Source organism: Blautia sp. MSK18_10, from assembly GCF_020553185.1.
GTDB classification, from domain to species: Bacteria; Bacillota; Clostridia; order Lachnospirales; family Lachnospiraceae; genus Blautia_A; species Blautia_A wexlerae.
Genome location: NZ_JAJCGT010000020.1, coordinates 1 through 56,868, shown reverse-complemented (window position 1 = coordinate 56,868; position 56,868 = coordinate 1). Strand labels below are relative to the sequence as shown.

67 protein-coding genes and 1 other annotated feature (1 of these 68 only partly in view) are annotated in these 56,868 nt (G+C 42.0%); of the genes, 9 read left to right on the top strand and 58 right to left on the bottom strand.

The window, feature by feature from the left end:
* Positions 1–1,053, bottom strand: the start of a protein-coding gene (locus LI074_RS09855; protein WP_161233459.1) for a phosphoribosylformylglycinamidine synthase. Its footprint begins 2,712 nt before the window's first position; only the first 1,053 of its 3,765 coding nucleotides appear in the window; the start codon lies at positions 1,051–1,053; its stop codon lies beyond the left edge, outside the window.
* A 258-nt stretch (positions 1,054–1,311) separates the two neighbouring features.
* On the opposite strand from LI074_RS09855, the gene LI074_RS09850 reads away from it, so the two are divergent.
* Entirely contained in the window at positions 1,312–2,190 is an 879-nt protein-coding gene (locus LI074_RS09850) for a LysR family transcriptional regulator (RefSeq protein WP_008707308.1), read from the top strand.
* 198 nt (positions 2,191–2,388) lie between these two features.
* Here the strand turns inward: LI074_RS09850 and LI074_RS09845 are convergent, their stop codons facing one another.
* The 3 genes from LI074_RS09845 to LI074_RS09835 form a co-directional block, all read right to left on the bottom strand.
* Complete coding sequence (locus LI074_RS09845) at positions 2,389–3,219, bottom strand: Mrp/NBP35 family ATP-binding protein (protein WP_008707307.1); 831 nt, start codon at positions 3,217–3,219, stop codon at positions 2,389–2,391.
* Between the two features lie 300 nt (positions 3,220–3,519).
* A complete protein-coding gene (locus LI074_RS09840; RefSeq protein ID WP_008707305.1) occupies positions 3,520–3,867 on the bottom strand; it encodes a metal-sensing transcriptional repressor in 348 nt (115 codons plus the stop codon).
* 130 nt (positions 3,868–3,997) lie between these two features.
* Positions 3,998–4,225 carry a hypothetical protein gene (locus tag LI074_RS09835; protein ID WP_019162473.1) on the bottom strand — a complete coding sequence of 76 codons (228 nt, stop codon included), beginning with the start codon at positions 4,223–4,225 and terminating at the stop codon, positions 3,998–4,000.
* A 352-nt stretch (positions 4,226–4,577) separates the two neighbouring features.
* On the opposite strand from LI074_RS09835, the gene LI074_RS09830 reads away from it, so the two are divergent.
* On the top strand, positions 4,578–5,150 hold the full coding sequence (locus LI074_RS09830; protein ID WP_055052561.1) for a xanthine phosphoribosyltransferase: 573 nt from the start codon (positions 4,578–4,580) through the stop codon (positions 5,148–5,150).
* Positions 5,151–5,197: 47 nt separating this feature from the next.
* Here LI074_RS09830 and LI074_RS09825 read toward each other — a convergent pair whose 3' ends face one another.
* The 42 genes from LI074_RS09825 to murB form a co-directional block, all read right to left on the bottom strand.
* Positions 5,198–6,712: a substrate-binding domain-containing protein gene (locus LI074_RS09825; RefSeq protein WP_265107669.1), complete on the bottom strand. Its 1,515-nt coding sequence runs from the start codon at positions 6,710–6,712 to the stop codon at positions 5,198–5,200.
* Between the two features lie 25 nt (positions 6,713–6,737).
* Positions 6,738–7,379 carry a hypothetical protein gene (locus LI074_RS09820; protein WP_022380653.1) on the bottom strand — a complete coding sequence of 214 codons (642 nt, stop codon included), beginning with the start codon at positions 7,377–7,379 and terminating at the stop codon, positions 6,738–6,740.
* A 2-nt stretch (positions 7,380–7,381) separates the two neighbouring features.
* Positions 7,382–8,104, bottom strand: a complete 723-nt coding sequence (locus tag LI074_RS09815; protein ID WP_008707293.1) for a type 1 glutamine amidotransferase — start codon at positions 8,102–8,104, stop codon at positions 7,382–7,384.
* On the bottom strand, positions 8,104–9,438 hold the full coding sequence (locus LI074_RS09810; RefSeq protein ID WP_008707292.1) for a MurT ligase domain-containing protein: 1,335 nt from the start codon (positions 9,436–9,438) through the stop codon (positions 8,104–8,106). The genes LI074_RS09815 and LI074_RS09810 overlap by 1 nt, the downstream gene beginning before the upstream one ends.
* An 86-nt stretch (positions 9,439–9,524) precedes the next feature.
* The gene (locus tag LI074_RS18165) at positions 9,525–9,647 is read right to left on the bottom strand and encodes a DUF6783 domain-containing protein (RefSeq protein WP_442860836.1); all 123 of its coding nucleotides are present in this window, start codon (positions 9,645–9,647) and stop codon (positions 9,525–9,527) included.
* A 22-nt stretch (positions 9,648–9,669) separates the two neighbouring features.
* On the bottom strand, positions 9,670–10,557 hold the full coding sequence (locus LI074_RS09805; RefSeq protein WP_265107668.1) for a phosphatidylinositol-specific phospholipase C/glycerophosphodiester phosphodiesterase family protein: 888 nt from the start codon (positions 10,555–10,557) through the stop codon (positions 9,670–9,672).
* A 284-nt stretch (positions 10,558–10,841) separates the two neighbouring features.
* On the bottom strand, positions 10,842–11,378 hold the full coding sequence (locus tag LI074_RS09800; protein WP_008707287.1) for a bL17 family ribosomal protein: 537 nt from the start codon (positions 11,376–11,378) through the stop codon (positions 10,842–10,844).
* A gap of 138 nt (positions 11,379–11,516) precedes the next feature.
* Entirely contained in the window at positions 11,517–12,476 is a 960-nt protein-coding gene (locus LI074_RS09795; RefSeq protein WP_265107667.1) for a DNA-directed RNA polymerase subunit alpha, read from the bottom strand.
* Between the two features lie 146 nt (positions 12,477–12,622).
* The gene (gene rpsD / locus LI074_RS09790) at positions 12,623–13,216 is read right to left on the bottom strand and encodes a 30S ribosomal protein S4 (RefSeq protein WP_008707284.1); all 594 of its coding nucleotides are present in this window, start codon (positions 13,214–13,216) and stop codon (positions 12,623–12,625) included.
* Between the two features lie 31 nt (positions 13,217–13,247).
* On the bottom strand, positions 13,248–13,643 hold the full coding sequence (rpsK, locus tag LI074_RS09785) for a 30S ribosomal protein S11 (protein WP_008707283.1): 396 nt from the start codon (positions 13,641–13,643) through the stop codon (positions 13,248–13,250).
* 162 nt (positions 13,644–13,805) lie between these two features.
* Positions 13,806–14,174: a 30S ribosomal protein S13 gene (gene rpsM, locus LI074_RS09780; RefSeq protein ID WP_008707282.1), complete on the bottom strand. Its 369-nt coding sequence runs from the start codon at positions 14,172–14,174 to the stop codon at positions 13,806–13,808.
* Positions 14,175–14,495: 321 nt separating this feature from the next.
* Complete coding sequence (gene rpmJ, locus LI074_RS09775; protein WP_003497809.1) at positions 14,496–14,609, bottom strand: 50S ribosomal protein L36; 114 nt, start codon at positions 14,607–14,609, stop codon at positions 14,496–14,498.
* A gap of 558 nt (positions 14,610–15,167) precedes the next feature.
* Complete coding sequence (infA, locus tag LI074_RS09770) at positions 15,168–15,386, bottom strand: translation initiation factor IF-1 (RefSeq protein ID WP_005428560.1); 219 nt, start codon at positions 15,384–15,386, stop codon at positions 15,168–15,170.
* Between the two features lie 25 nt (positions 15,387–15,411).
* Positions 15,412–16,167: a type I methionyl aminopeptidase gene (map, locus tag LI074_RS09765; RefSeq protein WP_008707279.1), complete on the bottom strand. Its 756-nt coding sequence runs from the start codon at positions 16,165–16,167 to the stop codon at positions 15,412–15,414.
* Between the two features lie 32 nt (positions 16,168–16,199).
* The gene (locus tag LI074_RS09760; RefSeq protein ID WP_008707277.1) at positions 16,200–16,844 is read right to left on the bottom strand and encodes an adenylate kinase; all 645 of its coding nucleotides are present in this window, start codon (positions 16,842–16,844) and stop codon (positions 16,200–16,202) included.
* Between the two features lie 69 nt (positions 16,845–16,913).
* Positions 16,914–18,230 (bottom strand): preprotein translocase subunit SecY, encoded by a 1,317-nt coding sequence (secY, locus tag LI074_RS09755; RefSeq protein ID WP_008707275.1) that lies wholly within the window; start codon positions 18,228–18,230, stop codon positions 16,914–16,916.
* Entirely contained in the window at positions 18,230–18,670 is a 441-nt protein-coding gene (gene rplO, locus LI074_RS09750) for a 50S ribosomal protein L15 (protein WP_008707274.1), read from the bottom strand. The genes secY and rplO overlap by 1 nt, the downstream gene beginning before the upstream one ends.
* A gap of 143 nt (positions 18,671–18,813) precedes the next feature.
* Positions 18,814–18,996, bottom strand: a complete 183-nt coding sequence (gene rpmD, locus LI074_RS09745) for a 50S ribosomal protein L30 (RefSeq protein WP_008707273.1) — start codon at positions 18,994–18,996, stop codon at positions 18,814–18,816.
* 15 nt (positions 18,997–19,011) lie between these two features.
* Positions 19,012–19,521: a 30S ribosomal protein S5 gene (gene rpsE, locus LI074_RS09740; RefSeq protein WP_008707272.1), complete on the bottom strand. Its 510-nt coding sequence runs from the start codon at positions 19,519–19,521 to the stop codon at positions 19,012–19,014.
* Positions 19,522–19,539: 18 nt separating this feature from the next.
* A complete protein-coding gene (rplR, locus tag LI074_RS09735; RefSeq protein ID WP_008707271.1) occupies positions 19,540–19,908 on the bottom strand; it encodes a 50S ribosomal protein L18 in 369 nt (122 codons plus the stop codon).
* 17 nt (positions 19,909–19,925) lie between these two features.
* Complete coding sequence (rplF, locus tag LI074_RS09730) at positions 19,926–20,465, bottom strand: 50S ribosomal protein L6 (protein ID WP_025579624.1); 540 nt, start codon at positions 20,463–20,465, stop codon at positions 19,926–19,928.
* A gap of 88 nt (positions 20,466–20,553) precedes the next feature.
* Complete coding sequence (gene rpsH, locus LI074_RS09725; protein ID WP_008707269.1) at positions 20,554–20,955, bottom strand: 30S ribosomal protein S8; 402 nt, start codon at positions 20,953–20,955, stop codon at positions 20,554–20,556.
* Between the two features lie 143 nt (positions 20,956–21,098).
* Positions 21,099–21,284, bottom strand: coding sequence for a type Z 30S ribosomal protein S14 (locus LI074_RS09720; protein WP_008707268.1), 186 nt, complete (start codon positions 21,282–21,284; stop codon positions 21,099–21,101).
* A gap of 15 nt (positions 21,285–21,299) precedes the next feature.
* Positions 21,300–21,839, bottom strand: coding sequence for a 50S ribosomal protein L5 (gene rplE / locus LI074_RS09715; protein WP_008707267.1), 540 nt, complete (start codon positions 21,837–21,839; stop codon positions 21,300–21,302).
* A 21-nt stretch (positions 21,840–21,860) separates the two neighbouring features.
* A complete protein-coding gene (rplX, locus tag LI074_RS09710; protein WP_008707266.1) occupies positions 21,861–22,172 on the bottom strand; it encodes a 50S ribosomal protein L24 in 312 nt (103 codons plus the stop codon).
* A gap of 11 nt (positions 22,173–22,183) precedes the next feature.
* On the bottom strand, positions 22,184–22,552 hold the full coding sequence (rplN, locus tag LI074_RS09705) for a 50S ribosomal protein L14 (RefSeq protein ID WP_008707265.1): 369 nt from the start codon (positions 22,550–22,552) through the stop codon (positions 22,184–22,186).
* Between the two features lie 13 nt (positions 22,553–22,565).
* Positions 22,566–22,820, bottom strand: coding sequence for a 30S ribosomal protein S17 (gene rpsQ, locus LI074_RS09700; RefSeq protein ID WP_008707264.1), 255 nt, complete (start codon positions 22,818–22,820; stop codon positions 22,566–22,568).
* A gap of 15 nt (positions 22,821–22,835) precedes the next feature.
* On the bottom strand, positions 22,836–23,045 hold the full coding sequence (gene rpmC, locus LI074_RS09695) for a 50S ribosomal protein L29 (RefSeq protein WP_020994114.1): 210 nt from the start codon (positions 23,043–23,045) through the stop codon (positions 22,836–22,838).
* A complete protein-coding gene (gene rplP, locus LI074_RS09690) occupies positions 23,035–23,472 on the bottom strand; it encodes a 50S ribosomal protein L16 (protein WP_008707261.1) in 438 nt (145 codons plus the stop codon). Before rplP ends, rpmC begins: the two co-directional genes overlap by 11 nt.
* Entirely contained in the window at positions 23,472–24,128 is a 657-nt protein-coding gene (rpsC, locus tag LI074_RS09685; RefSeq protein WP_008707259.1) for a 30S ribosomal protein S3, read from the bottom strand. Before rpsC ends, rplP begins: the two co-directional genes overlap by 1 nt.
* Positions 24,129–24,139: 11 nt before the next feature.
* Positions 24,140–24,529 carry a 50S ribosomal protein L22 gene (rplV, locus tag LI074_RS09680; protein WP_008707257.1) on the bottom strand — a complete coding sequence of 130 codons (390 nt, stop codon included), beginning with the start codon at positions 24,527–24,529 and terminating at the stop codon, positions 24,140–24,142.
* Between the two features lie 88 nt (positions 24,530–24,617).
* Positions 24,618–24,899: a 30S ribosomal protein S19 gene (gene rpsS / locus LI074_RS09675; RefSeq protein ID WP_008707255.1), complete on the bottom strand. Its 282-nt coding sequence runs from the start codon at positions 24,897–24,899 to the stop codon at positions 24,618–24,620.
* A gap of 15 nt (positions 24,900–24,914) precedes the next feature.
* On the bottom strand, positions 24,915–25,760 hold the full coding sequence (gene rplB / locus LI074_RS09670; RefSeq protein ID WP_008707253.1) for a 50S ribosomal protein L2: 846 nt from the start codon (positions 25,758–25,760) through the stop codon (positions 24,915–24,917).
* An 81-nt stretch (positions 25,761–25,841) separates the two neighbouring features.
* Positions 25,842–26,141 (bottom strand): 50S ribosomal protein L23, encoded by a 300-nt coding sequence (gene rplW, locus LI074_RS09665; protein ID WP_008707251.1) that lies wholly within the window; start codon positions 26,139–26,141, stop codon positions 25,842–25,844.
* Positions 26,141–26,761: a 50S ribosomal protein L4 gene (rplD, locus tag LI074_RS09660; RefSeq protein WP_008707249.1), complete on the bottom strand. Its 621-nt coding sequence runs from the start codon at positions 26,759–26,761 to the stop codon at positions 26,141–26,143. Before rplD ends, rplW begins: the two co-directional genes overlap by 1 nt.
* 21 nt (positions 26,762–26,782) lie before the next feature.
* Positions 26,783–27,415 (bottom strand): 50S ribosomal protein L3, encoded by a 633-nt coding sequence (gene rplC, locus LI074_RS09655; RefSeq protein ID WP_008707247.1) that lies wholly within the window; start codon positions 27,413–27,415, stop codon positions 26,783–26,785.
* A 96-nt stretch (positions 27,416–27,511) separates the two neighbouring features.
* Complete coding sequence (rpsJ, locus tag LI074_RS09650) at positions 27,512–27,829, bottom strand: 30S ribosomal protein S10 (protein ID WP_008707245.1); 318 nt, start codon at positions 27,827–27,829, stop codon at positions 27,512–27,514.
* Positions 27,830–28,389: 560 nt separating this feature from the next.
* Positions 28,390–29,535: a hypothetical protein gene (locus LI074_RS09645; RefSeq protein ID WP_008707244.1), complete on the bottom strand. Its 1,146-nt coding sequence runs from the start codon at positions 29,533–29,535 to the stop codon at positions 28,390–28,392.
* A 323-nt stretch (positions 29,536–29,858) separates the two neighbouring features.
* Positions 29,859–30,113 carry an HPr family phosphocarrier protein gene (locus LI074_RS09640; RefSeq protein ID WP_008707243.1) on the bottom strand — a complete coding sequence of 85 codons (255 nt, stop codon included), beginning with the start codon at positions 30,111–30,113 and terminating at the stop codon, positions 29,859–29,861.
* Positions 30,110–31,069 carry a DNA-binding protein WhiA gene (gene whiA / locus LI074_RS09635; protein ID WP_025579631.1) on the bottom strand — a complete coding sequence of 320 codons (960 nt, stop codon included), beginning with the start codon at positions 31,067–31,069 and terminating at the stop codon, positions 30,110–30,112. The genes LI074_RS09640 and whiA overlap by 4 nt, the downstream gene beginning before the upstream one ends.
* Before the next feature lie 10 nt (positions 31,070–31,079).
* The gene (gene rapZ / locus LI074_RS09630) at positions 31,080–31,967 is read right to left on the bottom strand and encodes an RNase adapter RapZ (protein WP_008707241.1); all 888 of its coding nucleotides are present in this window, start codon (positions 31,965–31,967) and stop codon (positions 31,080–31,082) included.
* Positions 31,968–32,059: 92 nt separating this feature from the next.
* Positions 32,060–32,980: a UDP-N-acetylmuramate dehydrogenase gene (gene murB / locus LI074_RS09625; RefSeq protein ID WP_055052568.1), complete on the bottom strand. Its 921-nt coding sequence runs from the start codon at positions 32,978–32,980 to the stop codon at positions 32,060–32,062.
* Positions 32,981–33,639: 659 nt separating this feature from the next.
* Here murB and LI074_RS09620 point away from each other — a divergent pair.
* From LI074_RS09620 to LI074_RS09595, 6 genes are all read left to right on the top strand, one after another.
* Positions 33,640–34,059 (top strand): stage V sporulation protein AB, encoded by a 420-nt coding sequence (locus tag LI074_RS09620; protein WP_008707239.1) that lies wholly within the window; start codon positions 33,640–33,642, stop codon positions 34,057–34,059.
* A gap of 117 nt (positions 34,060–34,176) precedes the next feature.
* Positions 34,177–34,641, top strand: a complete 465-nt coding sequence (locus LI074_RS09615) for a SpoVA/SpoVAEb family sporulation membrane protein (RefSeq protein WP_120062356.1) — start codon at positions 34,177–34,179, stop codon at positions 34,639–34,641.
* 69 nt (positions 34,642–34,710) lie between these two features.
* Positions 34,711–35,793, top strand: a complete 1,083-nt coding sequence (locus LI074_RS09610; RefSeq protein WP_173698062.1) for a stage V sporulation protein AD — start codon at positions 34,711–34,713, stop codon at positions 35,791–35,793.
* A gap of 30 nt (positions 35,794–35,823) precedes the next feature.
* The gene (locus tag LI074_RS09605) at positions 35,824–36,180 is read left to right on the top strand and encodes a SpoVA/SpoVAEb family sporulation membrane protein (protein ID WP_008707235.1); all 357 of its coding nucleotides are present in this window, start codon (positions 35,824–35,826) and stop codon (positions 36,178–36,180) included.
* Positions 36,181–36,186: 6 nt separating this feature from the next.
* Positions 36,187–36,801, top strand: a complete 615-nt coding sequence (locus LI074_RS09600; RefSeq protein ID WP_173684344.1) for a stage V sporulation protein AA — start codon at positions 36,187–36,189, stop codon at positions 36,799–36,801.
* Between the two features lie 68 nt (positions 36,802–36,869).
* Complete coding sequence (locus LI074_RS09595) at positions 36,870–37,367, top strand: QueT transporter family protein (protein WP_008707233.1); 498 nt, start codon at positions 36,870–36,872, stop codon at positions 37,365–37,367.
* A gap of 171 nt (positions 37,368–37,538) precedes the next feature.
* Here the strand turns inward: LI074_RS09595 and LI074_RS09590 are convergent, their stop codons facing one another.
* The 11 genes from LI074_RS09590 to LI074_RS09540 all read right to left on the bottom strand — a co-directional run bounded on the left by LI074_RS09590 (position 37,539) and on the right by LI074_RS09540 (position 53,130).
* Entirely contained in the window at positions 37,539–38,252 is a 714-nt protein-coding gene (locus tag LI074_RS09590) for a SigF/SigG family RNA polymerase sporulation sigma factor (protein WP_008707232.1), read from the bottom strand.
* 2 nt (positions 38,253–38,254) lie between these two features.
* A complete protein-coding gene (spoIIAB, locus tag LI074_RS09585; protein ID WP_020994121.1) occupies positions 38,255–38,680 on the bottom strand; it encodes an anti-sigma F factor in 426 nt (141 codons plus the stop codon).
* Between the two features lie 22 nt (positions 38,681–38,702).
* The gene (locus tag LI074_RS09580) at positions 38,703–39,020 is read right to left on the bottom strand and encodes an STAS domain-containing protein (protein WP_306441450.1); all 318 of its coding nucleotides are present in this window, start codon (positions 39,018–39,020) and stop codon (positions 38,703–38,705) included.
* Between the two features lie 204 nt (positions 39,021–39,224).
* Positions 39,225–40,562, bottom strand: coding sequence for a tetratricopeptide repeat protein (locus tag LI074_RS09575; protein ID WP_173698063.1), 1,338 nt, complete (start codon positions 40,560–40,562; stop codon positions 39,225–39,227).
* 10 nt (positions 40,563–40,572) lie between these two features.
* The gene (locus LI074_RS09570; RefSeq protein ID WP_008707227.1) at positions 40,573–40,725 is read right to left on the bottom strand and encodes a hypothetical protein; all 153 of its coding nucleotides are present in this window, start codon (positions 40,723–40,725) and stop codon (positions 40,573–40,575) included.
* The gene (locus tag LI074_RS09565; protein ID WP_173698064.1) at positions 40,722–42,020 is read right to left on the bottom strand and encodes a bifunctional folylpolyglutamate synthase/dihydrofolate synthase; all 1,299 of its coding nucleotides are present in this window, start codon (positions 42,018–42,020) and stop codon (positions 40,722–40,724) included. Before LI074_RS09565 ends, LI074_RS09570 begins: the two co-directional genes overlap by 4 nt.
* 110 nt (positions 42,021–42,130) lie before the next feature.
* The gene (locus tag LI074_RS09560; protein ID WP_173698065.1) at positions 42,131–44,167 is read right to left on the bottom strand and encodes an LTA synthase family protein; all 2,037 of its coding nucleotides are present in this window, start codon (positions 44,165–44,167) and stop codon (positions 42,131–42,133) included.
* A gap of 12 nt (positions 44,168–44,179) precedes the next feature.
* Positions 44,180–46,834 carry a valine--tRNA ligase gene (locus tag LI074_RS09555; RefSeq protein ID WP_025579947.1) on the bottom strand — a complete coding sequence of 885 codons (2,655 nt, stop codon included), beginning with the start codon at positions 46,832–46,834 and terminating at the stop codon, positions 44,180–44,182.
* Between the two features lie 173 nt (positions 46,835–47,007).
* Positions 47,008–47,242: a binding site (T-box leader), on the bottom strand.
* A gap of 73 nt (positions 47,243–47,315) precedes the next feature.
* Positions 47,316–48,521, bottom strand: a complete 1,206-nt coding sequence (locus LI074_RS09550) for an amidohydrolase family protein (protein ID WP_055060203.1) — start codon at positions 48,519–48,521, stop codon at positions 47,316–47,318.
* Between the two features lie 106 nt (positions 48,522–48,627).
* The gene (locus LI074_RS09545; RefSeq protein WP_173698066.1) at positions 48,628–52,410 is read right to left on the bottom strand and encodes an FtsX-like permease family protein; all 3,783 of its coding nucleotides are present in this window, start codon (positions 52,408–52,410) and stop codon (positions 48,628–48,630) included.
* Positions 52,411–52,413: 3 nt separating this feature from the next.
* Positions 52,414–53,130, bottom strand: a complete 717-nt coding sequence (locus tag LI074_RS09540; protein ID WP_022381281.1) for an ABC transporter ATP-binding protein — start codon at positions 53,128–53,130, stop codon at positions 52,414–52,416.
* 527 nt (positions 53,131–53,657) lie between these two features.
* On the opposite strand from LI074_RS09540, the gene LI074_RS09535 reads away from it, so the two are divergent.
* Positions 53,658–55,370 carry a hypothetical protein gene (locus tag LI074_RS09535; RefSeq protein WP_025579942.1) on the top strand — a complete coding sequence of 571 codons (1,713 nt, stop codon included), beginning with the start codon at positions 53,658–53,660 and terminating at the stop codon, positions 55,368–55,370.
* A gap of 80 nt (positions 55,371–55,450) precedes the next feature.
* Here the strand turns inward: LI074_RS09535 and LI074_RS09530 are convergent, their stop codons facing one another.
* Positions 55,451–56,626, bottom strand: coding sequence for a leucine-rich repeat domain-containing protein (locus LI074_RS09530; protein ID WP_022381279.1), 1,176 nt, complete (start codon positions 56,624–56,626; stop codon positions 55,451–55,453).
* Between the last annotated feature and the right edge of the window lie 242 nt (positions 56,627–56,868).

Genomic DNA, 56,868 nt, shown 5'->3' with positions numbered 1-56,868 from the left:
CGGGTCGCGGATCGCACCGCCAAGGCAGGTAGCTGCACCACCGAATGGCTCGATCTCAGTAGGATGGTTATGTGTCTCATTCTTGAAGTTGATCAGCCATTCCTCTTCTTTACCGTCTACGTCTACAGGAACTACAATACTGCAGGCATTGATCTCATCAGATTCTTCCTGGTCAGCAAGCTTTCCTTCTGCTTTCAGTTTCTTCATAGCCATCAGAGCCAGGTCCATCAGGCAGACAAATTTGTCCTTACGGCCCTTGTAAAGTTCTTCTCTGTCAGCAAGATATTTGTTGTAGGTATCTACGATCGGTGCTTTATAATCACCTTCGTCAAATTTTACATCTGTCAGTTCTGTGGAGAAGGTTGTGTGACGGCAATGATCAGACCAGTATGTATCAAGTACACGGATTTCTGTCATGGACGGGTCACGTTTCTCTTCTTCTTTGAAATAATGCTGGATATGCTGGAAATCCTTGAATGTCATTGCAAGATTTAAAGAATCATAAAGTTCCTTTAATTCTGCTTCCGGCATTTCCTTAAATCCGTCAAAAATCTTAACATCTTCCGGTTCCGGGAAAACAGTTACCAGTGTTTCCGGTTTCTGCAGACCTGTCTCACGGGAATCTACAGGGTTGATGCAGTGATGCTTGATAGCATCAAATTCTTCATCTGAAATAGTTCCTTCAATTACATAAGTAGTTGCGGAACGAATGATAGGCTGTGCATTCTCATCCAGGAACTGTACACACTGAACAGCAGAATCTGCTCTCTGGTCAAACTGTCCCGGTAAAAATTCTACAGAGAAGATGCGGGAGCCTTCTGCTGCCTCAAAATTCTCCAGATATAAATCATCTACAGGTGGCTCTGCAAAAACAGTTTTGCATGCTTTATCAAAAACTTCATCAGAAATATTTTCTACATCATAGCGGATCAGCACACGTACTGCTGTTACGGATTTAATTCCCAGATAGCTGCTGACTTCATGTTTTAATTCCTTTGCCTGTACAGCGAAGGCCGGTTTCTTTTCTACATAGACACGTCTTACGTTACTCATAGAAACTCCTTTCTTATGTATGCATTGTTTTAAAAATGCTTGACTATTGCTTCTTTTATAGTATCATAGGAAATATCATTAGTAAAATTAATATATCTTATATTTTTTATTAATACAATTAATTAATCACCGTTCACACTCCACTGTCGACGAGATATTGGGGAATGAATATGCCAAAATCCCGAGACATACAATCTAAAGTTCCATTGCTGTCGACAATTTGTATCATCACATTATTTTATGAAAGGATTTATTTCTATGGATATTAATCTTGAACTATACAAAGTATTCTACTATGTTGCCACCACCCTCAGCTTCTCAGAGGCCTCCCGCCAGCTTTTTATCTCCCAGTCAGCAGTCAGCCAGTCCATTAAAACTCTGGAAAAGAAGCTAAATCATCCTCTTTTTATCCGCAGTACCAAGAAAGTATTGTTAACTCCTGAAGGAGAACTTCTGCTCCAGCATGTAAAACCGGCTCTCCAGCTTCTGGACGAGGGAGAATCTCTCCTGTCAGGAGACAATCTGCTGAAAGGCCAGTTGCGTATTGCTGCCAGCGATACGATCTGCCGGTATTTTCTCATTGATTATCTTCAGAAATTCCATCAGACCTACCCGGATGTCCGTATCAAAGTCACAAACAGTACCTCCATCGGCTGTGCAGAGCTTCTGGAGAAAGGTCAGGCAGATCTGATTGTATGCAACTGTCCTAATTCCAGACTTGGCAGTCATTTTCAGACACGTGTGCTAAAAGAATTCCACGATGTATTCGTTGCCAATACGGATTACTTTCCTGTACACACTGTTCAGACCGAACTGCAGGAGCTTCTGAACTATCCAATCCTGATGCTTTCCCCCAAAAGTACCACCAGTGAATATCTGCGAGAGGCATTCACAGCACATAATCTCAAGCTTCTTCCTGAAGTAGAGTTAAACAGTAATGACCTGCTTCTGGATCTGGCACGGATTGGACTGGGGATTGCCTGTGTTCCTGATTATATGTTAAAAGAAAATGATCAGCTGACACCGCTCATGTTAAAAGAGCCTCTTCCCGGACGTCAGCTTATACTTGCCCAGCATGACAGTCTTACTGTCTCTCAGGCTGCTGAACGCTTTATTGAAATGTTTACTTCCATATGATCATCATACTCATCAAAAAATTTCCTTCGAAAATACTACAGATAATTTTTTACAGGATTTTCATACTATAAAATTTCCATACTATGAAATTTCTATGCTGCAGTTGCAAAGCCTTTGTACAATAAAAGAAGTTCTCACTCAGTACTGAAACAACAATTTTTGTAATCGCGTTTCTTACTGAATGAGAACTTCTTTTTCTTATTTCGGCATTACAGCCAGTGCATCAGTAATATACTGATTATCGATTGCTGCAAAGAATCCGCCGTCTGCCTTGGTTGCATAATCCATATCAATCGGCATTTTTCCAAGTACAGGAACCTTCAGCTCTGCTGCGATCTCATCAATATGGCTCTCACCAAAGACTTTGATCTCTTTTCCGCAGTCCGGACATTTCACATAGCTGTAGTTTTCTACGATTCCAAGTACCGGTATCTTCATCATCTCAGCCATATTAAAGGCTTTCTTAACGATCATCTTAACCAGATCCTGAGGTGATGTTACGATCACGATTCCTTCGATCGGCAGAGACTGGAATGCTGTAAGCGGAACATCACCTGTTCCAGGAGGCATATCCACAAACAGATAGTCTACGTCGCCCCAGATAACATCTGTCCAGAACTGTTTTACCATATTTGCAAGAACCGGACCTCTCCAGATTACAGGAGTATCCTCTGTGGGAAGCAGAAGGTTGATGGACATTACCTTGATCCCGTTTTTTGTGATCATCGGGTAGATACCTTCATCATTTGCCATTGCTGCACCCTTTAATCCATACATTTTCGGAATGGACGGTCCTGTGATATCCGCATCCAGGATACCGACTTTGTATCCCTGTGCTGCCATCATGTTTGCCAGAGAGCCTGTTACGAAGGATTTACCAACTCCACCCTTTCCGCTGACAACCCCGATCACATGTTTTACATTTGACTGAGCATTCATTTCTGCCTGAAAGCTCTGCTGTTTCTTGCTGCTTGAACAACCTTCGCAGCTTGCTTTGTCGCATGAAGTGTTGTTACATTCTTTTGCCATAATTAATCTTCTCCTTTATATTTACGCACTGCTGTACTGAAAAAATATTGTTACTGTTCACTCCGTTCACAGTAACGTAGCCAAAATTCATTCCAGATTGCCTACGGCAATGGAATTTTGGCTTGTATGTCTCGGGATTTTGGCATATTCATGCCAAAACACCTCGCGGGATAGTGGTGTGTGAACAATAACAAAATATTCTCTATTGCCAGTGTGGAGCGTGTCTGAAAAATCATTCCCACAAATTGTGACGCACATCTTGCGTAAAGCATTTTTCAAACAAGCTCCAGAGTACGCATATTACTTTACAAATCTGTCAATTGCTACCTCAAGTTCTTTAATTGCCTCTTTATCACCATGTTCCACTGCATCTACGATACAGTGTTCGATATGATCCTGCAGAATGATCTTACCTGTATTATTGATAGCAGATTTCACTGCTGAAAGCTGTATCAGAACTTCCGCACAGTCTCTTCCGTCCTCTATCATACGTTTGATAGATTCCATATGTCCGATTGCTCTGGACATACGATTCAGCACTGCCTTTGTATGCGCATGACTGTGATGATGCCCATGCTCCCCATGAGAATGTTCAACTACCGTCCCATCCTCCAGTACATGCGTATGTGTCTTTTGTTCCTCGGCCATAACATTCCCCTTTCTCTTTCAGAATATCCGATTCTTTACCGCTTATCTGTCTTTATATCCTCACACACTGTCTGTGGCTTTCCTGCTTACAGCACTTCCGTACAGCGTAAATGATATTATACCACATTTGTCAAATTTCTGTAAAGGAGCAACGCTGTTTTATTTGTGAAGTCGTAATATCAAAAATAATGGTTCCATCCTCCAGGACAGTTTTTTCATAGGAAACTTCTTTTCCTTTGAATTTATTTCTGATATATTCTTCCGGATCCTCAAGTTCCAACTCTTCCACAAAAACATCACGCATCTGATTCCGCGGACATTTATTAAAAATTTCCCATATCAGTTCATATTCTTTCATATTCCATCTCCAGTCCGTAAGACGGATATTCACAATCCGTTTCACTATTTAGCCCTCTTCGGCTGATTTACGGCAATCTGCACAGATTGTCCTGCGGTTTTTCCCAACCAGTCTGAGACTATTATAATTATTTTTAGATTTTTTGTCAAAAATAATTGCATGAAGACGAATTATAGCGTATCATAGTCTATAATTATCAAAACAGCAATGTTACTGTTCATTTTGCAGCCTGATGTTTTTTTGAATTCTGCATATTCACAGTAACTGTAACTATTCAGTACTTTCGGGAAGCAGTGTACCGGATAGTTACCGACAGCTACAAACTAATTACATATATAAAGGAGAGAAATCTATGAAGCTTTTAAAAGACCGAATTCTTAAGGATGGAGTTGTAAAACCGGGAAATATTTTAAAAGTAGACAGTTTCTTAAATCATCAGATGGATATTACCCTCATCAATGAAATCGGCAAAGAATTCAAACGCCGCTTCTCCGACTGTCCAATCACTAAAATCCTTACAATTGAAGCATCCGGTATCGGTATCGCCTGTATTGCTGCACAGTACTTTGATGTACCTGTAGTTTTTGCCAAGAAAGCACAGAGCGTGAATCTGGATGGAGAAATGTATACAACTAAAGTAGAATCTTTCACTCATAAAAAAGTATATGATGTGATCCTTTCCAAGAAGTTTCTCGGACCTGAAGATCATGTACTTCTGATTGATGATTTCCTTGCTAACGGATGTGCACTTCTCGGCCTGATCGATATTGTTAAGAAATCAGGGGCAACTCTTGAAGGAGCCGGTATTGTTATTGAGAAAGGATTCCAGCATGGCGGTCAGGAGATCCGCGATATGGGAATACGTCTTGAATCTCTTGCCATTGTTGATTCCATGACAGACGATTCCTTAACCTTCAGAGATTAACTATAAAAGGATGGGAAAACCCATCCTTTTTTTGTTCTATGAATTCTTTATTTTTTCTGATCTGATGTTTTCTCCACTTTTGAGTTATCTTCGGAATCATAGATCAGATTTTCTCTCGTTTCACCTTCTGATTTATCTTCTGTTTCGGGAGTTGGTGTCACTTCTTTTGAATCTTCCTCTGAGGCTGTCTTTAATGTCACTTTCGGCACAGGTGTTGCCTCTGGTGTCGGTGTGGAATCAGGAGCGATCTCATCTTCCGTATAAGTTCCGTTATCCACAAGAATCTGATAATTATCCTTGTCGATCATCTGTGCTCCACATGTAAAAGTTCCCACAATCTTTACTCCGTTATCATACTGTGAATAATCTTTTACGTCAACTTTCTCTCCTGTCAGATAGTCAATGGCCATCTGTGCTCCGCCCTTAGCCAGTTCCTTACGGTCCATAAACATGGTAAATGACATTTTACCTGCTGCAATATCCTTTACTGCCTGTGCCTCACTGCCATATCCTGTGATCATCGGCCATTCATCACTTCCCGGTTCCAGACCACTGTCACTTAAAATTTCCTCTGCAGCATAAGCAAATCCGTCATATGCAGTACAGATAATATCCGGAGCCTTCTCCTCTGCATAAAACTCACTTATAATCGAATCAAGTTTTGTCTTTGCAGATGTCTCGCTCCATCTCATGATTCCTGTATCATCAAATGACGTATTTCCGGATTTACATACAAGTGTTCCATCATCCAGATATTCCTGAAGCCCTTCCTGGATTCCATTACACAGAAACAGTGCAGCATTGTCATCCGGAGATCCCATGAGAAATTCTATTGTATAAGACTTCTTATCCTCTCTGGCTTTATCCAGATCCATTTTTTTGATAATTTCTTTGGCAATATCCTTTCCTATTGCTCTGGTATCATAAGTTGCATAATAATTGATATCCGCAGTATCCCGGATCAGACTGTCATAGGAAATAACCGGTATTTCCTGCTCTTTGGCAGTTTTCAGGATATCTGTCAGACCATAGGAATCTACCGGATCAATGATCAGGGCAGAAACCTGCTCATCAATAAATTCCTGAATCTGGGAAATCTGAAGCGCAGGATCGCCACCGGCATTCTTCACATCTGCCTCATATCCTCCATCTTCAATCTGCGAAGTCATCTCTTCGCTGTCAATTTTTGCATCCTCATCGTCATCAGAAAGAAGCACACCTATCTTTCCGGCAGAAGCTTCCGTTACCTCAGCATCTTCCTCTGATTCATCATCTGAATCTTTTCCTGAAGAATCTCCGTCTTCTTCCTCATTCACTGATGTCTCTTTATTGTCTTCGTCTGATTTTGCACTGTCTCCTGCCTTGCTGCTGTCATCGGCATCAGAAGCATTTTTATTTTCTGCCTCTACTTTTTCACCTTCCTCAGTTACTTCGCCTACGCCCTCTTCTTCTACCTGGGCGCTTTCATTTGCTGCTTCTTTTGCCTCATTCTTCCCGCAGGCAGACAGGAACATGGAGGATACCATTATTCCAAGCAGAATAGCTGTTGCTCTTCTTTTCATAATACGATCCTTTCTGATATCATATTTATTTATCAATTCCCTTATAATCTTTTGCAATGTTCTTCAGATAATCCCGATAGGCAACGGCTGCTTTCTTTGGTTTCAGAATATGTACATTTCTTCCCATAGAAGTCAACCATCCAAAAAATGCCTTATCAACCACAACCTCAACAGTTACAATAAAATTATCCTCCCCCTTTATTTTGCAGAAAATCTCCGAGCCAAAGGTACGCTGGATTTTTTTCTTTGTAGAATTCTGACATACAAGCCTGATTTCTTTTATATTCTCTCCTGTTTGGGAGGGTGTCGGAGCACTGATCTTTGCAGGTGCTTCAGATTCTTTTCCAATCTGTTCCTGCACATTTTCAGATTTCTCTCCTGTTTCGCCATCCGGCTGATGTATTATCGTATTATCCGCTTCTGTTTTATCTGAAGCGGATTTTTCCTCATAATATCCGCCTTCCCGTCCTCTTCTGTAATGTATATCCATTCCAAAATCACGCAGGGTTTCCATATCATCATAAATACTCTTTCGCTCAGCTCGAATCCCCTGTTCTTCCAGTTTTGCCAGAATCTCCTGCATGGTGACAGGATTTTGGCTGGTTGTCTCAGACAGCATTTTCTGCAGATACAGTATTTTTCCTTTTTGATTACATGATTTCGCCATAATTATCCTCTTACAAATCTATGGTATATATAGTCATTTGCTTCTTTTTCCTGACTGTCATCTAACGGTGTAAGTTCTGTTTCTTTTCCATACTTTCTTTCCAGCGCATGTTGAATGAGCCAGTCTGCAAGCTGCGGATTCTTCGGAAGTAACGGTCCATGCAGATAAGTCCCTATCACATTCTTATATACTACGCCTTCATAGCCTGACTTACCGTCATTTCCTGCACCGTAAAGTACTTTTCCCAGTGGTTTGTTATTATTAATGCAGGTTCTTCCTCCATGATTCTCAAATCCAACGATCGGCATATCAAACAGCTCACTCTGCAGAACGATATTCTGGATCAGACGGCCTTCGCCCTGCTCTGTATACAAGTCTACCAGGTCCAGTCCTTTCATGTTTCCCTGATCTGTTTTGTAATACTTCCCAAGTAACTGATAGCCACCGCAGATTGCAATGACAACGCCGTTATCTTCCACATAAGCCTTAAAATCCGGTTGGATTTTCTGTAGCTTCTCACATACGATCATCTGTTCTCTGTCCGAACCGCCACCCAGAAGTACGATATCAAGCTTCGAGAAATCTATTTTATCATCCAGCTCAAACGGTATGGTCTCAGCCTCAATCCCACGCCACTGGCATCTCTTCATCAGACACTGGATATTACCTCTGTCACCATAAAGATTCAGAAGATCCGGATATAAATGTCCTATTGTAATTTTCATTATTTCTCGCCCTCCAGTCTCTTCAGAATATTTCTGGTACTGAATAATGCTGTATAGTTTACCAGCACATACAAATTCCCCACTCCGTCCTCTACTCTGTCGCGGATTGCTTTCTCAACATCGCCCTCGAGGACAGACGGGATATCCACATATTTCAGCCGCAGACGCATATCCTGACAGCGGATACCGCTTACAGTAATAGATTTCACTGAATCATTTCCGAGAAGATCAAAGTCAACATCCCAGAGCCAGGAAATATCTGTTCCATCCTGAGCATTATCATTGATCGCAATAATGATGTCCTTCGGTGCCTGATCCTGCATCACTGCGGAAATATTCTGATTAAATCCCGCCGGATTCTTGGCAAGATTTAAGGTTACTCCTGTTCCCTTAATGCGAAACTGCTCCATACGTCCGTTTTCCGGATTAAATCTGCGGAGCATATCCCCGAAATGCTCTCCCGCAAATCCCGCAGTCCTCACTCCCGCATAAGCTGCCAGTATATTATACACATTATAAAATCCCTTATAATTTGCTACAATGTGTTTTCCTTCTACACAAAAGCTAAGCTGGTCGCCTACCTTTACATCCTCCGCATCAAAATCCGGCTTCGGTCTTGCAAATCCGCATTTTGGACAATAATAATCTCCCAGCTGGCTGTAATGATAGAAACGATATTCCAGTTTTTCACCGCATCGCTTACAGAAACGTCCTTCCCTGATTTCATTTGCCGCAGATTTGATCACCGGTTTACTGATACCATAAGTTACATATGGATTCCCGGAATCCATGGCAAGATATGCGGATAATGCATCATCACCGTTTACAATAATCTGCATCTTCGGAACCTTGCGCATCATTTCTTCCAGAATGTTCATAGTGATATCAATCTCTCCGTATCTGTCAAGCTGGTCGCGGAAAAGATTTGTCAGAAGCATATAGTCCGGTTTGATTCTCGGAAAAATATGTCTGGTGGATGCTTCATCGGCCTCAATGCATGCATAGTCCGCATCAATCTTACCATTCCATTTCGAAGCCAGCACAAATGCGGCAACAACTCCATTGAGCATATTGGAACCTGTATGGTTACAGATTACTTTCTGTCCTTCCGCTTCCAGTGCCGCACAGAGCATATTGTTGGTAGTTGTCTTTCCATTTGTACCGCAGGTTGCAAAAATAGCCTTTCGTACCTGTGAGGAAAGCTGTTCCAGAATGTCCGGACAGATCTTAATCGCCACTTTTCCTGCCCAGGTCACACCCTGTCTTCCCATTTTCTTACATACGTATCCTACAAATTTTGCTGCACAGACAGCAATCATTACTCTTATTTTCATTGTGTATGATAATTTCCTTTATAATATAATCTTTGTTATTGCCGCTTATTTAAAATTCTTTTTGCTCCTGATATCTTTGCCCTTATTCATCCCGCTACGGCAACCGAATTCGAGCAAAATATACCGCAAAGTGGGGCGTGCAGATTGCGGGAATGATTTTTCAGACACTCTCTAGAACAGCTACAGCTATAATAATCCTCTATGGCCATTTCATAATGCCGCCAGGACAGATCAGTTAAACATAGTATCCTGCAGATAGTCTGAGCATACACCTGCCGCACCCTCTTGCATATAATATTGTGCTTCCTTCAGGTCATTCACAGTATAAATATATAACCTGATCCCTTTTTTGTCAAAAATCTCCTGCACATCCTCTGACCAGTATTTATAATAGACTGTAGCTGCCTGAATATTTTTTTCTTTACAGAATGCTGCGATCTCAGTCAGTTCTTCTGTAGAATATTCCTGCCATAAGGAATAAATATATCCAGGAAAATCATACAGCAGTGCTGTTCCGGCAAACATTGCCTGATTATAGATTTCCGGTATGATCTGCCCCATCACATCCGGAACACCTGCCGCTTCTGCAAGTTCGATATAATCAGCATAGTCCTCCACCGTCTTCTGATAATTACGGACAGAATACTGCTTGGAATCCAGCATCACAAAAGTATCCGGATAATCGCTCAGCAGCACCAGCAGATCTTCAAATGTTATAGGAGTATATTTTCCATAAATGGGCTGGGATAAGAATTCCTCTGAGGACAGAACTTTCTTTTCATCGCCTTCCCATTGTCCAAGAGACTGATACCAGCTATGGCGGCACACCCATACATTGTCAGATGTCTTCACAAGATCAACTTCAAACAACCTGCACCCCATCTGATAGCCTGCCAGAAAACTCTCTTTTGAATTCAGATAGGTTTTATCACCAATCCCTCCCAGTGCATGTGCGATCGTTTTATAATTTTCCCACTTAAATTCAGGTGTGGTGGCAGATATGGAATAAGCATCATTTCCCCACAGAAACAGTGTAACAGCCAGTAATTCCACCAACAACAAAAACATCCTGATGAAATAACCAAATCCTGATCGTTTCTTTTTCGTATTCTGCCTCAATTTTTCAATCTCCTGCCGGTCATTTGTATTCCTCGCTTATCTTTTGCTCTCGTATTTTGTAACAGTCCAATGTCTTATTTAACACTTCTTCATCAATATGGTTTTTATATACTCTACGTATTTTACGCTATCTGGCTCAAATAATCAAGGGTAATAAACGGTTATGTTACAAGGAAGTGATTTCCTATAGCATAACAAAAAAACTGCATATATACGGCATGAACACCATACATATGCAGTCTTATCATCGTCTGGACAAATATAAAATCGAAAATCTGGCTGGATTATACTAATTCGATCAGTACTTCCATTGCAGCATCGCCTTTACGCGGTCCGATCTTAACGATTCTTGTGTAACCACCGTTACGGTCAGCGTATTTTGGAGCGATCTCATCGAACATCTTAGCAACCATATCTACGTCTTTAGTGTTTTTCTTTCTTCCGGCACCCTTTGCAGGTACTTCTTTAACCGGGTAGAAAACTTTCATCATCTGACGACGAGCGTGAAGTCTGGAAGGAGCATCTTTCTTGATCTCTTTCTGTACTTCATCGTATACAGTTTTCTTCTTTCCGTCAACAACTTCTTTTACTCTCTTGCCTTCAGCATCTTTACGAGCAACTTTAGCAGTTACAGTAACAGTTTCGAAGTTATCTTTTTCACGAACAGCCATAGCTACAAGGCCTTCTGCGATTTTACGGATTTCTTTTGCTTTAGCTTCTGTAGTAACAATTTTTCCATGATATAAAAGGCTTGTTACCTGGCTTCTCAGTAATGCTTTTCTCTGGTCAGAAGTTCTGCTTAATTTTCTATATTTTGCCATTTAATTTTCCTCCATCTGTGGGACAGCCGGGCACGCTTGTTCGGTCTTACTGTCCGACTGCTTAGGCATCCCCACCGTATAATATCTCTTTGCTAACTGGTTATTGTTCCCTTAGAGAACCAATAACCTGATCAATTCTTACTCTTCTGCAGGCTGAAGCTGTAAGCCCAGCTCTTTCAGTTTCGCAAGAACTTCTTCTAATGATTTACGTCCAAGGTTACGAACCTTCATCATATCATCAGAAGTCTTGTTACATAATTCTTCAACTGTATTAATACCGGCTCTCTTCAAGCAGTTATAGGAACGAACAGATAACTCAAGTTCATCAATGCTCATTTCCAGGACTTTTTCTTTCTCATTGTCTTCTTTCTCGATCATAACCTCAGCGGTCTTTGCATTCTCGGAAAGGTCAATGAAAAGGCTCAAGTGCTCGCTTAATACTTTTGCTGCAAGGCTTACCGCCTCATCCGGATCAAGTGTACCGTTTGTATACACATCCAGTGTCAGCTTATCATAATCGGTTACCTGACCAACACGTGTATTCTCTACAGTCATGTTGACTCTGTCTACCGGTGTATAGATAGCATCAACTGCAAGTACACCAATCGGCATATCATCAGATTTACCTTTATCAGCACTGATATATCCGCGGCCTTTTGTAATAGTAAGCTCCATAGCAAGTCTGCAGTCCTTGCCACCGTTTAAAGTAGCAATCACCTGATCCGGATTCATGATCTCGATATCCTGATCAGCCTGGATATCAGCTGCAGTTACAACACCTTTTCCTTCACATTCGATGTATGCGGTTTTCGACTCATTGTCTGTGCTGTGGTTCTTAATAGCAAGGCTCTTCAGATTCATGATAATATCGCTCACGTCTTCTTTTACGCCCGGAATGGAGCTGAATTCGTGAAGCACACCATCAATTTTAACCTGGCTTACAGCTGCACCCGGCAGGGAAGACAGCATAATTCTTCTTAAAGAATTTCCAAGTGTAGTTCCATATCCTCTTTCCAGAGGCTCAACTACGAATCTGCCAAATTTTTTATCTTCAGATAATTCGGTAATCTCGATCTTAGGTTTATTAAAATCAAACACTATAGGGTTCCCTCCTTCTGGGTTAATAAAAGTTTGAGGGGTATTCATTCAAATACTACAATTCAGCGGAAGATAATAATCAACCACTGAATCGTATAAATAATAGAAATATTACCAGGTAATTTTCTATGATATAATCCTATGGATTATTTGGAGTACAACTCGACGATAAGCATCTCGTTTACAGGAACATCAATTGCTTCTCTGTTAGGAAGTTCTTTTACAGTTCCTTTTAAGTTCTCCTGATCTACATCGATCCATTCCGGAACAAGACGTCCGCCAGTTACTTCAAGGATACCTTTGTATCTTTCAGAACCTTTGGATTTTTCTCTGATCTCGATCTGATCACCGGCTTTTACAAGGTAGGAAGGAATGTTTACACATTTTCCGTTTACAAGTACATGCTTGTGGTCAACAATCTGACGAGCTTCTTTTCTTGTTCTTGCAAATCCCATACGGAATACTACATTGTCAAGTCTGCTCTCAAGAAGGATCATAAGGTTTGCACCAGTCTGTCCAGGCATTCTGTCAGCTTTGTCGTAGTAGTTGTGGAAAGGTTTTTCCAGAACTCCGTAGATGAATTTTGCTTTCTGTTTTTCTCTTAACTGTAAACCATACTCAGACATTTTACGATTTGCACGTTTTAACTGTCTTGTGGATTTTTTATCAATTCCTAAATAAATCGGATCCAGGCCAAGGGATCTGCATCTTTTCAGAACAGGCACTCTATTTACTGCCATTTCTCAAATACCTCCTAATATTCTAAATCAATTAGACTCTTCTGCGTTTTGGTGGGCGGCAACCGTTGTGTGGTACCGGAGTTACGTCGCGGATGCTTGTTACTTCCAGTCCGCAAGCCTGAAGGGCACGGATTGCAGCTTCACGTCCAGAACCTGGTCCTTTTACCATAACATCTACAGTTTTTAAACCATGAATAAGTGCAGCTTTTGTTGCAGTCTCAGCTGCCATCTGTGCTGCATAAGGAGTAGATTTTCTTGAACCTCTAAATCCAAGACCACCAGCACTTGCCCATGAAAGAGCGTTTCCTTCATTGTCAGTCAGAGTAACAATTGTATTGTTGAAAGAAGACTGAATATGTGCCTGTCCGTGTTCAACGTTTTTCTTGACACGACGTTTTGCAGTCGCTTTTTTAGTCACTTTAGCCATTTTAAAACTAACCTACACTTTCCTATTTATCAATCAAATATATGTTACAAGAAACACCATGTCCACTAAATTCATTTCCTCGCTTCGCTCGTCATTCATCAAGTGTCCATGCAAGCTTCCTCATAAGATCAGCCTACGCTTATCAAATGTTTAAAGCTTTATTTATTTCTTCTTATTAGCTACTGTTCTCTTAGGACCTTTACGTGTTCTGGCGTTGGTCTTAGTCTTCTGACCACGAACCGGAAGTCCTTTACGATGACGGATACCTCTGTAGCATCCGATTTCCTGCAGTCTCTTAATGTTGAGGGCGATTTCTCTACGAAGGTCACCTTCTACTGTCATTGTTTCATCAATAACTGCGCTGAGTCTCTTTACTTCGTCATCAGTCAAATCTCTGACACGTGTGTCAGGATTAACTTCTGCCTTTGCAAGGATTTTGTCTGCGCTTGGTCTACCAATACCATAAATGTAGGTAAGACCGATTTCAATACGTTTTTCTCTTGGTAAGTCTACACCAGCTATACGAGCCATGTACTGTTTCCTCCATCTTCTACTTTGAAAGTCCTTAATGCCTGTACATCACTTACCCTCGCGAATTCTCTCACTCAAGTAAGGTGAAATGGGATGTATCGGACACATCACTTCCTTATTTCTCAGTTCCTAATTGGGGTGCCTCGGTAAAACACCCAGCTGCAATTGGCGAAAAGCAGCCTTTCCGAATTACTGCGGCCAACGGGCCAACGTTGCCTCTCGGTATTAGGCAATACATGCTAAAACTATCTTAACAGTCTGAACAACCCTTCCGGGCGTCTCACACTGCAGCCGCACGTTACACAAACTTTAAACCGTCAATCAACCCTGACGCTGTTTGTGTTTTGGATTCTCACAGATTACTCTGATAGATCCTTTTCTTTTAATGATCTTGCATTTTTCGCAGATCGGCTTTACAGATGATCTTACTTTCACTGGAAATCCTCCTTCCGTAAATTCATTAAAATCTGCAGTTTTTTGAGCGCACAAATACAATATACTCATGCGTTCGGCTTATATACTATCACAGCAAAATATAAAATGCAAGCACTTTTTTGAATAAAATCACATTTTTTCATTTTCTCCCCCATTTCCCCCAATCATCCATCTATAAAAACTAGTTTTAATATCTATTCCGGAGCATGTTTGAAAAATCACAGCTAAACCTTCCCACTGCCAACACACAGCGTAGAAAAATAATTCATTTCATGTGCATTTGCAGGCATCTTAGATATTCTTAGGCGAAAAAAATCTGCGTTATGAGCCGACTGTATCACTGTCTGAGCGAAGTTTGCAACGGAGCGAGTTTGATAAGGCGGCTCATGCCTTTAGCAGATTTTTTTCACCTTAGAATATCTTAGATGCCGAAACCGCACATGAAATGAATTATTTTTATACGCGTCCTTTTTACGCGTCCCTTCCGGCACAAAAAAAGAGAACCAGATCCCTCCAGCTCTCTTTCTCATCACTGCACCAACTGCAGTCCAATATTTCTTACTTATCTCTCCAGATAATCCTGCCCTTAGACAGATCATACGGAGACAATTCAATCGTAACTTTATCTCCGGGAAGAATACGAATAAAATTCATACGTAACTTACCACTGATATGTGCAAGCACCACATGTTTGTTCTCCAGTTCCACTTTAAACATCGCATTAGGCAGCTTTTCCAGAACAGTGCCTTCCACTTCGATTACATCTGCTTTTGACATTTTAAACCTCCTGTATGTCGTCCAATTATTTCGTAAGAGTCAGAATCTCCGGATCTCCATCTGTAATAAGAATCGTATTCTCATAATGAGCAGAAAGAGAACCATCCATAGTTACAACAGTCCACTCATCATCCAGCCATGCCACATCTGCACGTCCCAGATTGATCATAGGCTCTACAGCAAGTGTCATACCCGGCATCAGACGAACTCCTCTTCGCTTCTGCGGAAAATTCGGGATCTGCGGATCCTCATGAAGGTGAGTGCCGATTCCATGTCCAACCAGGTCGCGGACAATCCCATAATGATATTTGGCAGCATGAGCACCGATTGCCTTGGAAATATCATTCAGATGATTTCCCGCACGTGCGGCCTTGAGTCCCTCAAAGAAACACTCTCTGGTCACATCCATCAGCTTACGTGCCTGCGGTGAAACTTCACCGACAGCATAAGTCCTCGCTGCATCAGAATGATACCCCTTATAAATAAGACCGGCATCAATCTTTACAAGATCTCCCTCCTGAATGATCTTCTCTTCAGACGGGATCCCATGAACTACCTCATCATTCAGACTGATACAGAATGACGCCGGAAACCCTCCGTAGTTCAGGAAATTCGGGATGCATCCCAGATCACGTATCATCTGTTCTCCGATACGGTCAATCTCCTTTGTGCTCACTCCCGGTTTAATGTAAGGGATCAGACCATCATGCACTTTTTCAAGCAAATGACCTGCCTCCCTCATAAGTTCAATTTCATGTTCTGTCTTGATAGAAACCGACATTTTACCTCCAGATGGTGTTTAAAAACACCCAATTACTCTCCCAGGATGGCAACAATATCTGCAAATACTTCTTCAAGATCTTTTGTACCATCCACTGATTTTAAAATTCCCTCTTTAGTATAATAATCGATCAGCGGCTGTGTCTGCTCATGATATACGTTAAGACGTTTCTGAACTGTTTCAGGCTGGTCATCATCACGAAGCACCAGTTTCTCTCCACAGGTATCACAAACGCCCTCAACCTTCGGTGCTGCATGTACAACATGATAAGTAGCACCACATTTCAGGCAGGCACGTCTTCCGGACATACGGTTTACAATATTAGAATCCGGAACATCCACATCGATTGCATAATCAACTTTACTTCCCAGTTTGTTCAGAGCCTCTGTTAAGCACTCTGCCTGAGGAATTGTTCTTGGAAAACCATCCAGCACATAACCATTTGCTGCATCCGGCTGTTGTATTCTGTCCACAACCAGATCACAGGTCAGTTCATCAGGTACGAGAAGTCCCTGATCCATATAAGTTTTTGCTTTTTTACCCAGTTCTGTTCCATTTTTAATGTTTGCGCGGAAAATATCTCCGGTAGAAATATGCGGAATCTGATATTTCGCAGCAATTTTCTTCGCCTGAGTTCCTTTTCCTGCCCCCGGTGCACCCAACATAATGATTTTCATAAGTTATACCCTCCGTTTTCTTTTTTAGCAAATCAAGGCTGTGATGCCATGCACCACAACCTCTCATTTTTAATTGTTCAGAAAGCCTTTGTAATTACGTACGAGAAGCTGTGACTCAATCTGTTTCACAGTTTCGAGGATAACACCAACAATAATGATGATAGATGTACCACCGAATGAAACATTCGCTCCGAACACACCATTAAAGATGAACGGAATCACGCACACAATGATAAGACCTACTGCACCTATAAATATAATATAATTTAAGATATTAGTCAAATAGTCTGACGTAGGTTTTCCAGGACGAATACCCGGAATAAATCCACCCTGCTTTTTGATATTATCTGCAACTTCCAGAGGATTGAATGTAATGGAAGTGTAGAAATATGCAAAGAAAACACAAAGTACGATGTAAAGAACCAATCCCCATGTATACTGGAGCTGTTTCGGATTACACCAGTTATTGGAAGAAAGACCACGAATAATCTCACTTCCGATTCCTGTACCATTACCTTTTCCTGTTAACTGCGCAATGACAGCCGGGAAAGACATAATGGAGGATGCAAAGATTACCGGGATAACACCGGCGGTGTTAACCTTCAGCGGAATATTGGTGGACTGACCGCCCATCAGCTTTCTTCCAACCATTTTCTTGGAATACTGAACCGGAATTCTTCTCTCTGCTCCGTTAAGGATAAGTACCAGAACTACTACCAGAAGAATAACGGCTGCAATGATCAGTCCTGCAAGAGTACCCTTTGCAATCGTTTTTCCTTTAATAAAGTTCTCATACAGTAATGTCAGGTCGCTTGGTACTCTGGAAATGATATTAATGGTAAGTACGATGGAAATACCATTTCCAACGCCTTTTTCCGTAATACGCTCACCGAGCCACATCAGCATAGCTGAACCGGCTGTAAGGCAGGCAACAACTACAACACCTTTAAAGAAGTCCAGATTCGGAATCATACCCTGACGTCCGAATCCGATTGCCATTGCGATTGACTCAAATAAAGCAAGACCTACGGTCACATAACGTGTGATCGCAGTCATCTTCTTTCTTCCCTCTTCACCATCTCTCTGCATTTCTTCCAGTGCCGGAATTGCAATGGTAAGAAGCTGAATGATAATGGAAGATGTAATATATGGTGTGATGTTTAATGCGAAAATTGACATTCTTTCAAATGAACCACCGGTAAATGCATCAAAGAAATTGAATGCATCACCGGCATTGCTGCTGAACCACTGTTTGAAGAAATCACTGTCAACTCCCGGTACCGGAATCTGGCAGCCGATACGGATGATAAAAATCATCCATATCAGATACAACAGCTTGCGTCTCATTTCTTTCACTCTAAAAACATTTTTAAGAGTTTCAAACATTAGATCACCTCTACTGTACCACCAGCAGCTTCAATTTTTGATTTTGCAGTCTCGCTGACAGCATTTACTTTGACATTAAGTTTCTTTGTCAGCTCACCGTTTCCAAGAATTTTAACGCCATCAGCGATCTTGGAGATTGCACCGCTTGCAAGTAAGCTTTCTGCTGTAACTTCTGCACCATCTTCAAAACGGTTCAGTACGTCAACGTTGATTGCAATAATCTCTTTTGTATTTCTGTTTTTGAATCCTCTCTTAGGCAGACGTCTGTATAAAGGCATCTGACCACCTTCAAATCCCGGTTTCTTGTGACCGGAACGAGCTAACTGTCCTTTGTGTCCTTTACCGGCTGTTTTACCGTTTCCAGAACCATGTCCACGGCCTCTTCTGAAGTTATCGCTGTGCTTAGAACCTTCTGCTGGTCTTAAGTTTGATAATTCCATGTTGGCACCTCCTTATTATTATTTCAAATCTATAAGTTCAGATTGTATTGTGTCTGAATATGTTTCTGTATGCTCCTGCCATTCTCTGCGAATAACAGGTTCATATCAGATCCATATCAGAATTCTCTCTGGTTAAATCGCAATTAAGCTTCTTCAACCTTTACCAGGTGCTGTACCTGCTGAATCATTCCTCTTGTTGCTGCGTTATCCGGCATTTCAACTGTTTTGTGCATTTTTGTAAGACCCATAGCTGCAACAGTTTTTTTGTGTTTCGGAACTGCACCAATAGGAGATTTTACTAATGTAACTTTTAATGTGTTTGCCATTTTTGTATTTCCTCCTTAAGCCAGAATCTCATCAACAGATTTTCCGCGAAGTCTAGCAACTTCTTCCGGAGTTTTTAACTGTCTTAAGCCTTCGATTGTTGCAAGAACAACGTTCTGTTTGTTTCTGGATCCCATACATTTTGTACGGATGTTTTTGATACCAGCTAACTCGATTACCGCACGGGCAGGACCGCCGGCGATAACTCCAGTACCTTCCGGAGCTCTCTTCAGAAGCATTTCAGCGCTTCCGTATTTTCCAACGAAGTCATGTGTAATAGAGTTGTTTTCGTCTCTTGCTACTGTTACTAATTTCTTAATAGCATCCTCTTTTCCTTTGCGGATCGCTTCAGGAATTTCGGCTGCTTTACCTAAACCTGCACCAACGTGTCCGTTGCCGTCACCTACAACAACTAAAGCTGTGAAACGGAAGTTACGACCACCTTTAACAACCTTGGTAACACGCTTGATTGATACTACTTTATCTTCTAATTCTAACTGACTAGCATCAATAAGATTACGTTTCATGTGTTTCGCTCCTCCTTATTAGAATTTCAGCCCAGCTTCTCTTGCTGCGTCTGCCAGTGCTTTAACTTTACCGTGGTAGATATAGCCTCCTCTGTCGAAAACAACGCTTTCGATGCCAGCTTCAACAGCTTTCTTACCAATAACGGTTCCTAAATGTGCAGCAGCTGCTACATCATCAGTGTTCTCTAACTCAGCTCTTACTTCTTTCTGAAGAGTAGAAGCAGATACTAAAGTTTTTCCTACAGTGTCATCAATGATCTGAGCATAAATATGCTTGTTGGAACGAAATACTGCTAAACGTGGTGTTGTTGCAGTTCCGTTTAAATGATGACGTAATCTTCTATGCTTATTCTCACGAATTTTCGCTCTAGATGCCTTATTTACCATTTTCTCACCCTCCTGAATTATTTCTTACCAGTCTTACCAACTTTACGTCTGATAACTTCATCAACATACTTAATACCTTTACCTTTGTATGGCTCAGGTCTTCTCTTGTCTCTGATCTCAGCTGCAAACTGGCCGACTTTTTCTTTGCTGATACCGGATACGATAATCTTGTTACCATCTACTTTGGTTTCGATTCCGTCTGGATCTTCCATTTCTACCGGATGAGAATATCCAAGGCTAAGCACAAGCTTTTTGCCCTGTTTTGCTGCTTTATAACCTACACCGTTAACTTCAAGCTCTTTTGTATAGCCTTCGCTTACACCAACAACCATGTTGTGGATCAAGCTTCTTGTTAAACCGTGAAGAGATTTCATTTTCTTTAAGTCGTTTGGTCTGGATACTACTACATGACCATCTTCGACTTTGATTTCCATTTCTGTAGGAAGTGCTCTTTCGAGAGTTCCTTTTGGTCCTTTTACAGTTACTACGTTGCCTTCAGCGACAGTTACTTCTACGCCTGCAGGAATAGCAACCGGAAGTCTACCAATTCGTGACATATGTTTGTCCTCCTTACTTAGATTATCGGAGAGGATGTTTCATCCTCTCTGTTTTCAGTTTGTTCTCTATAAAAAATCTTGGTTCAAATTACCAAACGAATGCTAATACTTCGCCGCCAACCTGAAGTTTACGAGCTTCTTTATCAGTAATAACACCTTTGTTTGTAGAAAGAATTGCGATTCCAAGTCCACCAAGAACTTTTGGAAGCTGATCCTTACCTGCGTAGATACGAAGACCAGGTTTGGAAATTCTCTTTAAACCAGTGATGATTTTTTCGTTTTTGTCTTCACCGTATTTCAGTGTGATATGAAGAGTTTTAACAACTCCATCTTCAACTAAATCATATTTTGCAATATATCCTTCATCAACAAGGATGTTAGCAATTGCAGTTTTCATTTTGGATGCCGGAACATCTACTGTGTCATGTTTTGCAGTGTTTGCGTTACGGATTCTTGTAAGCATATCTGCGATTGGATCGCTCATTGTCATGTTAGTTTCCTCCTGTTATTCAGACTTTACATGTGCATATATATTAATTGTTTACATTGTTACCTGTTTTATCATAAATCTCGTTTGGACATATGATCGGACTGATAAATCAGCCGATCGTTTATTTTATTTAAATCCGGTTCCTACCAGGAAGCCTTCTTAACACCCGGGATCTGTCCCTTGTAAGCTAATTCACGGAAGCAGATTCTGCAGATTCCGTACTTTCTTAAAACAGAATGTGGACGTCCACAAATATTGCAACGTGTATATTCTCTTGTGGAGAATTTCTGTTTACGCTGCTGTTTGATTTTCATTGCTGTTTTAGCCATGAATCGTTCCTCCTATTATTTTGCAAACGGCATATTGAATAATGTCAGTAATTCACGAGCTTCTTCATCAGTCTTAGCTGTAGTAACGAAGATGATGTCCATACCTCTTACTTTGTCAACTTTGTCATATTCAACTTCCGGGAAGATCAGCTGCTCTTTGATACCCAGAGCGTAGTTTCCACGACCATCGAATGCGTTCGGGTTAACACCACGGAAGTCACGTACACGAGGAAGTGCAAGGTTGATCAGACGATCAGCGAACTCGTACATTTTTTCTCCTCTTAATGTAACTTTACAACCGATCGGCATACCCTCTCTGATTTTAAAGTTAGCGACAGATTTTTTAGCTTTAGTAGCGATTGCTTTCTGTCCTGTGATAAGTTCCATATCTGCGATTGCAGCATCAAGAAGCTTAGCGTTTTCTTTGGCTTCACCAACACCCATATTGATTACGATCTTGTCGAGTTTTGGCACTTCCATAACATTTTTGTATCCAAATTTTTTGGTCATGGCATCCATGATCTCATTTTTGTACATTTCTTTTAATCTACTCACTTGTCATGCCTCCTCTCTTAATTAATCGATAACCTTACCGGTCTTTTTAGCAACGCGGACTTTTTTGTCGCCGTCCATCTGGAATCCTACTCTTGTAGCCTGTCCATCAACAACCAGCATAACGTTGGAGATGTGCAGTGGAGCTTCTTTTGTAATGATTCCGCCCTGCTGATTTGCAGCAGATGGTTTGCTGTGTTTTGTAACTTTGTTGATATTCTCAACAACAACGGTATTGTCTTTTGCGTTAACTGCAAGGACTTTACCCTCTTTGCCATTATCTTTACCAGCGATAACTTTTACAGTATCACCTTTTTTAATTTTCATAGCTGACATTAGGCACCCTCCTATAATACTTCCGGAGCTAAGGAAACGATCTTCATGAATTTCTTTTCACGAAGCTCTCTGGCAACTGGTCCAAAGATACGTGTTCCTCTCGGAGTTAAGTCGTCTTTAATGATTACGGCAGCATTTTCATCGAAACGGATGTAAGATCCGTCTTTACGACGAGCGCCTTTTTTAGTTCTAACTACAACAGCTTTTACAACGTCACCTTTTTTAACAACGCCGCCTGGTGTTGCATCTTTAACAGTAGCAACGATTGTATCGCCAATGCTTGCATATCTTCTTGTAGAGCCGCCCATAACACGAATACAAAGGATTTCTTTTGCACCAGTGTTGTCGGCAACTTTCAGTCTAGTTTCCTGCTGGATCATACTGGTTTCCTCCTTATTTAACTTTCTCTACGATTTCAACCAGTCTCCATCTTTTATCCTTGGATAACGGTCTGGTTTCCATAACTTTTACGGTATCACCGATATTGCACTCATTGTTTTCGTCATGAGCTTTTAATTTATATGTTCTCTTCACGATCTTTTTGTAAAGAGGATGTTTTACATGGTCTTCAATAGCAACTACAATGGTCTTGTCCATCTTATTGCTGACAACCTTACCCACGCGGGTTTTTCTCAGATTTCTTTCCACGATAGTTTCCTCCTATTATTTGGAAGCGTTAGCCTGCTCAGTAATTACTGTCTGGATTCTTGCAATGTTCTTGCGAACCTCTTTAATGCGGCTTGTATTCTCTAATTGATTAGTTGCATTCTGAAATCTCAGATTGAAAAGTTCTTTTTTAGCAGCTACTAATTCTTCATTTAATTCTGCAGCTGATTTTGCCTTTAAATCTTCCACGAATTTATTAATTTTCACTGTTATCACCGCCTTCTAAGTCTGCACGAGAAACGATTTTACATTTACATGGTAACTTGTGCATCGCAAGACGTAATGCTTCACGAGCGATTTCCTCGGAAACGCCTGCGATTTCGAACATTACACGTCCTGGCTTAACAACTGCTACCCAGTATTCGAGAGCACCTTTTCCGGAACCCATTCGTGTTTCTGCTGGTTTCGCTGTTACTGGTTTATCTGGGAAAATCTTGATCCAAACCTGACCACCACGTTTGATATAACGAGTCATAGCAACACGGGCTGCTTCGATCTGGTTGGAACGGATCCAACACGGTTCGGTTGCAACAAGTCCGAATTCACCATAATTGATCTTATTACCTCTAAGGGCTTTTCCTCTCATGGAGCCACGGAATTGTTTACGACGTTTTACTCTTTTTGGCATTAACATTATTTATCGCTCCCTTCCTTAGTTCCTTTTGTTGGAAGTACTTCGCCATTGTAGACCCAAGCTTTTACGCCAACTTTGCCGTATGTTGTGTCTGCTTCTGCGAATCCATAGTCAATATCTGCACGAAGTGTCTGAAGCGGGATAGTTCCTTCGCTGTAGAACTCTGTACGAGCCATATCAGCACCGCCAAGACGTCCGGATACGGATGTTTTGATACCTTTAGCTCCGGCCTTCATTGTTCTCTGCATTGTAGATTTCATAGCACGTCTGAAAGAGATACGGTTCTCAAGCTGAAGTGCGATATTCTCTGCTACTAACTGAGCATCTTTGTCTGGTCTCTTTACTTCTTTGATATCTACGATAAGTTTCTTGTCTGTGAATTTCTTTAATTCAGCTTTAACTTTTTCGATCTCAGCTCCGCCTTTACCGATTACGATACCAGGTTTAGCTGTGTAGATGATGATCTTAACTCTGTCAGATGCTCTCTCGATCTCGATCTTGGAAACACCTGCGCTGTATAATTTCTTTTTAAGGAATGTTCTGATGTTGTAGTCTTCTACCAGGTAATCAGCGAAGTCTGCATCAGCATACCATCTTGAATCCCAATCCTTGATAACACCGACTCTAAGGCCATGTGGGTTAACTTTCTGTCCCATGCTTTTCCTCCTTATCTTTCATCCAGCACGATGGTGATATGGCTTGTTCTCTTCTCGATTCTGTAAGCTCTACCCTGTGCTCTTGGCTGAATTCTCTTCATTGTAGGTCCTTTATCTGCATAGCAGGCTGCAACGTAGAGGTTGTCTGCATTCATTCCATTATTGTTTTCAGCATTTGCAATTGCTGACTCAAGAAGTTTCTTGATAACGCTGGAAGCGTATCTTGGGTTGTATGTTAAGATACCAAGTGCTGTCTGCACATCTTTACCGCGGATTACATCTAACACGTAGCAGGCTTTCTGAACAGAAATTCTTGCATAAGATAATTTTGCAGACGGTCTTGTCTCTCTATTACTCTCATTTCTGGCTCTTTTTATCTGGCTTCTATGTCCCTTTGCCATTTTAAAGTGCCTCCTTTCCTCTTTCTCTCAATATCAGGTTAACCTGTCCGCTGTCTTGTGGGCAGCAGACAGAATATAAAGTCAAATACTAGCGAACTCCGGATTTCTTTTCGTCTTTTCCGTGTCCTCTGTAAGTTCTGGTTGCAACGAACTCACCGAGTTTGTGGCCAACCATATCTTCTGTTACGTATACCGGCACGTGTTTTCTTCCGTCATGGACAGCGATTGTGTGTCCTACGAAGGACGGGAAGATTGTAGAACGGCGTGACCAGGTTTTGATAACGGATTTGTCATTTGCAGCGTTTAATGCGTCTACTTTTTTAAGTAAGCTGGCATCTGCAAAAGGTCCTTTTTTCAGTGAACGAGACATGCTTAATCCTCCTTATTATTTCGATAATGCTTTTCCATCGCGTCTTCTTACGATGAGCTTGTTGGACGGTTTGTTTTTCTTTCTTGTCTTCAGACCAAGAGCAGGTTTTCCCCATGGAGTACATGGACCTGGACGACCGATACCGGTCTTTCCTTCACCACCACCATGTGGATGGTCATTCGGGTTCATTACGGAACCACGAACAGTAGGTCTGATACCCATGTTACGTTTACGTCCGGCTTTACCGATGTTAATCAGGTTGTGATCTCCGTTTCCGACAACGCCTACAGATGCGCGGCATACAATCGGAACCATTCTCATTTCACCAGATGGCAGACGCAGTGTTGCGTATTTGCCTTCTTTAGCCATTAACTGAGCGCCGTTTCCAGCAGAACGAACCATCTGTCCGCCCTTTCCAGGATGAAGCTCAATGTTGTGTACCATAGTACCAACCGGGATAAGCTCTAATGGTAAGCAGTTACCAACACGAACTTCTGCATCAGCTCCGTTCATAACTTTCTGACCTACTTTTAAGCCTTCCGGTGCAAGGATATATGCTTTCTCGCCATCTACGTAAGAGATTAAAGCGATGTTTGCTGTTCTGTTTGGATCATACTCGATGGAAACTACTGTTGCAGGGATTCCATCTTTTCTTCTCTTGAAGTCGATGATTCTGTATTTTCTTCTGCTTCCGCCTCCGCGGTGTCTAACTGTAATCTTACCCTGGTTGTTACGTCCAGCGTTTTTCTTTAAAGACACGGTAAGAGATTTCTCTGGTGTAGATTTTGTGATCTCTGAGAAATCGGAACCAGTCATATGTCTTCTAGACGGTGTATATGGGTTATAACTTTTGATTCCCATTTTTGTTCTCCTTTCGAATTTGTTCTCGTGCTTTCGTGCACATATTCGCAATAACCTATGTTATCACTCGCTATCTGTTAATTAAAGTCCTTCGAAGATTTCGATATCTTTGCTGTCTTCTGTCAGAGCTACGATAGCTTTTTTGGTTTTAGCAGTTGTTCCAACTGTCATACCACGGCGTTTTTTCTTTCCATCCATATTCATGGTGTTAACGCTCTTTACTTTTGTTCCTTCGAACATTTTCTCTACAGCTTCTTTGATCTGAGATTTATTTGCTTCCGGATGAACTAAGAAAGTGTATTTCTTTTCAGCCATTGCATTCATAGATTTTTCTGTAATCACTGGTTTCTTGATTACGTCATAGTACTTGATATCAGCCATTATGCATATACCTCCTCGATGGATGCTACAGCATCTTTGGTTACGATTACGGTGTTGTGGTTCATAACATCGTATACGTTGATAGTACTTGGAGTTGCAGTCTGAACATCAGTGATGTTTCTTGCGGAAAGGATTACGTTCTTGTCATCTGTTGCTGTGATAACCAGAGCTTTCTCAGCTTTCAGGTTTGTAAGAACTTTCTGCATTTCCTTTGTCTTAACATCTGCTAATGTAAGAGCATCAACAACTACTAATTTATTGTCCTGAACTTTGGAAGTCAGAGCAGATTTTAAAGCAGCTCTTCTTTCTTTCTTGTTCATTTTTACTTCATAATCTCTTGGTACCGGAGCGAATACAACACCGCCGCCAGTCCACTGTGGTGCACGGATGGAACCCTGTCTAGCATGACCTGTTCCTTTCTGTCTCCACGGTTTTCTTCCGCCGCCGCTTACTTCAGAACGTGTTTTAGCTTTCTGAGTACCCTGGCGATTATTTGCAAGCTGACGAACAACAGCAAGGTGAACAAGATGCTCATTGACTTCTACGCCGAATACTGCATCATTCAGTTCCATTGTTCCAACTTCGTTGCCTTCCATATTATAAACAGTTACGTTTGCCATTTGTGTGCTCCTCCTTTCTTATTATAAGGACTTTACTGTCTCTTTGATAGTAACCAAAGATTTCTTAGGTCCTGGAACAGCACCTTTAACTAACAGTAAGTTATTTTCTGTATCTACGCGTACAATCTCAAGGTTCTGTACAGTAACCTGAACATTTCCCATATGACCTGGCATGTGTTTTCCTTTGAATACCTTGCTCGGATCAGAACAAGCACCATTGGAACCTGCATGACGGTGATATTTAGAACCGTGAGCCATAGGTCCTCTTGACTGACCATGTCTCTTGATCGCACCCTGGAAACCTTTACCTTTGGAAACAGCTGTTGCATCAATGTGATCGCCGTCTGCAAAGATATCAGCTTTAATTTCCTGTCCTACTGTATATTCAGCAGCGTTATCAAATCTGAACTCTTTAACGAATCTCTTTACTGCAACGCCAGCTTTGTCAAAGTGTCCTTTTTCCGGTTTGTTAACAAGGCTTTCTCTGATGTCTCCGAATCCAACCTGAACTGCTTCGTATCCATCGTTCTCTTCTGTCTTAACCTGAGTTACGACACAAGGACCAGCCTGTAAAACTGTTACCGGAATCAACTGGCCGTCTTCATTGAAGATCTGAGTCATTCCGACTTTAGTAGCTAAAATAGCTTTCTTCATTCTTTCTTCCTCCTTATAGCGGATTACCGATTACCGGCAATCATATAGTAAATAGCTTAATGCTTATAGCATTATCAAATTGGGGTTGATGACTAATTATTTAGTCTTCATCTTGATATCGATGTTAACACCTGCTGGCATTTCCAGTCTTGACAGAGCATCTACTGTCTTCTGTGTTGGTGTAAGGATATCGATCAGTCTCTTATGAGTTCTCTGTTCGAACTGTTCTCTGGAATCTTTGTATTTATGAACGGCTCTTAAGATTGTAACAACCTCTTTCTTAGTTGGAAGTGGAACCGGTCCGCTTACCATTGCTCCGTTCTTTTTAACAGTCTCGATGATTTTTGCTGCTGATGCATCTACTAACTGATGATCATAAGCCTTTAATGTGATTCTCATTACCTGATTTGCCATAAAAAAAGTCTCCTCCTATTCGTACTTTTCAAGCAGTACGACAAGCGGCGACTGTACACATCTCCGTGTGTGTCTTTCGATTTTTTACCACACACGCCATCCCTGGATGGTCTTCTGAACTTGTACAGTGACTTGTCGTCAGTTTTCAAACTTGACATTCGCTCCACGGAAAACCTGCCATCTCTGTGGCAGCAACCTCGCGCTTCATTGCTATCAATGTCACAACAATTGAGAGTATACACGACCTCTCAGAAAAATGCAAGTGTTTTTTTCACTTTTTTTGATATTTTTTTGTACTTGATTCCGTACAATTTTTTATTGAATTTGGGCTTGTATGTCGAAACAAAAAAGAATCAACTTGTCGACACACTAATGGCTTTATTATATAGAAACATTACGGAATAGTGAACGACAAGGCCGATATCTGCAGGTCTGCTGACGCAGGACTTCACGATATGATGGAGATCGGATTGTCTGCAGTAAAAAGAACGTGTTCCTTCTATATTATATATAAGAAGAAACACGTTCTTTTCATCGTCATATTTTTTCAATCTCTTATTTTATTCTTCAGCAGTCTGTTTCTGCGGATAGACCGGTTTCTCATCCGCAATGATATCGGAATAATCAAATAATGTAACCTTTGTAACATCGTCTCTCACAATATCCGGCGCATCGCCCTGACTTCTGGCTGTCTCGGCAATCTGTGCTGCCGACCATGTCGGAATTACCATACGCCTGATTTCTTCCTGTGCGTTTCCTTCTGTTTCCTCTGCTTCTACCGGTTTTCTGTCCGAAGCATTCATCATCTGTTTCAGCTGCTCTTTTACCTGAGGCACGATCACTTCTGTCTTTCCGGAAACAGGCTCCATATGTATATCACCTGCATCCGGTTTCGTCTGTACAGATTCTTCCTGCTTTACCGGTACATCCGCCGTAGCTGCTGCAATCTCTTTTCTGAGAAGTTCATGAGCTTCGCTTGTCGCAGTCTGAATTGTTTCCGGCTGCGCAGGCTTCACAGGTTCCAACTCATCTTCATAGATTTCATCCACAAAACCGCCTGTTTTAATTTTCTTTCGTTCCGGAGCCTTTCCTTTCCTGCGTGCCCTTTCCTCTTTCTTAATCTGGCGTTCCTCTTCTTTATAACGCTTCTCTCTTGCCTTCTCTTCTCTCTTAAGTTCCTTCTTGCTCTTAACATATCCGGGTTCTGTATCTGTTTCATCATAATCATCCTGCGGTTCTTTTTTCAGAAGTTCCGCAACTATATACAGAATTACCAGGAAAAGGACGGCAAGTCCGAGAATAATAAGTCCCTCAATGCTTTCTGTTGCAAGAAGGAGATATCCTGCATATCCTACTGTGATCACAACCTTCGGTATGTAATCCTTCACCTCAACGGCAACAGGTTCTGCATCTTTGTCACTGGAATCTATCACCTTAAAAATATGATTCTTTTTATCCATTTCCGTAATCATATAACGGTATGCTTTAGAATCAGTCTGATACAGAATAGAATCACCAACCGCTGCCTCTTTGATCTTTACCGGAATTGCATAAGTAACCGATCCCATGGGCAGATTCGTTTCTTTGCCGGAATCATCCATAATCTCTGTCGTAATTCCCAAAAACGGCGGAACTGCCAGCCCGACAACACAGACAATGGTGCATATCACTATAAAATGTACAATAAATTTCAGAAATTTTGACATTTGTTACGCTCCTCATTTCTACTCTTTTCGCTCATTATACCCTGTTTTATCTTTATGGTCAATCTAATGTTATTGTTATGGCAATGCAATTGATTGCTGTGTTACTGTTCACACGCCACTATCCCGCGAGGTGTTTTGGCATGAATATGCCAAAATCCCGAGACATACAAGCCAAAATTCCATTGCCGTAGGCAATCTGGAATGAATTTTGGCTACGTTACTGTGAACAAAGTGAACAGTAACATTGCTGTCGTATACACGACAAAACACATCCGAAAAGCGGTCTTCCCTTCCGGATGTGTTCTATCCTGAATACTATTTGATCACTGATTACTTAAGTACTGCTCAATACCTGCCATAGCAGCTTCCTCATCCTCACCATTTGCAGATAAAGTAATTTCTTCCCCTGCATCAAGCCCAAGCGTCATCATACCCATAATGCTCTTTGCATTCACGCGCTTCTTTCCAATCTCTACATAAATCTCACTGTTGAACTGACTAGCCACCTGTACCAACTGTGCCACCGGACGCGCTTCCAGACCTGTGGATAAATTGATGGTGATTGGTTTTTTGATCATAATAATTCTCCTCCTTGTTTCTCCCGCAGTTCGTCAGCCATTGCACTCAGCTTTCTCAGTCTGTGATTGACTCCCGATTTGCCCACCTGCGGGCTTAACATCATTCCTAATTCTTTTAGTGTAGCTTCCGGATACTGCATCCGAAGTTCAGCAACCTGTGCAAGTCCTTCATTAAGCTGCTCAAATCCTATTTTCTGCCGGACCAGCTTAATATCCTCCATCTGCTTGACGGCTGCATTTACGGTTTTATTAATATTCGCAGTTTCACAGTTTACTTTTCTGTTTACTGAATTTCTCATTTCCTTCAGTATGCGGATGTTCTCCAGGTCCATCAATGCCACATTAGCTTCCATAACAGCAAGCATGTCAACAATCTGCGCACCTTCTTTCACATAGACCACATGTGATTTCTTACGCTGTACGATTTTGGCATCTACCGAAAAACTGCGGATGATCGTCTGTAGCTGCTCTGCTCTTTTTGCATCAGAACATACAATCTCAAAATGATACCCCTTCTCAGGATCACTGATTGAACCGGATGCTAAAAAAGCTCCCCTGATAAACGCCCGTTTGCAGCAATTCTGCTGTACCACCAGCATATCCGACAATACAAGCGTACCCTGGTCGATACTGTTCGTGACAAGCCGCAGTGCCTGAAAAATTACCTGGATTTCTTCGGGATCAGTTATTTCTATTGTATATACCTTCACCCGTTTCAAGTGACTGTTCTCACGTACAAATATCTTTGTTTCTATATTAAATGTTTTTTGCAATAATGTAAAGCACTTTCTTGCAACTGCTTCATTTTCCGTCTGGATTTTCAGTTTACTGTCCCCTGAAAAACATTCCATTTTCCCACAGGAACATAAAATCGCAGCCAGTTCTGCCATTTTGCAATGTCTGGCCAATCCAATCTGTCTGGAAAGTTCTTCCTTCACCATCCCTGAAAAAGACATCTCTCCTTTATCATCCTTCCTGTTTTCTGACCAGTCGGTCTTTCTGTGCATCTCTGTGTTCCAGCCTGAATCCGTATTTTGTATTTCCAGACAATCTGGAATAAAGTTCTCTTGCCAGCGTGACGGAACGATGCTTGCCGCCTGTACATCCAATTGCGATCACCAGATTTGTCTTTCCCTCTTTCACATAATTCGGAATAAGGAAATTGATCATATCTTCCAGTTTATCCGCAAATGTCCTGGCTATATCACAATCCATTACATAATTAAAAACCCTGTCATCCAGCCCTGTCAGCGGTCTGAGTTCGTCCACATAGTATGGATTCGGCAGGAAACGCACGTCAAACACGAGATCCGCATCTGCCGGTATTCCATATTTAAATCCAAATGACAGTACAGAAATCATCATATTGCAGAAATCCTGATTATCTACAAATATCCTGTCGATCTCCTGTTTCAGTTCTCTTGTCAGAAGATTGCTGGTATCAATGATATAATCCGCACGCTCTTTCAGAAAACGCATCTTCTCTCTTTCCATCCGGATTCCATCATCCACTCTTCCCCCCATTGCAAGAGGATGACTTCTGCGGGTTTCTTTATAACGTTTGACCAGAACACTGTCCTGCGCATCCAGAAACAGGATTTCAAAATCATACCCTGCCTTTTTCATTCTGTCCAGTACAATCTCCAGCTCATCCAGAGAACGCCCGCTTCTTGCATCGATCCCCAGTGCAACATTCTGCACATCTTCTCCATGTATCTCAGGCATCAGTGATGCAAATTTCTCCAGTAAAGGGATCGGCAGATTGTCTACACAAAAATACTTCGCATCCTCCAGCATTTTCAATGCAGATGTTTTTCCTGCTCCCGATACTCCTGTAACTATTACAAAACGCATTTTCTATCTCCCGTCACTTCTTAATCTCATCTGTTGCTCATTGGTCTTTGGTCTTTGCACTCTGTTCACAGTACTTTTTCGATTCAGTCAGATCAAAATTTCCCAAGAAATTTCACTTCCGGTTCAAGAGTTACGCCAAACTGTTCTTTTACTTTATCCTGTACATCTCTGAGCAGTCTGCACACATCTGCTGCGGTTGCATTATCTTTATTGATCACAAACCCACAGTGCTTCTCGGAAACCTGTGCACCGCCTGTTTGGTATCCTCTCAGCCCTGCATCCATGATCAGCTTTCCGGCAAAATACCCTTCAGGACGTTTGAATGTGCTTCCCGCACTTGGAAATTCAAGAGGCTGTTTGCTTACTCTCTGTTCTGTCAGTTCTTTCATTCTTGCTTTTATGGCTTCCTGATTCCCCTGTTCAAGAACGATCACTGCGCTCAACACCAGATATCCTTTTGTTTTCACAAGACTTGTGCGATATCCCATTTCCAGCTTCTCTGCCGGAAGTACGAGAATTTCTCCTGCAGCTGTCATAACAGTGACTTCTTTCAGCACATCTTTCATTTCACCGCCATAGGCACCTGCATTCATGACAACTGCACCGCCTAATGTGCCGGGAATTCCTCCGGCGAACTCAAATCCTGTCAGCGACGCATTTTTGGCTGCCGCCGCGATCTGTGACAGCAGAGCTCCTGCTGTTGCATGGATTTCATTTCCTTTTACTGTAATATCACCATAATTTCTGTAAAGCTGAATAATGACACCCCTGTATCCTTCATCGCTTACCAGAAGATTACTTCCATTTCCAAGAATGAAATATGGCAGTTCTTCATTTTTGCATATCTTCAGAATCCCGCTCAGTTCTTCCTCAGAAGACGGAAGTAAAAAGTAATCTGCCGGACCGCCAATCCGAAATGTGGTATGACGTTTCATGGGTTCATCCACTTTCACTTTCTCTTCTCCCAGCAGATCATTAAATTTCTCTATTATATTCTGATTCACAGATTTCATTCCTCAATCTTTCTATATTTATTATGATTTATTATGATTTATTATGTTTCTTTTGACGTTTTCATTCTGTCGAATTTTCCGATCAGTTCCTAGTACATCGTTTCGTAAATAACTATACCAATCGCGTAGGATGCGGATTCGAGTGTGCTGGTATAAAAACGCAGGCGTAGCGGGCTACGCTGAGGCTTTTAGACCTGTGCAATCGGATTCGCAGACAAGTGAGTGGTATAGTTATTTCGAAAACGATGTACTAGAGTGTCAGATAATACAGTCATTATACTGTTACTGTTCACTCCGTTCTCACTAACTTAGCCAAAATTCATTCCAGATTGCCTGCGGCAATAGAATTTTGGCTTGTATGTCTCAGAATTTTGGCACATTCATGCAAAAATACCTCGCGGGATAGCGGTGTGTGAACAATAACATTATACTATCTCTCTCTCCAAAAGTACAGTTATTCATACATTCTTTTGCTGCCGGATATATTACCAGAATTACTGTTCACTCTGTTCTCAGCAACAAATGAATGACAGTGTATATATTTTTATATTTCTGCCATAATACATATCACAGATATATCTGTCCGGTGCTTCACAATAACAGACTGCCGGACAGTTACCTGGAAACTTCTTTTGTTGTCGGCAGGATCGGAGGCACTTATGTTAGAGCAGATTTTTCTCGGATTTACAGGACTATGTTCCGGTTTTATTATTGCCGGAGGACTAACCGGTCTTATGATCGGCCTTTCTATTATTCCCAGATATGCAGGAATTACCCACACAGCAGATCATATACTGCTGTACGAAGACATCACATTCTGGGGAACAGAACTTGGAAACCTGTTCTTTCTTTTTCACTGGAATATCCGGTTCGGCACCCCGTTTCTGATTCTGTACGGACTCTTTTCAGGGATTTTCCTTGGCGGATGGATCATGGCTCTGGCAGAGATGGCAGATATTTTTCCTATCTTTGCCAGAAGAAGCAGATTCCAGAGAGGTCTTTCTTTTACAATCCTGTGCATAGCCGCCGGCAAAACTGTCGGGGCACTGATTTACTATTATAACGGATGGCTGCCATAATTTCCAGCTAATCTTTAACATCAGTGCCAAAAAAGCAGCAATCGATTACTCTTTACTCCGTTCTCAGTAACCTGGTGTACCAAAATTCCGGATTTTCAATCAGAAAGGTTTTATATTATGTCAGACAATAATCTCAGTCAGAAAAAACAGAAACAATATGAAGAATACGTAAAAGCAGTCACTCCTGTCCACAGCCTGCCGCTGAATATGTGCAAAGCCTTTTTCACAGGCGGAGTCATCTGTGTTGTTGGACAGGTCATCTTAAATTACGCAGATAACCTTGGGCTGGACAAAGATACCGCCGGCTCCTGGTGTTCCCTTATCCTGATCCTTTTCAGTGTGATCCTCACAGGATGTAATCTTTATTCCAAAATCGGCAGATTCGGCGGTGCCGGAAGCCTTGTCCCGATCACCGGTTTTGCCAATTCCGTAGCTTCCTCTGCGATCGAATATAAGGCAGAAGGACAGGTATTCGGCATCGGATGCAAAATATTTACGATTGCAGGACCCGTAATTCTTTATGGAATCCTGAGTTCATGGATTCTCGGTGTGATTTATTATCTTTTTACAATGCTCCCGTAACTATTCAGCATCCATATCCTGAGAGGTGTTTTTGCATAAGAATCATACAATTATACAAGGAGGTTTTCTATGAACAGACAAATGACCTGCGGTACATCCAGCATTTCATTTCAAAATCCTGTCTTTGTTCAGAGCTGTGCTTCTGTTGTCAGCCGGAAAGAAGGGGAAGGGCCATTGGGCGCATACTTTGATACCATATGTGAAGATCCCATGTTTGGAACAGATACCTGGGAAGCTGCAGAAAGCACTCTGCAAAAACAGGCCGCTCTGCTGGCAATCAAAAAAAACGGCCTCACCTGTTCCGATATACAGCTTCTTTTTGCAGGCGACCTGCTGGCTCAGACATCAGCCTCTTCTTTCGGAACCGCTGATCTGAAAATTCCTTTTTACGGTCTTTTCGGAGCATGCTCCACTATGGGAGAATCTCTTTCCCTTGGTTCAATGTGTATCGACGGCGGGTACGGAAAATATATCCTCTGCGCAACTTCCAGCCACTTTGCCAGCGCAGAAAAAGAATTTCGTTTTCCCCTGGGATATGGAAATCAAAGGCCCTTATCTGCTACCTGGACAGTCACCGGTGCCGGAGCCTGTATACTTGGATATGAACCGCCACCACGCCCGGACAGCAAAACACTAAACACACTCCGTAACCGCAATATCTGTGCAGTTATAACAGGAATCACCACCGGAAGACTGATTGACTTTGGGTTCAGGGATTCCCTCAATATGGGAGCCTGCATGGCTCCTGCTGCCTGCGACACCATAGCCCGAAATCTTCAGGATTTTCACCGAAAACCATCCGATTATGATGCCATCTTCACCGGTGACCTGGGCATGGTAGGACAGGCAATCCTGTTCGACCTTCTCACAGAAAAAGGATTTGATATCTCATCTGTCCATCAGGACTGCGGTATGCTGATCTATGATCCTCAGACTCAGGATACACATTCCGGCGGCAGTGGATGTGGATGTGCCGCCTCTGTTCTGGCAGGCTATATTCTTCCGGGTATTATACAGAAAAAATGGAAAAGGATTCTCTTTGTTCCCACAGGTGCCCTTCTGTCAAAGGTAAGCTTCAACGAGGGGGATCCAATTCCCGGTATCGCACACGCTGTTGTAATAGAACAGTACAGGGTTCCGGATATGATGTAGATACAGAAATTTTTTCAGGAGGAAAAATACATGGACTATTTTAATGCATTCTGGACAGGCGGACTGATCTGTGCCCTGGTACAGATTCTTCTGGACAGGACAAAGCTTATGCCCGGACGGATCATGGTACTTCTGGTATGTACAGGCTCTGTTTTAAGCGCTGTCGGAATCTATCAGCCATTTGCAGAATTTGCCGGAGCAGGCGCTTCTGTTCCTCTGCTTGGTTTTGGCAATATCCTGTGGAAAGGAATGAAAGAATCCATTGACAAAAACGGACTGATCGGACTCTTTATGGGAGGCTTTACCGCCTGCGCGGTGGGAGTCTCCGCAGCTTTGATCTTCTCTTATCTTGCAAGCCTGATCTTCAAGCCCAAAATGAAAGGATAACATACCATGAGTGATACTCTCTATTTACAGTTAGATCAGAATATCCAGATAAACCATCCACACATTTATCTTCAGGACATTGCAAAACTTTCCTGCAGCAACAGTAAAATCCTGAATCGGCTCCGGGTGATGCCGGTTATAAATCTTGACCCGAATAAACCAGGACGTTATGTAATGTCTGTCATGGATCTGATCTCCGAAATCAAAAAAAAAGAACCGGACCTTGAAATCAATAATATTGGAGAAGCCGACTTTATCATCACTTTTAAAAACAAACCCGGTTCCGGACTTGTCTGGCAGTGGTGCAAGATTGTTTTCGTCGGTCTTGCCGCCTTTTTCGGTGCAGGTTTCTCTATCATGACATTTAATAACGATGTAGATGTCGGTGGTCTCTTCTCGCAGATCTATACCCAGGTCACAGGACAGACGTCCGGTCATTTTACTGTTCTTGAGATCACTTATTCCATAGGAATCGGACTTGGGGTACTTTTCTTCTTCAATCATTTCGGTCATATGAAAATAACAGATGATCCAACACCTATGCAGATACAGATGCGTCTGTACGAGGAAAATGTTAATAAAACTCTTATCAAAGACATTGACCGTACTTCCGAAAAGTGATATACTTCGATAGCCGAGTGTTCGAAACCTTCCACTCGTAAAACAAATACTAAAGGAGATAATCAAATATGAAAAACAAAGGTACTCAGTTTCTGACAGAAGCAGCAGTGATCGGAGCCATTTATGTGGTTCTGACTCTTTTATTCGCACCACTCAGCTATGGCGAAATTCAGATTCGCTTTTCGGAAGCACTGACCATCCTGCCATTCTTTACACCGGCTGCGATTCCGGGGTTATTTGTGGGATGTATCATTGCCAATCTCTTTGGCGGTGCCATTCCTGTAGACATTATTTTCGGAAGCATCGCAACACTGATCGGAGCAGTATTTACTTACAGACTCCGCAGCTGCAACCGTTTTCTTGCGCCGATCCCGCCAATTGTTTCCAATGCAGTCATCGTGCCATTCGTACTTCACTTCGGATACGGAGTAAATCTTCCGATTCCGCTTATGATGCTTACCGTAGGTATCGGAGAAGTAGTTTCCTGTGGTGTAGTAGGACTGATTCTTCAGACAGCCCTTCTGAAATACAAAAATGTGATCTTCAGATCACAGAGAACTGTATAACTTACGACATATAACAATAAAGATATTATAGCAAAAAGAGTGTGCAATATTATAGTAATCCGCACACTCTTTTTGTTACTGTTTACTCCTTTCACAGTAACCTCTTTTTTATTTACCTCTTCAGAGAATACTCCACCTTCTACAAGCGGTGAGTTAATTACTCCCATCTGCTTATACCTGCTTTTTAAGTTCCTTCAGAATCCGCTTTTCCATCCTGGACACTTGGACCTGGGAAATTCCCATCTCTGCCGCAATCTCCGTCTGCGTCATATCCTTAAAATATCTCATACCGATCAGCTGACGTTCTCTTGCATCCAGTTTTTTCAGGATTTCATCCAGAAAAATCCTGTTCAGTGCTGCATCCTGTCCATTTTCTTTTTCCTGGAGCCTGTCCATAAGCGAAATATCATTTCCATCTCCCTGATAGATAATTTTGTGCAAAGATTCCACTTCAGCTCCTGATTCCATCGACATCACCACTTCATCTACTGAAAGTTCTGTCGCTTTCGCAACTTCCTCCAGTATCGGTTCACGTCCCAGTTCTTTTTCCAGTGCTTCTCTCGCAGAATAAATTCTGGCACAGTTCTCTTTCAGGTTTCTGCTCACCTTAAGCATCCCGTCATCCCTCAGATAGCGTCTGATTTCACCTATGATCATGGGAACAGCATAAGTTGAAAACTTCACATCGTACGAAATATCAAAACGATCTATGGCTTTCAGTAGCCCAATGCTTCCTATCTGCACGATATCTTCCATTTCCACACTGCGCCCGGCAAATCTTTTCGCCATGCTGTACACAAGTCCTGCGTTTTCTTTAAATACAGTATCTCTTGCTTCTTTATCTCCCTGTTGTGACTTCATGATCAGAGCAAGAGTATGGTCCATTCCTACCTCCCGATCGTCTTTTTCATATGGACAACTGTTCCATATCCCACCTGTGATTCTACTGTTACCTCATCCATAAACGCTTCCATAAATGTAAATCCCATCCCGGAACGATCCTTCTCCGGCTTTGTTGTAAAAAGAGGCTCCATAGCTTTTGCAACGTCTCTGATCCCCACTCCCTTATCGATCACATCAACCCATAATTTCTGCCCTTCCCTTCTGCAGAAAATCTCTATCTTCTGCACCTGGCCTTCATAAGCATGAATAATACAGTTTGTCACAGCCTCTGACACAGCAGTTTTCAGATCTGCCACTTCCTCCAGAGTAGGATTCAGCTGTGTGCAGAAAGCTGCCGCCGCAACTCTTGCCAGCCCCTCATTCTCAGGTCTGCTGTCAAAAATAATTTTCATTTCATTGGTATTTTCCATAATAGTTTTCTTCCCCCTCTCTTTAGACTTCCCCACAGATTTCGACAAATTTATATACCCCTGACAGATGCAGCAGCTTTTCAATATAGGAATTTACTCCTGTAGCCTGTATACAGTCACCGCGCATCCCCATCATCCGGTATCTCCCCATGATCAGCCCTATCCCTGAACTGTCCATAAACGCTGTTCCTGAAAAATCAAATGTGATCGTTCGTATATATTTTTTCCGTATAATATCATCTGAATCTCTGCGTATCTCGTCTGTCACCATATGATCTACCTCTTTCGGTAAATGAATGATCAGGGAATTTCCCTGTATTTCAAATCTGTTCTCCATCATATCCCTCCTCACTTTTTGTCAGGCGAATGTTCGCAATCCACTTTGCAGTGTAGCTCTACACCAAATAACTGTTTATTGCTTTTCGCAGCCTCCTACTTGATTCGGTAAAAAAAAGAGACACATGACTTCCATGCATCTCTTTTGTATCTTTACATCTTCTTATGATATTTCATGTCTTCTGCCACATCAAAATGAAAAATGGTATCAATATCCGGAATCGTCATAATCACCGGTGTCATAACTTCCGTCATCCGCCGAATCACCATCAGAATTATCGGAAGAACCATCATCATATTCCCCACTGTCATAGGAACCATCGTCATAACTTCCATCTTCCGCTGAATCTGAAGAAGCATCTCCCTCTGCGCTGTCAGCACTGCCGGTTCCGTCTGCGACTTTCGCATCTGTAGTTCCTTCGATCCCGGTCGTACCTGTAGTGTTACAGATCGTATTGTAAATTCCTTTCAGATCCGCAGGCAGCAAATCCGCATAAACATTCTGTATCTTCAATGCCGCTTCATCTGTATTCTGTTGCTGCAATGCTGAGTACGCCTCGATCAGAGCCTCATAACTGCTGCTTTTTTTCTTCTCTTCCTCTATCTGTTTGGAGGCCGCCTCAACTGTGTCTCCAGATTCCTGAGCCTGACTCTGTGCCTTGGTCAGCTCAGCTCCCTGACTGGACACCGCATCACTGTATTTCATAATCTGCTGATTCGCTTCCCTGTAGATTCCCTGACGTATGGCAGGAACAGCCAGAAGATAAAACGCCAGCAATCCTGCACAAAATCCGGCAACCAGTGTAAAAAACAGCGGAATCCTTCCTTTTTCTTTATACTGAGGAATCTGGATTGCCATATCATTCTCACTGCTGTCCACAGCTTTCCTGTTTCTTTTATTCTGACGTTCCAGACGTGTGGATACTCCTGTCTGTTCGTCAATCTCTCTCAAAAAACGAAGGGTTGTTGTATTTGTTTTATCAATCCGCGCGGCTTTCCTTAACGTCTTTCTTGCCTTGTTATATTCCCTCTCTTTCATCTGCACAAGTGCCAGAAGATGGTAACCTTTGATCAGTTTTGGATTCTGTATGAGAATCTTCTTCAGCCTGATCGCAGCCATATCCTCATGACCTTCCCTGCACAGGTTTAAGGCATCATTATACTTTCTGATCGTTTCATTGATCGCCTCAAGCTTATTGGAGTTCGCCTGCAGCTTGTTAATATATTCTGATGCCAGATTTCTGGATGGCTGAAGATTCTTACTGATCACCCATTCACTGAGTGCGGCAACCACCTCCCCTGTCTCAAAATATACCAGTCCAAGAAGATTTCTCGCCTGAATGTTATGCTTATTATAAATAAGACTCTGCTTCAGACAGTCAATCGCCCCTGAAAGATCGCGGACACTGGCTTTCTCAAGCCCCCGGTTGTAATACTGTCTGGAAAGGTAATCTACCTTTTTCTGGATCAGCACATTACATCCACATTTCGGGCAGTAATCCAGATCTTTGTCCACCAGAAATGCGCCACAATTCATACAATTCATGTGTATCTCCTTATTTTACCCGTCTGCCACTCTTGGCTTCGCGGAGAACTTCCTGAAGAATATCTAGGATATCCGTCAGTTCTCTCTCATAAATCGCACCCTCCGCATCTGCCACATCCAGACAGGGTTCAAATTTCTTCAGTTCCTCTTCATAATCTATCATTTCTTATTTCTCCTGATCACATCTTTAATCTCACCGACAAGATACAGAGAACCCACGCAGAAGAGCATTCCGTTATCCCCCTTTACTTCCAGTGCTCTGGTAAAGGCTTTCTCAACGTTCTCCGCCACTTCCACAGAAGAAGCACCCGCTTCTGTAAAAAGCTTTGCAAACCTCTCAGCAGGAACCTGGCGATATCCGCCAACAGAGGTTACTACCACATGACGGAACGTGATCCTGCTGCAGATCGTATGTATCATATCTGTATAATCTTTGTCATCTACTGCTGAGAAAAGCAAAGTCAGCGGACATTCTTTCTGAAAATGTTCTGCTGTCTCTACAAATTTCTCTACCCCGTCCTCATTGTGAGCACCGTCCACGATCACGCCCGGAAGCACTGTTTCCATTCTTCCCTGCCAACGCGTTCCGGCAATTCCCGCATGGATCTGATCCACAGATACAGGAATCACATTCTGCAGAACCTCAATCGTCTTTAATGCAAGTGCACTGTTCATCACCTGATACTTTGCAATAAACGGAATAGAGAAAACCATATCCTTATAATACTCATTCCGGAATGCAAAATCAATTCCCGCCGAAGTATTTCTGAGCACTTCTGTATCTGATCTCTTCACTTCATAAGCAGGGCTTCCCAGTTCTTCTGCTCTGGCACGGATCACTTCTGCTGCATCCGGGTCGTTTCCGTCATAGATTACCGGTACCCCCGGCACAATGATCCCGGCCTTTTCTCCTGCGATTTTGGCAACTGTATCTCCCAGATACTGCATATGATCCAGACTGATCGATGTGATCACACAGGCAACAGGATTCTCCACAGCAGTAGTCGCATCCATTCTTCCGCCCAGTCCTGTTTCCAGAGTCACATAATCAACACCTGCCTCTGCAAAGATCACCATCCCCATCAGAAAAAGCATCTCAAAATAAGTCGGATGATAGCTGCCTTCTGCAACCAGTTCATCCGCAAGTACCTTTACTTTCTCAAAGGCCTTCAGGAAAGTATCATTATCAATATTCACCTCATTGATCTGGAAGCGTTCATTGATCTCCACCAGATGAGGAGAAGTAAATAATCCGCAGGAATATCCCGCCTCTCTCAGAACAGAGGTCAGAAACGCACATGTACTTCCCTTTCCATTAGTTCCTGCCACATGGATCACCTTAAACTTATCCTGAGGATTACCAAGTCTTCTCAGACATTCCTTTGTGTGATCCAGACTGTTCTTCTTTGTAAATTTCGGAGTTTCATCAATATAAGCAACTGCTTCTTCGTAATTCATAAAAAAATTCCACCACTTATCTATAATGTATTTAGTTACTCTAACATTATATAATAGTGGTGGAAGATGTCCAGTACCAATCGTAATATTTTATCCGACAAAATTATGGATTAATTTTCATTCGTACCGGCACTTTCTGTTAATTTCCATTTATTATTTGAATAAAGTGCATAGCAGGACCGGTCATAGCTCTTGCTCAGCGGTTTTCGCGTCGAACTGTTGCTTCGTTGGATCACCGCAATCCTGTCGAAATCATTCAGCTCCGTACCTGTGATCATCAACGTAGTCGGATTTATATAGACCGTATCATACCATTCTCCGTTCAGCTTGATTTCACTGGACGGCGTAAATTCCGTTCCCTTAATGTAATATGTATGATCTGCCTCAGAGATACATTGAATGGAATCCAAAGTCACATCATAGATTCCCATACGCATTCTGGTACGCAGATAAGGACTTTCGCCGCTTTCCCCGTAGGAATATCTCTTTCCATAAAGGAGGTCATACTGCAGGGTTTCCAGATCCACCTGATAATTTCTGGTATTTCTTCTTGCCTGATGATAGCGGAAAACAGTTCCCTCATGGATTCCCACACGATCCATAACCTCTGCCGCCATCTGGTATGCTGCAAGATTTTCATTTTTTTTCTTAAGTCCGAAGTTGTCCCACATCACATACTCTGTCTGGAACAGATACTTGTTCTTCAGGTCCTCCACAGTCAGTCCCATAGTCGGAAGGTGATCACCGTACATAACAAGGACCACATCCTCAGGATAATCTGCCAGCTTATCTGTCAGCTCTTTTACAAAATTATCCATCTCATGGATCTCATTTACGTAATATTCCCATTTATTGTTCTCTTCCTCAGTCGGTGCACCGGAAACTGTGATCTCAGGATCCTCCAGAATCTGCTCATCCGGATATGCACCATGTCCCTGTACGGAAATAGTATATACATAATCCGGCCCCTCAGTAGAATCCAAACATTTCAGGATTTCATCTGTCAGAACCTCATCCTTTACCCAGCCATTTGGATTCTTCTCATTCTCTCTTGCCATGTACTCTTCGGAAGTAAAAGTATCAAATCCGAGATTCGGGAAAATAGATCTTCTTCCATAGAAGTTTGCCTCATTATTATGAACCGCATGGGTGGTATAGCCCAGATTCTTCAGTACATAAGGTGCACTCTCACAGGTAGTCTCTCTCAGAATACTCTTATAAGGATATTCCCCGGGTCCGAAATAATGCATACTCATTCCTGTAATGGATTCAAACTCCGTATTTGCAGTACCTGCACCGACAGACGGAACCTTATAATATCCTGAAGAATATTCCTTCATCAGCTTACGGAAGGTCGGAATCGGGTCTTCTGAAATATCCAGGTAATTAACCAGCGTAGGATCAAAGAATGATTCTAACTGCAAAAACAGAATATTCGGCCGCTTTTCTTCCTGCGTTTCCGGAAGATTCTTTTCCGTCTTTTCAATTCTTTTGATTTCTTTCTCAGAATAATCTCTCGGACAACTGATTCCCGTATTGAAAATCGTAGTTGCCAGACAGTAAGGATATCCATAATCCTCATATGCAAAAGCAATATTTCCAAAGTAATTGGAAAGCACCCTCTTCTCCAGTGCCAGTTGTGTACTTCCTGCAAAAAGAGCAACAGCCAGCAGGATCAGAGGAATATTGTAGCGATATTTAATCTTTTTCTGATACTTCGGTCCTTTAATAAGCAGCATCAGCAGTAAAATAACAAGAATCCCAAACAGGATGCAGACTGCCACAACGCCTGCAACAGGCAGATATTTGTTGGCAATCTTCATTGCATCTGTGATCAGATGCAGATCCGGTCCTGTAAACGGTGTAACACGGTTGAGCAGGAGAACACCGTTAATAATGGCCAGTATCAGCCAGAACAACGTAACCAGTACTCTCCAGAATACTCTCCTGTGAAACAGATAAACAATTAGTGACGAGGTAAAAATGAATGCCGCATTATATGCAAAAACCAGAGGTCTCTGTGTCATATAATTCCAGGCTTCTATAAACGAGTGACGGCAGATTGCCTCCATAACAAAATATCCCGCTGCGCTGGCAAGTACATGGAGTAAAAGGGAGATTTTGTTACAAATCTTATACAATTTCATCTAAACACTCCCTTATTTCTTAAGTTGCTCTAACTGTCCTTTAACCTTATCCATCATTTCTTTATATTTCGCAAGTTTGTCTTTCTCCGCATCCACCTTGGCAGCAGGTGCCTTGTTTACGAAGTTCGGATTATTCAGCATACCTTCACATCTTGCGATCTCTTTTGTGAGACGTTCTGTTTCTTTTGTAAGACGTTCAATCTCTTTATCTTTGTCAATTAGGTCTTCCAACGGCATATATACAACCGCATTGGAAACAACTACTGAAACTGCATCCTCACTGATTCCGTTCTTGTCTGTCTGTACCAGAATCTCTTTTGCAAATGCAAGATTTACAAAGGATTTCTTGCTGTTCTCATACATTGCTGCTGTTTCAGCATCCTTTGCCACAATATGCAGGCTTGTCTTGCGGTTATTCGGAACATTCATCTCTGTTCTGGTATTACGGATACCTCTTACAACCTCTTTGAATCCCTCGATTGCTTTCTCAGCATCCGGGAAGTTTCTCTCTTCTCTGTATACAGGCCATTCGGAAATCATAATAGACTCTTCTTCAGGAAGAAGTGTGCAGTAGATTTCCTCTGTGATAAACGGCATATACGGATGAAGAAGCTTCAGGCCTTCTGTCAGCGCTGTTCTTAATGTCCAGAGTGCATCATTTGCTGCCTTCGGATCTTCCTCTGCCTTCCACAGACGAACTTTAGCCATCTCAATATACCAGTCGCAGAGTTCATCCCACAGGAAGTCATAAACCTTCTGTACTGCAATACCAAGTTCATATTTTTCCATGTTCTCTGTAGCTTCGCGGATCACTGTATTTAAGTGAGACAGAATCCATTTATCCTCTGCACAGAGATCATTTAAGTTCTCCGGCTCTGTCACTGTCTTGCCTTCCAGGTTCATCATGATGAAACGGGAAGCATTCCAGATCTTGTTTGCGAAGTTACGGCTTGCTTCTACCTTTTCCCAGTAGAAACGCATATCATTTCCAGGTGCATTACCTGTCATCAAAGTAAGACGAAGAGCATCTGCGCCGTATTTATCAATAACTTCCAGAGGATCGATACCGTTTCCAAGAGACTTACTCATCTTACGTCCCTGGGAGTCACGTACCAGACCATGGATCAGTACATGATGGAACGGAACCTGATCAGTCTGCTCCAGAGCAGAGAATACCATACGGATAACCCAGAAGAAGATAATGTCATATCCTGTAACAAGTACATCTGTCGGATAGAAATATTCCAGTTCCGGTGTTTTCTCCGGCCAGCCAAGTGTGGAGAATGGCCATAATGCAGAACTGAACCAGGTATCCAGTGTATCCTCATCCTGATGAAGATGTGTACATCCGCATTTCGGGCATTTCTCAGGCATTTCTCTTGCAACAACTACTTCACCGCACTCATCACAGTAATAAGCCGGAATTCTGTGTCCCCACCATAACTGTCTGGAAATACACCAGTCGCGGATATTCTCAAGCCAGTGAAGATACGTCTTGTCAAAACGGGACGGAACGAATTTCAGATCTCCGTCATCCAGAGCTTTGATCGCAGCCTTTGCCATCTCGTCCATCTTTACAAACCACTGTGGCTTGATCATAGGCTCTACCGTTGTGCCGCAGCGGTCATGAGTTCCAACGCTGTGGTTGTGAGGAACTACTTTTACCAGAAGTCCAAGTTCTTCCAGATCTGCTACCATTGCCTTACGTGCTTCGTAACGGTCCATACCAGCGTATTTTCCGCCAAGCTCGTTGATAGTCGCATCGTCATTCATAATGTTGATCTCTTCCAGATTGTGACGGCGTCCAACCTCAAAGTCGTTAGGGTCATGGGCAGGTGTGATCTTTACACATCCTGTTCCGAATTCTTTGTCTACATATTCATCGGCGATCACCGGAATCTCTCTGTCTGTGAGAGGAAGCTTCAGCATCTTGCCGATGAGATCCTTGTAGCGCTCATCTTCCGGATTTACGGCAACAGCAGTATCACCCAGCAGGGTTTCCGGACGTGTAGTTGCAATCTCTACGAAACGTCCCTCTTCCCCTACGATCGGGTAATTAATGTGCCAGAAAAATCCATCCTGATCCTCATGCTCAACCTCTGCATCAGAGATGGAAGTCTGGCATACAGGACACCAGTTGATGATTCTGGAACCTTTGTAGATATAGCCTTTTTCATATAATTTGATAAATACTTCCTGTACTGCTTTGGAACATCCCTCATCCATTGTGAAACGTTCTCTCTCCCAGTCTGCGGAAGCACCCAGTTTCTTTAACTGATTGATGATCTTTCCGCCGTACTCCTCTTTCCATGCCCACGCATGTTTTAAGAATTCCTCACGGCCGATATCGTGTTTGTCGATACCTTCTTTTTTCAGCTTGTCGATAACCTTAACCTCTGTAGCGATAGCTGCATGGTCAGTTCCCGGCTGCCATAATGCTTCATAGCCCTGCATTCTCTTGAAACGGATCAGGATATCCTGCATGGTTTCATCCAGTGCATGTCCCATGTGAAGCTGTCCGGTTACGTTTGGCGGCGGCATAACAATAGTAAACGGTTTCTTGTCCGGATTTACTTTTGCATGGAAATATCCATTGTCCATCCATTTTGTGTAAAGACGCTCTTCGATTCCCTTAGGATCGTAAGTTTTTGCAAGTTCTTTGCTCATAATGTCCTCCTAATTATATATCTGAAACTAAAGTATCTACGGATTACTCCGTTATAAAGCAGTCACCCTGACAACCAAACAAATAAGCATACTGACTTCGCTTTCCGCATCCAGCCAGATAACTGTGTCATAAACTTATTCGATAAAAAACGCCCCTCACACGCATTATACGTGCAAAGGGCGACATAGATCGCGGTACCACCTTAGTTTGTCTCTCATTCCCTTAACGCGGGATACGTGAAAACCTACCATGCGCGTATATAACTCTGATATGATTCATACACACTCACTTCAGCCTCCCGGCTCCAAAGCTACCTTCAGCACTTCTGTTCCCGGGAAACCTTCCAGCTTATAAGCTTCCCTCTCTGTGGGGCATTACCGCCTACTCCTCTTTTTCACAGCCTTTTTCTGGATTCTACTATAATGAAAAAAGGCTTTCTTGTCAAGAACGTTTCTCCGGATTTCACAAATTTATCTGGTGTCATACGTATATTTTTCCCGCATTGTCGAACAAAATTTTATCAATAATATCCTTTGCATTATTTACGGAAAGATATCCGTCCTCTATTTTTTCTCTCAGAACACTACACAGTGAAAAACGGAATGCAAGAAGGGAGCCATAACTTTCCTCTACTGTCCACGTATCACATCCCCAGCAGATTTTATCAATCTGGGACATCTCGATCAACTGATGCATTACACGTTTTGATGCGGTGTAGGATAAGATTGGAAGCCATGTCAGATCCGGATATAGATTCGGATATCCGTCTACTATGGAAAAAAGATCATCCACCCATGGAAAGCCACAATGCAGTAGCACAAATTTCGTTTCCGGATTATTTTTTATCACATTGTTCAACTGCAGTATATTCGTATCTATAACTTGCCCCATTCCTGTGTGACATTGTAATGGAAGTGACACTTCCGCCGCAATTTCACATATTTTCCAGAACAAATAGTCCTGAAAACATCTGATATCTTCCTGGGTTATATCCGACTCTTTTAAACGGAATACCCTTTCAGCCTGCTCCCGCGTCACTTTTTCAAAATGAAGACTACGCTCATAGGCCATCGCTATTTTTAAGGCCACACAGCCCTCACTCTTTTTTTGTATGATCCACTTTCTGACCCACTCCACATAATCCTGTAAATTGTCCGGCAGCTCACCGAAGTTCTCTTCCAGTGATACACCGTCATGATTGCGAAGTCCTTTTTTATAGCCCAAAAAGAACAAATCCAGTCGAAAAGCAGGCGTAAACAGTTCCGGTCTTCCATTGTCAGAGCCCGGATTCCAGTAGGTATCTACGATTACTTTTTGATACTTACACTTATTTTTCAGTACATCCATGTAAAAGTCGGGATTTTGATGCGCTTTTCTGATCTGATCTGAAATCTGATCCCAGTTCTGAGCTGTGATCGGCTCTGATATTCCATACAACTCCCCGATTGCCTTTTGAAGCCAGACAAAATAAGATTTATATCGTGTTTTTTCCAGATATGCATTCCTGCTTTCTGCTGTTGTCCCCGGAGTTACCTGCTGCCATTGTAAATACGTATTATTTATCAGCTTATCCAGATCAAAATCCACCATCGCCTGTTCCGGCAGATGATGTGAATGCGTGTTCCTGATTTTATGATCGGATATATAGTTCATTAATTCCTGCTCTATCTGATTTGCTGTTCCCATGATAATATTCCCCTTTCTTCCTCTTATCCATTCTATCCGTTTGACTACCTATTTAAAAACCACAGAAAAACAATTTCTTCTTTTCCGCAATAAAGCGACAAATCGTTTATTCCACACTTTTCAGGGATTCTACCATGTCAATCTTCTTTAATTTCTGATGCATAAACAGATTTACGATCATGGAGAATCCAATTGTCAGCAGTCCGCAGTACAGGAAACTGACAGGATTAATATTTCTTCCGAACATAACCGCATCCACTTCCACAGTACGGATAATATACCTGTGCAAAAAGATTCCGAATACAGCTCCTGCCAGCACGCCGATGAGAGTAAGGATAACATTCTCCCTGTACACATAGGCAGAAACTTCAGTATCATAGAATCCCAGCACTTTCAAAGTTGCCAGTTCTCTCTGGCGCTCCGTAATATTGACATTGTTCAGATTATACAGGACTACGAAAGCAAGCATTCCCGCAGAAATGATCAGCACTATGATTACCGTATCCAATGCTCCAAGCATTCTGTGAAGCTGAGCCTCCAGACTGCTGGTATAGCTGATGCTTAACGCAGCCGGATACTTCAGGATCTCATTTCCCACCTCAGATTCTGATTCTTTGTACTCCTCTTTTACTGTGAACACAGTTGCAGAATAGTTCGGCTTCTCCCCGAAGGTCTGTTCATAGACATTTCCTGTCATATAAATATAATGTCCCATGTAATTCTCTGTCACTGCTGCGATCTTTGTCTCATAATTTTTTCCATCCTTTGTGATGGTCATGGTATCCCCGACTTTCAGTCCTGTCAGGGTCGCCGTCTTCTCACTGATCACTGTACCTGCTTCCGTCAGCTTATATTTCTCTTTTGTCTTTCTGTCCTGAAGAGTTACATCCTTATTAAAGGTCTCAAGATTCTCAGGCACATAAACATATACGCTAATATTGGATTTATTTCTGGGAACACTCATCTTGGTAAACTGCACATGAGTATATCTCTCGATCTGACTGTTATTTTTCAGAAACTCATCCAGTTCCTGTCTCTCCTTATCTGTAGCATCCTCATCATCAATGATCGTTCCTGTGTAATGCTGAAGTTCCTGATACTGCCGTCTGGCAATATCCATAATGGAATCCCTGAGTCCAAAACCTACCAGCATCAACGCCATACTTCCCGAAATACCGAAAATCGTCATAAAGAAACGTTTTTTATATCGGAAAAGGTTTCTCAGAGTAGATTTCCATGTAAAATTCAAGTGCTTCCAGAAAAGCGGGATCCGTTCCAGCAGGATTCTCTTACCCTCTTTGGGAGCAGGAGGACGCATCAGTGATGCCGGGGTTTCCGCCAGTGCCCTGTAACAGGAGAAAATGGTGGCTCCGACAGTACACACAGTTGCCGCACCTGCTGCTATCATTGCAAATTTAAATTCATAACGGATCTGGATATTGTTCATCATTCCCTTGTACATAATGCCATACCCGTTAATAATAACCAAAGGCAGGATCTTCTCTCCGATCAGTATTCCCAGAATACTGCCTCCCACTGTGGCAAGAAAGGCATACAGCAGATATTTGGATGCAATTGCATACTTGCCGTATCCCAGAGCCTTCATTGTACCAATCTGGGTTCTCTGTTCTTCCACCATTCGTGTCATGGTAGTCAGACTTACCAGTGCAGCCACCAGGAAAAAGATAACAGGGAAAACCTGTCCGATACTTCTCATTCTGTCTGCATTATCCCCATAATCTGAATATTCCGGCAGATCATTGCGATCCGTTACCATCCATTCCGGCATACTGATATCATAGATCTCATCCTGGGCATCCTGAATCTTTTTCTCACCGTCTGTAATTTCTTTCTCTGCATCCCTCTTGCCGTCTTCGTATTCTTTTTTACCTTCTTCCAGATCCTTCTCAGCTTTTTTGATGTCCTTTCTGGAATCCTTCAGCTTCTGTTCGTTCTCTGAGATTTCCTTCTCTCCATCCCTCAGCTTCTGTTCATTGTCAGCAATCTCTTTCTCACCGGAAGCAAGCTTTCCTTCATTCTCCTGGATCTGTGCTTCTCCTGAAGCAAGTTCTGCCTCCTTCTCCTCTAACTGAGCCTGGCTGGAATTTAGTTTTGCTTTTGCAGCATCGATCTGTTCCTGTGCTGACTCAAGCTGGGCTTCTTTTTCCTGAATCTCTTTTCTGGCTGGTTCCAGCTTCTTCTCCTGAGCCTTCACCTCTTTCCATCCTGCATCAATCTTTGCCTGGGCATCGGGAAATGCGGCCTCCTGCTGGTTCAGTTCTGCTTCCTTTGCATCAAGCTGGGCCAGTCCGCTCTCCACCTGGCTTAAACCACTCTCCAGTTCACTTCTTGCTGCTGCGATCTGGTTTCTGGATGCTTCCAGCTGGGCTGCCTGACTGTCCACCTGCTCCTGATAAGCGGAAACCTGTGCTGCCAGAGCCGCCAGGTCTTCCTCGGAATATGTGCCTGAAGCTTGTGCCTGCTCATACTGTGCCTGCAATGCTGCAAGCTGACTTCTGGCACCCTCAAGCTGAGCCTCTCCTTCTGCAAGTCCGGCCTCCTGCTGCTCAATCTGCGCAAGTCCCTGATTGCAGCTTTCCTTTTTGGCATTTAAGTCCTGTCTGGTTGCTGCAATCTGCTCTCTGCCTGACTGAATCTGCGCCTTTCCATTGTCAAGTTCCTGCTGGCTCTGGGTAAGCTGCGTCTTTGCATCTGCAATCTTCTTCTCACCGGCACTTAACTGGTTCTTGCCATCCTCAAGCTGAGCCGTTCCATCATCAAGCTTTGCCTGGTTTTCGGAAACCTCCGCCCATCCGGCATTCAGCTGTTCCTTTGCAGATGCGATCTGTACTCTGCCACTGGCAATCTGCTCTTTCGCACTGGCAAGCTGGGATCTGCCATCCTCTAACTCCTTCTTTGCATCTGCAAGCCGGGCTTTTCCGTCCTCCAGTTCCTTTTTTGCGTCTGCAAGCTTTTTCTTGCCATCCTTATATTCCTTCTTGCCATCTTTTAACTTCTTTTGGCCGTCCTCCAATTCTTTTCTGGCATCCGCAAGCTTCTCATCAGCCTCCTTCTTGCCGTCTTCAAGTTCCTGTCTGGCATCGGCAAGCTTGTCATTAGCTTCCTCTACAATCTCATCATATCTAACCTGGCACCGTTCTGCCTCAATCCCCTCCACTTGCTCCTGCACTCGCTCTATCAGGGAATCATAAGCATCTGTATAGCTGATCAGATCCTGTGCCCCATGAGCCTGCACATAGATCTGTGTATAAACCTCCTGGTCAAAATCCTCAGGGAGCACATAGGCAAATCCATTAACCTCACCGGAACCAAGAGTAGAGTTTCCCCGGTTATAGGATATGTAAAGCGGACTCTCACCTAAACCCACAACTGTGTAATCTGTCTTTTTCAGCAGTTCGCTGTCTCCGCCCTCTTTCAGGGTAATCTGATCACCCACCTGATATCCATTGCTCTCAGCAAAAATACAGTCAAGGAAAATCTCTCCGCTTTTTTCCGGAGCTTTTCCCTCTGTCACTGAGATCCGGTTCATGGTTTGATCCACAGCTTCCACATGAAGTACCTTCTGCTTCTCGCCTTCTCCACACATTACATCTGTACCATAGGCGCCCTCTGCATTCTCAACTCCGTCCACCTGCTTAATGGCAGCTACATCATCCTCCGTCAGTCCCAGAGTTCCCATTACTTTGATATCCATAAGATTGGTTTCATCATAATAGGCATCACCTGAGAAGCGCATATCCGGTGACGACGCCTGTATTCCGGAAAAGAATGCAACTCCCAAAGCAACGATCATAAATATGGAAATAAACCTGGCCTTACTTTTTCGTATCTCCATCCAGAAATCTTTATGCATTGCTTTCATATTCATCACCTACCATTCAATCTCCTCTATGGGTGTAGGATGGTCATTCATCGTCATCCTGGAAACCTTTCCGTTCTTGATCTTGATCACACGGTCTGCCATAGGTGTCAGCGCCGAGTTATGGGTAATGACGATCACTGTCATTCCACGCTCCCTGCACATATCCTGCAAAAGCTTTAAGATTGCCTTACCAGTCTGGTAGTCCAGTGCACCTGTGGGCTCATCACACAGTAAGAGCTTGGGATTCTTCGCCAGTGCCCTGGCAATGGAAACTCTCTGCTGCTCACCACCGGAAAGCTGTGCCGGGAAATTGGTCAGTCTGTCCTTCAGTCCCACTTCCTCCAGAACCTCCCTGGCATCCAGCGGATTTTTACAGATCTGCAATGCCAGTTCTACGTTCTCCAGCGCTGTAAGATTAGGCACCAGATTATAGAACTGGAATACAAATCCAATATCATTTCTCCGATAACCGGTAAGCTGCCTGCTGTTATATCTGGCAATATTCCTTCCATCCACCAGAACTTCTCCGCTGGTAGCCTGATCCATACCCCCAAGAATGTTCAGCACTGTCGTCTTGCCCGCACCGCTGGGACCAACGATCACTACGAACTCTCCCTTGGCAATCTCAAAGCTGATCTCATCCACTGCAACGATCTTTACTTCTTTGGTTCCATATATCTTGGAAACCTTATCCAGTTTTACATATGCATCTGTCATCTCACTCATCCGCATTTCCCCTGTAATTTTATTTTTGCTACACCGGTAATTTTATTTTGTTACAATTATTAACGATTCTTTTGACCCCGATTTATTTCCGTATTTATTTACAGGCAGGTCAAATTCTGACCTGCCTGGTAGTCTTAATGGTTATATTTATTGTAACACATTATACCTGTAATTAAAAATAAAATATTCATAAAAAATCCAGATACTTCAAAACCGCCTGATCATCTCAGGCGGTTCATCATTTTGACTATACACAGCACATGCCCCTTTCTTCTTAATTGTATGTACCAGAACATCTTATATCTTCTTTACCCGTTATTATTTTACATTAAGCTGATGACGAAAATATAAAAGTGGGACTAAACATACATCATCTGACCTCGAATCTTTATTTTTATTCTTACCTGATTTCCGCATAAAAGAAAAAAATCATGCTCATATACACACTTATGGTTTACAAATCACAAAAAGCAGCATCTTTATATAGTGAATTTGCAAATTCAAAAAATTTAAAGGAGGCAAAAATTATGCCAGGAACATTTAACGGAACAACTTTAACTATTTCAGCTACCCCCGTAGACGGTGCACTGATTCCCGATAAAAGTGCAACAAATGTAGCGGGAATTGCCATTGTGGGGTCAGATATGTATTGCGTAAAGACAACCGGTCTTAAAACTACATTACTCAAAACGACTGACTACATGGCAACAAAAGCAACTGCCGTAAAAAAAGATCTGAACTGGTTCGCTCTGGGACTTACCAAAATTGGAAATTATCTGTATATGCTTGCAGAAGACCATAAAGGTTACGGCGGTTCTACAACCATCGTAAAACTGGATACCAAAGGCAATCAGCTCGGTACGTACAGTATCAATGAAATTTGTCCAAAAGGCGCATTAGGTATCACTGCTGCTGACGGAACTAACGAGAAATTTATCATTATGCATTACGCTGACAAGAGCAATGCTGGGACATTAGCTTTCAGTGTTGTAGACTGGAAGGCTGCTGAAGCAGCAAGTACATTCACAGTTACTAACTCAGGTTTTGGTTATACCACACGGCTTCAGGATATTTACTATCACACTTCATTTGGATTATTTATCCTGACAAATAACACTTTTTCAACACTTCAGAACCGTATTCTGGTAGTTGATTATCATCTTACTGATGATAAAGGTAAAAAATACACTCCATGTTCGGTCATCAATGTAAATAAAACAGGTGAATATAAGCAGTACAACCTTGAATCAATCTGTATGAAAGCCAATCACCTTGTGCTTGCATCCAATGTTATAACATCTGATGGAACCGCAGAAGATAAATTCTCTGTGCTGGAAGGCATTACCTACTCCGGTAAAACCTATACTTTTGCATGCGGTTTTAAAGCAGGAGCCCGTGTACCTACCAAAGTAGATCCCAACTATGAAACAACTAATCTGGGATGTGTATCCTTTAACGGAAACAATACTCCATATTTTATAAAACAAAGTCAAGATAAAGTCGCTGTTCTTGGCTACTGTAAAAATTATATGAATACAAGCGCAGGTGTATCTCACTTTAAAACATTCACTGACGGTTTATTAGGTCATGCCAACGGTATGAGCTGTTTTAACGGAAAATTCTTTGTTGTCGCAGGAAATAACAAAGTGGTTGCTATCAGCAGTAACAAAGAGGATGAGGAAATAACATATACAGTAACTCCCAACGATAACGATAAATCATTTGCTCTTAAAGCAATTAATTATTTTTATGAGGCAAATACAGCTTTATTATTGTCCGTTGTTGACGGAACATTAAAGCTCTATAAATGTACATTTGAAAATGAAAAAAATGTAAAAGCCACTTATCTTTGTACACTGGTAAACGCCGGTCAGCCTACATCCCAGGATATTTTCTATCACAATAAATTAGGGCTTTTTGTCGGAACCAGTAATCCACATACTGTAAGTGGAGTAACGACTAAAATCACAACAAAAAACACCTTGCTTCATTATAATCTGAAAAAACTTGATGATAGCAAACTTTTATATCCGGATTTCGGATTTGTTACAGATATTCCTGCTAAAGATGCTCAGGGCCGCACATATAACAGTTTTGAACTGGAATCAGTGGCTCTGGATCAAAATAATAAATTAATCGCTGTGTGCAATGTCAATGTCAAAGATGCTACCCACACCAGTGGTTTAGCATCCACTGACGGCTTCTTTCAGTATAATACGCTTGAATTTATTACAGCTTGATTTCGCTACATCAATAACAGCATAAATTTCCATTATAAAAAGCAGGCAGTTTTTCGCCTGCTTTTTATAATTCCAATTTTCTATTTAACAACAACTTTTTTATTATCTGACCATACGCCAAACTGTTTAATACCATTCAACAACGTATATGCATGCGCTTTCAAATAGTAAACTCCCGGTTTTATATTTTTAAAAGTAACTGTATTTTTCTTTTGATTTTTTAATACAATATTTTCTCCTGAATCTGCATTCTTAAGTACGCAATCAAACCCATCACTGTATTTTAAATTTCCAAACTGTGCGGTTACTGTTTTCTTTTTCCCGGTAATTTTTATTAATTTTATATTATCTTTATTTAGTTTAACAGGAGGCATACGCATTTCATTAGACCACCTGCTATAACTTTTTTTACCATTTTGAACAGTATAAGAACGGACTCTGGCAAATCCCATAGTCGGCACTTTTTTTAATATACAGGTTGTGTTTGCAGAATTTTTATTAGCTAATACCTTAGTACCATCATATATTTGATATTGATATCCATCTGCATTCTTTACTTTTCCGCTCAAATCAATTGTAACATAGATTTGTTTGTTTACTATATCTGAATCAACAGATTTTATATACGGACGATTTGTTTCTGGTTTTGAAGCAGTTCCCTCACTTACAAAAGGAATACCATTCATCTTACAGTAATAGTATGCATATGAATTTTTCTTTCCATGAACTGTTAGAGAATCACAATTTATGAACGCCTCAGCACCTATCTCAGTAACTGTTTCAGGTATATATAACGTTTTCAGTTTTCGACAGTCAGCAAATGCAAAAAAATCTATACTTTGAAGATTTTGGGGAAGTTTAACACTCGTCAGTTCACCGCAGTATATAAATGCACTTTGTCCAATTTTTTTCACATTATCAGAAAGTATTACCCTTTTAAGCTTTGGACATGTGCTAAAGGCAAAAACTGGAACAGTATCTACTGAAGCCATCCACTCTACTTCTTCTATGTTCAAATTATCTTCAAAACAAAATTTTTCTACTTTAGAAACCGAAGGAAGAAGCATTATCTTCTTATAATCTCCAGTTGGGTATTCTCCATACACACGGCTCTCTGAAATTTTCAACTGTTCATACTTATTTTTACTTTCAATGGTTATCTGTGATTTCATAGCAGCTTCTGCTGAGACAGATGCAGAAATTGCTACACACGTTAAAGCAATCAACAATATTTTCTTTACTTTCTTTGACTTCATAGAATCTCCTCCAATCAATAATATTCATCTATTATCATAATATATCACTAACTATAAAAGATCCTGTATTTCTGGTATTAAAAGTATTCTAATGACCCCGAACCAAAATGCAAATTTAAATTAATCTCCACAGTTTTGCAGCAACATATGTTCGCCTGTAGTCTGAAAGCCTTTTGTTTAGCAGCTGCCTTAATTTCCAGCCTGGAATAGCCCTAAAAGCATCTCGGGCTGGAAATTTACAT

Coding starts and splice junctions, on each gene's coding strand:
- LI074_RS09850 (WP_008707308.1), top strand. CDS start 1,312: ATGGATATTAATCTTGAACTATACAAAGTATTCTACTATGTTGCCACC.
- LI074_RS09845 (WP_008707307.1), bottom strand. CDS start 3,219: ATGGCAAAAGAATGTAACAACACTTCATGCGACAAAGCAAGCTGCGAA.
- LI074_RS09840 (WP_008707305.1), bottom strand. CDS start 3,867: ATGGCCGAGGAACAAAAGACACATACGCATGTACTGGAGGATGGGACG.
- LI074_RS09835 (WP_019162473.1), bottom strand. CDS start 4,225: ATGAAAGAATATGAACTGATATGGGAAATTTTTAATAAATGTCCGCGG.
- LI074_RS09830 (WP_055052561.1), top strand. CDS start 4,578: ATGAAGCTTTTAAAAGACCGAATTCTTAAGGATGGAGTTGTAAAACCG.
- LI074_RS09825 (WP_265107669.1), bottom strand. CDS start 6,712: ATGAAAAGAAGAGCAACAGCTATTCTGCTTGGAATAATGGTATCCTCC.
- LI074_RS09820 (WP_022380653.1), bottom strand. CDS start 7,379: ATGGCGAAATCATGTAATCAAAAAGGAAAAATACTGTATCTGCAGAAA.
- LI074_RS09815 (WP_008707293.1), bottom strand. CDS start 8,104: ATGAAAATTACAATAGGACATTTATATCCGGATCTTCTGAATCTTTAT.
- LI074_RS09810 (WP_008707292.1), bottom strand. CDS start 9,438: ATGAAAATAAGAGTAATGATTGCTGTCTGTGCAGCAAAATTTGTAGGA.
- LI074_RS18165 (WP_442860836.1), bottom strand. CDS start 9,647: ATGGCCATAGAGGATTATTATAGCTGTAGCTGTTCTAGAGAGTGTCTG.
- LI074_RS09800 (WP_008707287.1), bottom strand. CDS start 11,378: ATGGCAAAATATAGAAAATTAAGCAGAACTTCTGACCAGAGAAAAGCA.
- rpsD (WP_008707284.1), bottom strand. CDS start 13,216: ATGGCAGTAAATAGAGTGCCTGTTCTGAAAAGATGCAGATCCCTTGGC.
- rpsK (WP_008707283.1), bottom strand. CDS start 13,643: ATGGCTAAAGTGACTAAAAAAGCGACTGCAAAACGTCGTGTCAAGAAA.
- rpsM (WP_008707282.1), bottom strand. CDS start 14,174: ATGGCTCGTATAGCTGGTGTAGACTTACCAAGAGAAAAACGTATTGAA.
- infA (WP_005428560.1), bottom strand. CDS start 15,386: ATGTCAAAAGCAGATGTAATCGAAGTGGAAGGCACTGTTCTGGAAAAG.
- map (WP_008707279.1), bottom strand. CDS start 16,167: ATGTCGGTTTCTATCAAGACAGAACATGAAATTGAACTTATGAGGGAG.
- LI074_RS09760 (WP_008707277.1), bottom strand. CDS start 16,844: ATGAAAATCATTATGTTGGGTGCACCGGGGGCAGGAAAAGGAACTCAG.
- secY (WP_008707275.1), bottom strand. CDS start 18,230: ATGTTTGAAACTCTTAAAAATGTTTTTAGAGTGAAAGAAATGAGACGC.
- rplO (WP_008707274.1), bottom strand. CDS start 18,670: ATGGAATTATCAAACTTAAGACCAGCAGAAGGTTCTAAGCACAGCGAT.
- rpmD (WP_008707273.1), bottom strand. CDS start 18,996: ATGGCAAACACATTAAAAGTTACATTAGTAAAATCTCCTATTGGTGCA.
- rpsE (WP_008707272.1), bottom strand. CDS start 19,521: ATGAAACGTAATCTTATTGATGCTAGTCAGTTAGAATTAGAAGATAAA.
- rplR (WP_008707271.1), bottom strand. CDS start 19,908: ATGGTAAATAAGGCATCTAGAGCGAAAATTCGTGAGAATAAGCATAGA.
- rplF (WP_025579624.1), bottom strand. CDS start 20,465: ATGTCACGAATTGGTAGACTTCCGGTTGCTATTCCTGCAGGCGTAGAA.
- rpsH (WP_008707269.1), bottom strand. CDS start 20,955: ATGACAATGAGCGATCCAATCGCAGATATGCTTACAAGAATCCGTAAC.
- LI074_RS09720 (WP_008707268.1), bottom strand. CDS start 21,284: ATGGCTAAAACAGCAATGAAAATCAAACAGCAGCGTAAACAGAAATTC.
- rplX (WP_008707266.1), bottom strand. CDS start 22,172: ATGTCAGCTATGAAAATTAAAAAAGGTGATACTGTAAAAGTTATCGCT.
- rplN (WP_008707265.1), bottom strand. CDS start 22,552: ATGATCCAGCAGGAAACTAGACTGAAAGTTGCCGACAACACTGGTGCA.
- rplP (WP_008707261.1), bottom strand. CDS start 23,472: ATGTTAATGCCAAAAAGAGTAAAACGTCGTAAACAATTCCGTGGCTCC.
- rpsC (WP_008707259.1), bottom strand. CDS start 24,128: ATGGGACAGAAAGTTAACCCACATGGCCTTAGAGTCGGTGTTATCAAG.
- rplV (WP_008707257.1), bottom strand. CDS start 24,529: ATGGCAAAGGGACATAGAAGCCAGATAAAAAGAGCCAGAAATGAGAGT.
- rpsS (WP_008707255.1), bottom strand. CDS start 24,899: ATGTCTCGTTCACTGAAAAAAGGACCTTTTGCAGATGCCAGCTTACTT.
- rplB (WP_008707253.1), bottom strand. CDS start 25,760: ATGGGAATCAAAAGTTATAACCCATATACACCGTCTAGAAGACATATG.
- rplW (WP_008707251.1), bottom strand. CDS start 26,141: ATGGCTGATATCAAGTACTATGACGTAATCAAGAAACCAGTGATTACA.
- rplD (WP_008707249.1), bottom strand. CDS start 26,761: ATGGCAAACGTAACTGTTTATAATATGGAAGGCAACGAAGTTGGAACA.
- rplC (WP_008707247.1), bottom strand. CDS start 27,415: ATGAAGAAAGCTATTTTAGCTACTAAAGTCGGAATGACTCAGATCTTC.
- rpsJ (WP_008707245.1), bottom strand. CDS start 27,829: ATGGCAAATCAGGTAATGAGAATCACATTAAAGGCTTATGATCATCAG.
- LI074_RS09645 (WP_008707244.1), bottom strand. CDS start 29,535: ATGTCAAAATTTCTGAAATTTATTGTACATTTTATAGTGATATGCACC.
- LI074_RS09640 (WP_008707243.1), bottom strand. CDS start 30,113: ATGATCAAAAAACCAATCACCATCAATTTATCCACAGGTCTGGAAGCG.
- whiA (WP_025579631.1), bottom strand. CDS start 31,069: ATGTCTTTTTCAGGGATGGTGAAGGAAGAACTTTCCAGACAGATTGGA.
- rapZ (WP_008707241.1), bottom strand. CDS start 31,967: ATGCGTTTTGTAATAGTTACAGGAGTATCGGGAGCAGGAAAAACATCT.
- murB (WP_055052568.1), bottom strand. CDS start 32,980: ATGAAATCTGTGAATCAGAATATAATAGAGAAATTTAATGATCTGCTG.
- LI074_RS09620 (WP_008707239.1), top strand. CDS start 33,640: ATGTTAGAGCAGATTTTTCTCGGATTTACAGGACTATGTTCCGGTTTT.
- LI074_RS09615 (WP_120062356.1), top strand. CDS start 34,177: ATGTCAGACAATAATCTCAGTCAGAAAAAACAGAAACAATATGAAGAA.
- LI074_RS09610 (WP_173698062.1), top strand. CDS start 34,711: ATGAACAGACAAATGACCTGCGGTACATCCAGCATTTCATTTCAAAAT.
- LI074_RS09605 (WP_008707235.1), top strand. CDS start 35,824: ATGGACTATTTTAATGCATTCTGGACAGGCGGACTGATCTGTGCCCTG.
- LI074_RS09600 (WP_173684344.1), top strand. CDS start 36,187: ATGAGTGATACTCTCTATTTACAGTTAGATCAGAATATCCAGATAAAC.
- LI074_RS09595 (WP_008707233.1), top strand. CDS start 36,870: ATGAAAAACAAAGGTACTCAGTTTCTGACAGAAGCAGCAGTGATCGGA.
- LI074_RS09590 (WP_008707232.1), bottom strand. CDS start 38,252: ATGGACCATACTCTTGCTCTGATCATGAAGTCACAACAGGGAGATAAA.
- spoIIAB (WP_020994121.1), bottom strand. CDS start 38,680: ATGGAAAATACCAATGAAATGAAAATTATTTTTGACAGCAGACCTGAG.
- LI074_RS09580 (WP_306441450.1), bottom strand. CDS start 39,020: ATGATGGAGAACAGATTTGAAATACAGGGAAATTCCCTGATCATTCAT.
- LI074_RS09575 (WP_173698063.1), bottom strand. CDS start 40,562: ATGAATTGTATGAATTGTGGCGCATTTCTGGTGGACAAAGATCTGGAT.
- LI074_RS09570 (WP_008707227.1), bottom strand. CDS start 40,725: ATGATAGATTATGAAGAGGAACTGAAGAAATTTGAACCCTGTCTGGAT.
- LI074_RS09565 (WP_173698064.1), bottom strand. CDS start 42,020: ATGAATTACGAAGAAGCAGTTGCTTATATTGATGAAACTCCGAAATTT.
- LI074_RS09560 (WP_173698065.1), bottom strand. CDS start 44,167: ATGAAATTGTATAAGATTTGTAACAAAATCTCCCTTTTACTCCATGTA.
- LI074_RS09555 (WP_025579947.1), bottom strand. CDS start 46,834: ATGAGCAAAGAACTTGCAAAAACTTACGATCCTAAGGGAATCGAAGAG.
- LI074_RS09550 (WP_055060203.1), bottom strand. CDS start 48,521: ATGGGAACAGCAAATCAGATAGAGCAGGAATTAATGAACTATATATCC.
- LI074_RS09545 (WP_173698066.1), bottom strand. CDS start 52,410: ATGAATATGAAAGCAATGCATAAAGATTTCTGGATGGAGATACGAAAA.
- LI074_RS09540 (WP_022381281.1), bottom strand. CDS start 53,130: ATGAGTGAGATGACAGATGCATATGTAAAACTGGATAAGGTTTCCAAG.
- LI074_RS09535 (WP_025579942.1), top strand. CDS start 53,658: ATGCCAGGAACATTTAACGGAACAACTTTAACTATTTCAGCTACCCCC.
- LI074_RS09530 (WP_022381279.1), bottom strand. CDS start 56,626: ATGAAGTCAAAGAAAGTAAAGAAAATATTGTTGATTGCTTTAACGTGT.